The organism is Halocalculus aciditolerans (assembly GCF_014647475.1).
GTDB lineage: Archaea > Halobacteriota > Halobacteria > Halobacteriales > Halobacteriaceae > Halocalculus > Halocalculus aciditolerans.
Genome location: NZ_BMPG01000006.1, coordinates 1 through 56083 on the forward strand (window position 1 = coordinate 1; position 56083 = coordinate 56083).

Here is a 56083-nt window from a genome sequence, read left to right on the forward strand (position 1 = left end):
TAAGGACCGTATCGGCATCATCCTCGAGCCGCTGAACAACTGGGCCGGTGTCTCGGAGGCGCTCGATGCCAAGCGGATCACCGTCGGTGGAACGCTCGGGCTGAACCCCTTGGAGATCCGCGAGACGCCCGAGCACGTCCAGCGAGCGATGGGTGAGGACGCGAGTCCGTTCAACGAGAAGCTCGATGACGCGATGAGCTTCCTTACCAACTTCTTCGCGTTGCGGGGCATCTCTCTGGGTGACCGCCGGACGACGTTGGAACTGGGTCTCAAGCGAGCGTACAAGCGCAACGGCATCACCGACGACATCTCGACGCACGGGAACCCGAGTCCGACGATTCGGGACATGATGGACGTCTTCGAGGAGATGGTCGACGAGCCCGAGGAATTCGTCGTCCGGTCCGATGAGGAGGCGGGGAAGATCAAAGAGGACGCGACGTGGCTGCTCGACCAGCTCCGGCCCTTCGAGGAGGGCGGTCGGCACGCTAACCTCGGCCAACCCTCAGATTTCGACATCCGCGACGAGAAGGTCATCTATCTCGACCTCGCCCAGCAGGAAGGGAGCGTCGACAGTAGCACGGCGCTGACGATGCAGCTACTCATCTCGTTGGTCTACGAGCGGGCGAAAGTCTCGGAGAAGGAGGTCGTGTTCTACATTGACGAAGCGCGGTACATCATGCAGGACGCCGCAAGCCTGGCGTTCCTCGAGACGGTCTTCCGCCACCACCGCCATCACGACCTCTCGATCCGGCTGGTCACACAGACCGTTGACGAGTTCTTCGAACACGCCGAATCCGAGGCGATTCTGGACCAGTGTGCGGTCAAGCAGTTCCACCGCCTCGACGGGATGGACGAGGAGTGGGCTGACGAGTTCGGGCTGAACTACGCACAGATGCGGTTCGTCCAGGATGCTGTGCCAGGCAACGAGGACGCCGGCTTCTCCGAGGCGCTCGTTGGCGTCGACGGCGAGTGGCGCGGCATCCAGGTCAAAGCAATGCCCAAAGAGAAGCAGGTCATCGACTTCGACCCAACCTCCCAAGTTCGCTCCTCGCTACCCGGCGCCGGCGACAGCGCCGTCGATACTGAGATGTTGGAGTTCCAGGAAGAGCTCGAACACCGAGCAACGAACGGAACGAACGAAACGAGCGCACCGAACGAGGAACCAGACGCCGTCGAAGCTGAGCCAGACGGCGGGTCGATGGAGGAGACCAACGATGGCTGAGTACCTGCGCGTTACGCCGACATCCGAGCGGCTTGACCCGGAGAGTATCCCCCGAGTCCTCGATAGCCTCCACAAACTGACCACGCCCGGCTCGTCGGGCCTCGGGGAGAAGCTGAACCCGCTCCACAGTGAGACACCACCCCGATTCGAGTTCCTCGCAATCAGTGATGGCCCGGACGACCCGGTGGAGTTCTTCTACGGGGCCGATGCGCACCTCGATACGCTTGAGAAGCGCCTCCGTTCCATCTATCCGGCCACGTTCGACATCGAGCGCGTCGACGTCGACGTTGCCGCTCGGCTCATTCAGCCAGTTGAGTTCACACCGCAGGAATTCGTCGACCACTACGAGGCCGGGCGGCTGCAGTACGAGTTTGGTCCGGCAGAACAGTACGTCATCGTCGACGAGGAATCAGTGGACTCCGAGTCAGCCGAAGCAGACCCCGTTGTCGACGGCGGTACGGCAGCCACGAAAGTCCCCGATCATCACGTGACTGTTGGGGACTCAGCCCTAGAACTAGCGCCGCCCGATGCACTTCCAGACGACGAGGAAGAGAGACGGGCCATCGAGAAGCCGACGATGACACCGGCGGGAACGATTCTGGCTCGCCCGGCACAAGACGCTGTCTCGCCGCTCGGTGTCCGGTGGTGTGGCTCCGCGTCACGGAAGCAGGACTGGATGACCTCGCTGACGCCGTTCACGGCAGAGGAAACTGACGGCGACCTCTCGTCCGTCGACGAACCCGGCGCGGCGCTGGCGTCGCTGATCGACCACCTGATGGAGGCGACAGCGCCGACCGCGTTCCAAGTGGTCTTCCAACGGCGTGCCAGCTGGCAGTCCGACGCGGAGGTGCGGAAAGAGGACCTCGTCGACGGCCGCGACACGTTCTTCCAGGAGGTCGTCGGGTCGTTGCTCGAGGTCGAGGACCAGCGGAGCGACCAAAACGAACCGCAGATTAGTGAATCCGTCGAGAAGCGGATCGAGTACATCGACGCGAAGAACGCCAAACGGTCGTTCACGGTCAACATCCGGGCCGTCGGCGTCCCTACCGACGACACCCGCGACGACCTCGATGGCCGGATGGACTCGCTCCTCCCCGTATTCGACCCGCTTGATGGGCCGTTCTACGAGGTCGAGGGGCAACGCCTCCGGGACAGCGGCTTCCGTGAGAAAACGAAGGAAAAGAAGGCACGGGCCGCTCTTCAGCGCCTCCTCAACCGCGAGCTGACGACGGGGAGGGGGAAGACCCGACCCGAGCTGGTCCTCTGTGGGACGGAGCTCGCGAACTTCGTCCTCGTCCCCTCCTCCGAACAGTTGACCGTCGAAGGGACGCGGGGGACCAGGGCCGAACAGCAGAGTCGGAATCCGCTCCCGTGGCCGAACCCGGATCTGATCCAGCAGTTCCAAGACGGGATGGCCATTGGCTACGCGCTCGACGAAAACGGTGAACCACGGCCGGACCCGATCCGGATCCCGCCGGACCTGTTGCCCACGCATTACGGGCGGTTCGCGTCGACTGGTGGCGGGAAGTCGAAGGCCATCATCAACGACGCCCTTTCGCTCCGCGAGACGACGGGTGGCCCCGTCGTCCTCGTCGATCCGAAGGGCGACGGGATGTGTGAGAACTACCTGCGCTGCCACTACGAGCGGTTCGGTGGCCTCGACGACGTCTACCACTTCCGCGTCCCGGAGACCATCCCCGCGTTCTCCTTCTTCGACATCCGGCCCGCGCTCGAAGCCGGTCGCAACCGTGAGGACGCGATTCAGGACAAGGTCGACCACTTCCACGACATCCTCCGGATGATTATGGGCCGCGAGCAGTACGGCCAGGCGTTCGTCGCGAACGAGATTCTGAGCTACCTGATCAAGGCGCTGTTCGACGAGGAGTACGGGAGCGACGTGTTCGGGCTGGACGATCTCTTCGCTGCTGCCCTCCGGATGCAGCGCGACCAGACGATTCCCCCGGTTTCTGCGGATAACCAGAACATCGAGGAATCGCTGACGCGCCACTTCGCGAAGGACAACCACCAGTTCCAGGTGTCGATGGACGCCGTCGGGAACCGCCTCGACAAGCTCAAAGAGGACGCGCATCTCCGGCGGATCTTCAGCCACGTCCCCGAGCAGAACGACGCCGGGGAGTACGTCGACAACCGCTTCGACTTCCGCGAGTTCCTCGATGAAGACGCTACCATCATCTTCGACCTCGGCGACCTTCGGCCGGAGGCACAGCGGGCGATCACACTCCTGCTGTTGAGCAACCTCTGGGACGCCGTGCAGGTGCGCCGTCGCGATGGCCAGACCGACTACGAGAAGCTCACGAACCTCATCATCGAGGAGGCGGCGCCGGTCGCGTCGACGAAACTGGTCTCCGAGCAGCTACTGCCCCAAGGCCGGTCGTTCGGCCTGAGTATGGGGCTCGTGATGCAGTTCCCTGAACAGGTGCGGAACCGGAACGAGCGAGCTTATGACGAGGTGCTGAACAACATCAAGACGAAGCTCATCGGGAACATCTCGATCGAGCGCGACCTCGCGGAGTCGCTTGCCCACGAGGACCTCAGCCCGACCGAACTCCGCAACCGAATCAACACGCTCCCAAGTGGCGAGTGGATCGCGCAACTCCCGAGTCCGTCGTTCGGGGAGACTGGTCCGCCGCCGTTTTCGCTGAAGCCGCTGCCGATTGCGCCGGGGCATCCAGAAAGCGATCAGCCGCTCACAGAGCCCCAGGAAGACCATTTCGAGTCCGTGTCCCGGCCACGGATGGTCGAGCGGACACAGGCCCAGTACGGGCTGACAGAGCCGACTGAGTCGACCACTTCCCCAGAGGAGACTGGCTGGGGGAGTTCGGGGGGTGAGACGACGGGCTCGGCTGCCGACGGCGATGCAGCGATCGACCCGACGCAATCCGCGTTCATCAGCAAATCGACGACCGAGGACGCATCGACGTCGACTACCCAGCCCGAGACGGACAGCGACCCACATGGAGACGAGGCAGCGATGAGCCCCCTGTTCGGACAGGCCGCCGAGACGGACGAGGAGTCAGAAGATAACCAAGGAGCGCAGCCGGAGAACGGGGCAACGCCCGTCCAGGAAAGCAGCGTACCCGTTCCCGATGACGAACTCCGCCAACGCGGGCTCAGTCGAGACGACGTCCGGTTCCTGAATCGGGTCCTCGACGTGATGAACCGAGAGGACGACGAGTACACACTACTGGACAGGATGAGCCAGCTTCGGGACGAATACGACGACCTCCATATGGAGCAGCTCACGGAACAGAACCTCCTGGAAGCGGACTCCGCGGCGGGGCGCAAGTACTACACCGTCCTCCCGGACGGTCGAGACCTCCTCGGGAGAGAATTGAAGGCGGGACCAGGAGCGGGCGATCTCGGCGAGAAAACGCCACACAAGGTTGGCGTCCGGCTCCTCGAGCTCTGGCTCCAGCAGCGGGACGACGTGGTTCGCGTGGAACCGTACTACGAAACCGACGACGGCACGGTACTGGACGTGGCCGGCTTCGACGCGGACGGCGATCTCGTCTGGGCCGGCGAAGCAGAGCTCGCGAGTAACAATCGGCACGCCCCGGTCGAGGATTACGACAAACTCAGCGCGGTGGATGCCGACGCGATCTGGGCCTTCAACAATCGCGAGACGGCGCTCGACGTCCTGGATAGCCTTGCCGACGCGGATCGGATCGACGAGCGGGTCAGCGGCCGGGCGGCACGGTCGTTCGCGACCATCAGAGACGCCGTCGACGACTTCGATGCTGCGGGCCTGACCACCGTTCGGGGCTTCAAAAATCTCGATCAAGAACTCAACCAATGACTTGGAGAGAGGCGACCCGCGAGGAGCTTTACGCCTACTACGCCGAGGAGTTCCCCCGCTATCTGGACGATTTGCCGGAATTCATCACGGCGACCGGCCCGAAACAGTACGCCGTCGCCTTCCGAGAGCCCCACCCAGTGCGCAAAGACGAGGTGCCGGACAAGGACTTCATCCGGCGGGATACGTGGCAAACAGATGCGTCGGGCGACCGAACGACGCCCGAGTTCGACGACTTCGAGGATGTCGTTGAGTTCATTCGGCATCCAGCGCGCAACGACCCGCTGGGGCGGAGCGAGTTCGCGCTTGCTGATCCGGAGGTGCTGGAGAAACCGGACCCACGGCCCGACGCCGTCTACTACGCGCTGGATCACTGGGAACGACCCTGGGTCCTCCTCGTCGACATCGACGCCAAAGAGATCGCCCGAGACCGAGCGGACGAGATGGCCTCGGAGGCCGTCGCTGACCGGGACGACGATGCGCTCCTCGACGCTGCGGGTATCCTCGACGCCGCTCCCGAGGGGTATCCGTACGCCTTCGAAGATGTCGACCGCGCCATCGAATACGGGTTCGAGGTGCGCGACATCTTCGAGGACGATTTCGACGCCGAGGAGACGATGGTCGTCTACAGCGGGCAGGGTGTCCACGTCTACCTGCTGGATACCGACCCGGCGCACCGATACGACGAGCAGAGTCGCGAGGTGTTGAACGACCTCCTTCTCGAGACGTACGACATCCCGATCGATCCCGTCGTGACGGCCGACCGCCGGCGGGTCGCTCGCCTGCCCTATTCGCTCCACGCCGACGTCTGTAGCATCGTTCAACCAATCGAGAGCCCTGCGTTCGACGTTCGATCGGCGACGCCGGAGGTGATCGACGAATGAGTCCGAGTACGCCCACCGACGACGAGGATATGGCGTATCGGGTTGCGGCACTCCCGCTGGAGTACGGTGAAACCCGCATCAACCAGCTGTTTACGCGTGGCTACAACCGATACGTCGTCGACGGCGAGGACCAACCCGAGGACCTCGTGAACGACGTCGAGCGGTTCGGGACGGCGGCGTTCAAAGAGCAGGTTCGTGCCGACGCCGCTGAGGAGCCGTTCGTCGACGAGCCGGGGACGCTTGCCGTGCTCGCGACGCTGAGCGCGGTCTGTGTGAAAGAGCACCCGAAGTTCGAGCACGCCTCGCCACGGAACATCCAGGTACTCTACGACATCCGAGAGCTGTACGTCAACAATCTTGCCTCACTCATCCGCGCCCACGGCGATGGGTCGCTCCAACAGGACATCGCAGACGTGCTGTACAACAAGGAGCCCGGTGAAGATGGCCCGCATCCGGGTCGGGTCTGTACGGGCATCACAGAGATGCCGGAGTTCGGGGATGGCCTGTACCTCGAAATCCCGATGGCGGCGGCGTCACGCAAATGTCTCGTTCGAGCGGAGGGCGAGTCATCGACGGGGAGTGACGATGGCGGGGAGATACTGACGCGAGTGAAGGACAACAACCTGTACGTCCCGGTCGGTGATTTCGACAGCAAGTATCGGGACTACGCTGAGCGGGCATTCAAGAAGCTCCTGCGGGTGCAAGAAGACGGACTCTCCGACGACCAGCTATCGTGGCTGACCACGAACGAGTCGGCGATTACGGAGCGGATCGACCACTTCCTCGAGACCGGCCATCACGAGCGAATCTGGCGGAACTGGGACCGTGGGGAGCGGACGATCCGAGTCCTCCGGCGGGCCCTGAGTGACGCGCCCGACGACGTGGCGCAAAAGGGCGAGTTCCACACGGCGAAAGAGCTCTACCGAGCGGTCGAAGCGTACGACGCCGAGGATGAGTGGGAATCCTCTGTAACGGACTGGATATCGAGTCCGAGCAGTCTCGCGAAGACGCTGGCCGACCACGAGTCCCACTCGGCCGTCACGATCGATCGCGACGGGCGCGTCAATACGTACCGAATCGGGCGAGCCGGAACCGGCGCCGAACAGATCGAAGTGCGAGAGATCGAGGACCTCTTCGAACTCCCCTGTATGGCGAATATGGAGGAGCGGCTACACGAGAAGAAGCCCGTCCGGAAGGACCTCTACAACTTCGCGCGGATGGTAATGTGGCTCCCGCAGTATCAGGACAGCAGCCTCGACGAGATCGTCGCGGACCTCAAGGACGTCTTCTCTCGGTGGCCGTGGTACGACGAGCAGGAGACCGAGTACCAAGTCCGCTACGAGTTCTCGAACACGATCGACGGCGACACGCCGTTGCCGATGAACTGCGATAACGACGATCTGCAGCGCTACTGCATCGGCCAAGACCAGTGTCCCTACTCGATCTGGGGCAGTCTCCCGTTCCCGGATGAGATGTACGAGCAGGTTGAGGAGGAATCCGCCGGTCCCGCAGAGCAATTCTGACTAATGGTACCTGTCGAATCCCAATTTATTGGGCGTTCTCGGGGTTGGATCATCCGCTAGTTCGTTAAGTGTAGTTAACAGCTGTTCCCTGAATTACTCGACCTTAGAAAGCAGGTCAAGCATCTCCTGTTCGTACATTCCGTCGGTCGAGATATCGAACTCGGGTGGGTCGAAATCCAGTATCCCGGCGTCAAACCCCTCTGTAAGCTGTTCGTTCAACCGTTTCTCGCTTTCCGGATACACACCACCAATAGAGTAAAACACGTTCTCCTCAGCAAACCAGTCGATGTAGATCCCGCGGAAGTCCAAGTTTACCTCGTTCTCGATCTCCTCTTCTGCGTTCTCCGCAATCGCATTTAATGGAAGACTGAAGTAATACTCTGAGATTGAACCGGTGTTCCCAGTAGCGGGAGTCAAGGTGGTCTGTAAATCCCATTTCCAGCTGAAAGCTGTGGAAAGTCCATCTCCAATAACAGGGACCAGCCCTGCAAGAAACCCTCCACCTTCACTCACGGCTTTCCGGTGCCATTCTCCCCGGAATTCCAGCCGACCGTCCAAGACATCGTTCTCCATGAACTGTTCGAAGACATGTTCGGTAGTTGAATCTATATTTGAAACAGCTTCAGCCTCCTCTCCTTCTGTCCAGATCCCTTTCGTGTCTTCATCGTCGGTGGTGACACGAGCAGCCCAGATATGCTTGAGAGGTCTGACCCCATCGAACGGTGTGTCCTCTTCGATTGCGTCACGTACGGAAGTTCCGTGGAATGCATTCAAACCCCAGCTGGTTTTCTGAAGGTTCTCGATGTGTTTAGATTCCTCAAACTCGGGGAGTTCAGGATTGGTTGAAGACATCTCCCAACCATACGAATTCAGGTGATCTTCCGGTATCTTGGGCGGACGATCTGAGACGGAGTTTGCAGAAACAATCGTAGAAATAAACGGGGTTAGAGCAAGGGTGTAGCTAGAACGGATGAATTGTCTCCGTCTCATATTAGCTTGCTAGATTGGCTCGATTTTATGAGTATTGCTCAATCCATCTATTCCCTTACAACCTGATTGGCCTTCAATTTATCATCATCTGTATATTTTAGATTCGGTAACGAGGTGACTCCCCGTCGAGCAATTTTCAGCGCCTAACACGGCCAGAATCGAGAGAATCGGAGGTGTTCCACGACTCGAAGTGCCGATACGGCGGACCTCGAGGGACTCAGAATAGGTGAAGCGGCGACCCTAAGGAATCCAGATACGACCGAAATCGCCTTCGTTACCCCGCCGTCGAGCAATTTTTGAAATCACAGCATTACCTCGGAACTCGTCGAGGTAATTTCTACGCCCTCAAATCGGCCCGACGAGGTTCTTCTGCAATTTGAGTCCGTTATTCCGCCTTGCATATCGCGGATTTCGTCCAAAGAAAGAGGCGATATGCAGTGTGCGAAGGCCGCCGGCTCTCTCAGGCCGAGGGGCCATCACAGGGGTAGCGGAACTACGGAAGTATCAGATTTAGCGCATTGGTTGACAGGGTGCGTTTCGGTGGGGTCTGTTGCCCCCGCGAGGGGGTGGCGGGGCGCATCACGTGCCCCCGATAGACGATGGCTTCGGAACAACGCAGTAAGACACGAGCAGCGGATCACGCAGCAACTACCACTGACGGTGAGGCGCCGTGGGCGGACCTCGAGATGACGGTTCCGACCGACCGGAATCACGCGTCGGTCGTCGCGCTCGTGGAGTGTGCTCTCGTCGAACTCACGCACGAGGCCGTGGGCGCCGTCTTCGTCTCCCGGCAGGTCGGGCGGTCGACGCGGACGCAGTACGTCGCAGCCGACGACGTCGGCGAGCAGTTCCAGAAGCGGCACTTCGACGACCGGCTGGGCTGGCACGGGACCACCGTCCCTCGACGAACCGTTCGCGACGAGCTCATCACTCAGCTCACGCGGTCGGCATCAACGACGGCGGAGCGGTCAGGTGAAGAAGCAGCCAGCGAGCCAGATACCTTCGTCGTGAAGCCAGTTCGAGAACTGCGAACGCCGTAGCGGCTAGACTTAACCAACATTCCGAACCGATACCGGCACAGCGTTGGTTAACGTTGCGGTTGGATCCACTCCCTTGCCCCCACCCACCGCCCGACTCCTCGAGTGAGTGTATCCTGGCGGCCGGGCGATCCGAGGAGGTGCCGAATCTGTACGCCATGAGTTGTTTGTCGGCGCCGGAAGGCGTGCAGCGCGCAACAGCGTGCGCTGCGTGACTCACCATGCCTGGTCCCGATCCTCACGACGACACGAGTCGCGACTACGAACAGTTCGAGAAAGAACAGCTCGCCCAAGACCGCGACGCCATCGGCGTCGACACGGCGGACGTCGACGACTCGACGGCCCAACGCCTGGTCAACGACCTCGTCGACGCGGACGTCGTCACTCTGGTTCCTGAAGACCAGGTGCTGGTTCACGAGCCGAGCGGCACCACATTCGACTCGACGACGCAGCTGGCCGTCTTCCATCGTGGTTGGACGGCCGGCCGCGACGCCGACGGGGAGGACGAGTGATGCAGCAGACCCTCGTCGGCTGTGCGTTCTGCGACGCCCCGCCCGGTACCGAGACTGGCGAGGCCCACACCTGGGGGCAAGACGAGCGGGTCACCCACCCGATCTGCATCGACTGCGCGATCCAGACAGAGCCGGATCCCGACGAGCGCGATCACGTCGCCTGTGACGGCTGTGGGTTAGTCGTCGACACGCTCGCAGCACTCACCCGGTTCCGGGTCGAACTGGGGCACCTGGAAGGCCCGTTGCAGCTGTGCGCCCGCTGTAGTCCGGGTGGTCTCGCGACGTACTGGACGCGCGACCTCGAGGAGCATCTCGTCGCGACGCCGACAGAGTGACCCTAACACTCTTTACTGATTCGCTGTAAACTGTAATCAAGAACGAATCGTGTCACGCCCCTCAAACCGCGCCGACGGCGACATCGTCCAGGACTTCCTCTCGGTCGCGGACCTCCTCGAGGAGCCACAGCTCGCCCAGCTGTACGCGTACCTCACTCGGGAGGGGGAGGCGACCGTCCAGGACGTGATGGACGACCTCGAACTCGCCCAGGGGACGGCCTACAGCTACGTCAACCGGCTCGTCGATGCCGGCGTCGTCGACGTCACCGACGACGAGCAGCCACGCCGGTACGCCGCCCGTGAGATCGACCTGACCGTGACGACGGCCGCGGGCGACCGCGAGTACACGATCACGCCGGCGCTCATCGACGCCGTCGGCCGCCGCGAGACGGACGCCGACATCGACACCTACATCGACCGACATGGCGTCGCCGGCCTCGCGACCGCGCTCACCTACGCTATCGCCCGCGAACGCGGTGAGGTGACCCACCGGCTGATGGCGGAAGATCTGGACATCTCGCCGCTGGCGGCGGAGATGATTCTGCAGGCGCTCCGGCCCGTCGTCCATGAACACTACGACATCGAGGAGTCAGGGACGGGACTCGACGAGTTGGATATCGACAACGGCGACGCGGCTGACGACGCGTGAGCCGGCTCCACATCGCCGACACCGGCCTGTTCGTCGCGATGGGACAGCCGTCGAACAGCCGCTATCAGGCTGTTCGCCGATTCGCTCGCCGGAACGACGTCACCTTCGTCCTGCCCGAACGGGTGTACGAGGAGCTGACCGTCGACGATCCCGACGTCGAGGCGCCACCTATCGACGCTGCGATCGAGGAGGGCTGGGCGACGGTTGCGGCGCCGCTCGAGTTCTCCGAACCGATTGTCTCGCGTGTGATGGACGGCGTCCAGCGGTACATCGCGAACGCCGACGACCGCCCTGCCGACGAGGTCGAACGTGCCGACGCCGCCCTCGCCGCCCTCGCTGCCCAGTATCTCAGCGCGGGGTCGGCGACCGAGGTGTACATCTCACGACCGATATCGCGGCCGGCGAGGGGGCCGAAACCGTGCTCGCGAGTGAGGGGTACGGTGACTCGATGACGTTCGTGAACGGGTTCCGGTTCATCGAGGACCTAGTCGCCAGCGACAGCTGACGCTATTCGGGGTCGAGGTCACGAGCGTCGAGGTCGCCGGCGAGATACTGCTCTCCCGTTCGCGTGATATCGTAGACGCCGTTGCCGAGGTGGACGAGGAGGCCGTATTCGACCAGCGTCTTGCAGCGGGCATTGATGTGTTGGCGGGAGAAGCGAACTCGATCGCTGTCTGCCATTTCCTTTGGGGTATCGGGGCCGGCTTCAGACAGATGCTCTAGAATGCGGTCATCAGCGCGAGACATCCAGTCGGCGTCAAAGCGCATAATCGCTTGTGGTTGCGCCGACGCTATCCCGAACGCGCTAAGTCAACCAGAAAATCTTCAAGCAACTACAATTGACTCATTGGTCTTTAAATGCCGGCCGTCCTAAGCGTCGAGCGTTGAGATGAATTGCTCTTCAAGGACGGGACCTGGGGCATCGCCGAACCTCGTCGTCGAGATTATCGAGACGCTCGAAGCGTGTGGGTTGGATCGGGACGAGTACCAGCTGTACGACGCTGTCGACGTCGAAGCACTCGAGCAGATCTTGAACTCGTCGGATGGAAACGTGGAAGTACAGTTCACGGTGGAAGGAATCCGCCTTGCGGTGACACCAGAGAGCGTCGACGTCCTGATCGACGACGAAGACTCGAATTCTACGGAGCAGTAGCTAGATCGCGGTCAACATCGGGAATGGCACCCGAAAGCCCTCGGCCGCTCGACGCCCGCGACCGCCGCTGCGCGCCTCGTACCTGCGGTGCTTGCGGGGTCGGGGGACGGCCGAGGCGGCCTCGCCCTTTCTGAGTCCACCAGGGCGGTGGATGGCTGGCCGAGCGACGTGGCCGGCTGGCCAGGTGTGTACGTACCGGCCCGCCCCGCTCGCCGCTGCCGCCCTCCGCGTCGCTCGCGACCGACCATTCCGGGCGTGCGGGCGCTCTCCGCACCGCCCGCGCCCGTTCCGGGCTAAAATGAATCTGGTCTCGACGCCAGCGGGTAAGCGCGAGGGGTTGCGCGGCGTAGCTGCTCACCCCCCACGCTTACTCCGCTGGCCGCTCGCTCCGGGCGGGTCGGCGCGCGGTCCTGGTTGGGGCCACCTCATGCAGGCGCGCTCTCGCTCGCGCCCGGTAGGGCGCTCGCGAAGGCGCGAGCGAGAGCGCGCAGATGGTTCTGTCGGTCGTTGTCGCCGGAAAACCGCGATGTAGTAGCATCGCGGTGTCGGCGCGTGAGCGCCTTCGGTCTTTGGTGAGACCAATGTCAAGTAACAGCTCTAGTAGCAAGGTCGTTACGGTGGATGAACAGGCATTCGAGAAAGCGGGCGGTCAGGCGGTCGATGAAGACGGCTTCCCGGTCGTCGACGAGACGCCGGAGTTCGAGGCGGCGGTCGAGCAGGAGACGCAGGCCAAGGTGGATGCGAACCACCCGGACGGGATCGCAGACACGAGCAAGGACCGGATTCACGGTGTCACCCTCGAACAGGAAGAGCGCATTCAGGCGCGGGAAGCCGAACTGGAGCGCATCAGTGCCCAGGCCGAGCTGGGAACGCAGGAGGGTCGCGAGCAGCGCACGCGAGAGGCCGTCAGCGAGCAGTGTGGTCGTGACGAGCCGGCGCCGACGGAGCGCACGGATCCCCGAGAGAGGCTGACGCAAGAGGAACTCGCGGAGGTCAACAAGCAAGCGATGCGGATCAGCGACGAAGTGAAGGGCGGCTGGTCGAGAGCGGTCGTCGCGAAGCAGCTGGCCGAGAAGGTGCAGCGCGGGCGGGACGTCACGAAGGCGGTGCTGGAAACCCTCGAAGAACTGAAGGCGGCGCCGGGGGCAATCGTGCCCATCGCGGACGTGCCGGACGTCCCGGTCGGCGAGGTGACGGTCGAAGGCGAGATAATCGAACTCTGGTCTCCCAGTAGTAGCGCGATTCAGCAAGTTGGGCTGATAGCGGATGATAGCGGGAAAATCAAGTTCACCTGCTGGGAGAAATCCGGGCAGACGGTCGTGAGCGAAGGTGAGACGGTCCGGTTCCGGGCCGTCAAGAAGAACTGGTACCAGGGGCGGTGCAGCATCGCCATTACGGGCTGGAGCAGGATCGAATTCCCAGAGCGCGGTCGGTGGTGGGAAGAGTAGGCGAGCGCGACGCCGTTCTTTTTTGCTGTGTGCCGGACCAACCCTAACCCCGCCGCCCCACCCTCCGCTCCGTGCTCGCTCCTAACGTCGCTGCGCGCGCAGCCACGACCTCGACAACGAATCACATGTCCCCCGGAGATCCAACGATTGAGCTGGCGACCGGAGTGGTACCATTTGACCCTCGTAAGAGAACTCAGAGAGTGATACCAAGATTAGTCATCAGAGCATTGGTTCGTAGTCTGGGAAAACGTTCTCTGCCTTTTTGTTGACGGCCTCTGGTGGTTTGACTGGTTTATTGTCGTGTGATACGTAGTATCGTCCTTCATCGAGCTTCTGAATATGGTAATTTTCCCCATCCGCCGTTTCGACCATGACTCGCACCTCTTGTTCTTCGACGGTGTCGGTGGTGCCTGGATTGAGATGGTGAGAGAAATTTGCTCTTTCAAAATACGGTTTCATCGTGGCTTGGACATCTTCTGGGAAGACATGTGCGCCGCTCACCAGAGTATACCTTCTTCCTCGTGCGTTCCGCATATCGGCTTCCTGGATAATGACTGGACTGTCGTAATCGTCTTTGGTTTTCTGCAGTTCGTACCCTAAGTTGTCGTCGTCTTCGAGTTCTGAAGGGGCGGTTTTTACGAATACCGAGTTGATTGTTGCACCGACCATAGCTGAGTCACGTTGTCAAAGATTTCAGAATCGGTGGGCATCAACGTTTGGACTGAAAATCCTCGCCAACTGTTTGCTCGAAACCAACAGAATCAGAGGCAAGGGTTGTTTAATGATGGTACTAAGGTCACTGACTACCCTCAAAGTAGGTACTCCAATAACCCAGTACTCTGTATTAGTCTCGGAATAGGATGTAATAGAATCAACGTCAAGGAGACAGCAGTCAATTTCAAGCACTGATCCAGTTTCGCCATTTTCTCGTCGTTTCTGGTCCGGTTCCCTTTGAAGAACATATCTGGGTCATCAGTTTCCTCGTTCCCCGTAATCACGGTGAGATACGATTTAACAAGTTCCCGACGAACTGGTTCCGGCGGATCATCGATGTACTGCAGATAGTCTTCGATATTGAGGCCCGGACTGTGGTAGTCTCGGACCCAGAGAGCAGTAATGCCATTGAAGACTGAAATCAGTGCGACGGCCATCGCCGCGTAGTGCATAATGTTCAGGTGGGAAAAGATGCTGACTACAGAGACGATGATTGCGTCGACTGTCAGTACGGTACCGATTTTGGATTCGACAGAGGTTCGCCGTTCTGCTTCTTCCTGGTATCGAAGCCGGATTTCTTCGAGGGCCAGCTGAGAAAGATCTACGTCATCGCTATTACGGTCCCCATCGCTGTTGCCGTCTTGCTGTTCGTCGCTACCCTCGTCGTTTGTCATTCAAAACTTTCTGCCGCACTCGTCACAGGTCCGGTCGCCGTCGCCTTTCGAGATGGTATTGAAGCTGGACTCGTCCTTGCATCGGGGGCATACAGGCATGGTTTTGTTGTTAGAAGGGTTCTCCGCAGTCGTCGCACGTTCGGTCGTCTTTCTCTTCTCCGTCCGCAAGCTGGGCGCTGTAGGTCAGTGCTCCGTCTTTACAGTCAGGGCACAACGGCATCGTTTTAGAACGTCTCCCCGCACTCGTCACACACCTGTTCTGCGTTCTGGATCAGGCCTTTCATCGCGTCATCTCGACAATCAGGGCAGAGAGGCATTCTTTGTACCGGGTAGTACCCATTTACAGTTAATAAGGATTTGGCGGCATCGGTCCCCCTGAAGGAGCTGCAGTCCCGCATAGAGTCTATTGTCCCCCTCAATGGGTGAGGGGCTCACTGTACTGGCGAGTTCCCCGATCACGGTGAGAACGATGGCAACCAGAGACATCTACGAAACTGGCTTCGACGAAGACGTCCGAACAGAATCGAGCACGAACCAATGCCCCGAATGTGACGGCCGAGTCACCACGAACGCGGTCGAAACAATCTGCGAAAACTGTGGGCTGGTCATCGACGAACAGCGCATCGATCACGGGCCGGAGTGGCGGGCGTACGACGACGAGGAGCGCGAGCGGACAGGCGCCCCACTTACTGCGGCTCGCCACGATCGCGGCCTGTCGACGGAAATCGGTCGCGGCACCGACGCGAAGGGGAACGAGATCTCGGGGCAGAAGCGACGGCGACTCGCGCGGATGCGCCGTGAGCAGACCCGTGGTCGCTGGCGGTCGAAAGCGGAACGGAATCTCGCCCACGGGCTGGGCGAAGTGCGCCGGCTGGCGAGCGCGCTCGAACTCTCCGATTCGGTCCGCGACCAGGCGTGTCAGCTCTTCCGGAGCGCCCAGAACGAGGATCTGCTTCGAGGCAGGTCCATCGAGGCTATCGCCGCGGCCAGCATCTACGGGGCATGTCGGTGCAACGGCCTCTCGTGGTTGGTGGATGACGTCAGCGAGATGGCCCGCGTTGCGGAGTCACGGGTCACGAACGGGTACAAGACGCTGAACGAAGAGCTGGGCCTCCCTGCCGAGCCCGTCTCCCCCAGCATGTTCGTGCCGCGCCTCGCTTCGGACCTCGAGTGTCCGGACGAAATCCGACAGCGGGCCCGAGCCCTCGCGGAACAGGCCGAGAAGCGCGGCGTCACGACGGGCGTCCATCCGGCCGGGTTCGCCGCGGCCTGCCTCTACAAGGCCGGTCGCGAAGAGGGTCGATGGCTGACGCAATCCGAGGCCGCGGACGTGGCGAACGCCTCGAAGGCGACTGTTCGGGCGCACCGGGATACGTTGGAGGAACAGGTCGCCTGAGACAGATCACTGTCTCTCCGACTGTACTACACATCGTTCTATCCACGCTACGATTTAAACACGAAGACGAGCGAAGTTCTCTGTAGACTACTCTGTAAGCTAGCCCACCTAAAGAGGCGGACTTTCACCATGGACTCCCGCTCTAACCGAATCCGGTACGGGTTTGATCCCGTTCGCGTTCAGCATCCCGGTGTTCAAGCGCACGCCTACGGGTGCGCCTCCTTCGCCGCCAGTTTGGTTGCGAAGGAGTCGATAGCCGATGTTCTTCGCTGCGTTGTAGTCCGCGTGGTTCTCGTATCCACAGGATTGACAGCGGAAGGTGTCCTGCGACGGGCGGTTGTCCTCGTGGGTGAAGCCACACGACGAGCACCGTCGGGACGTGTTCTTCGGGTTCACCTGCTCAACCTGAATCCCGCGTCCCTCGGCCTTATACGAGACGTACTCGTACAGACGATTGAATGCCCACTCGTGGAACTTGCGGGCGTCGGGCATCCGATCGCGGATATCCGTCAGGTCCTCGAAGGCGATTACCGTGCAACCACTCTCGCTCGCTTCAGCGATGATGTCGTTCGCGATACGGTGAAGATACTGCTCGAAGCGCCCCGTCTCCTTGCGTCCGACCGCTTGGACGTTCTCGTGGGCCCACCGCGAACCACACTCCTGCAGCGACTTGCGGCGCTGGACGTACTTCGTTCGCCAGTGGTTGAGTTCGTCGGCAGACCAGAATGCGCCAGTCGAGGTAACGGCGATGTTCTCGATCCCGAGGTCCACACCGAGAACCGTTCCGTTCTCGGCCGGTTTGGGATCGTCCACGTCCGCCTTTGTTCGGACGTGGAGGTAGAAGTCACCACGGCGATAGTGGAGTGTCGCGCCTGTCGTCTCCCATCGTTCAGAACGCAGGTACTTCGAGTGGGGCGTGTCACGGGTTTTGTCGGGCAAGACGTACTCGGCGGTGACACGCCCATCGACGGTAGACAACACGGCGTGGTCGTCATGGAACGTGGCGTTGCGCTGGTTGTATTCGCAGAACGACGAGGAGAACGTCGGAATCGAAGCGTACTCGCAGTTCTTCCACTCGGCGACGACGCTCTTGAGCGCGTCAACAGCACGGTTACGAGCCGATTGGACGTGGTTGCTGTGGAGTCGCGTCTGCTCGCGAACCTCGTCGTAGGTCATCTCATGCAGGACGGACGAACGGGTTTCAGCCCACTCTCCGTCCCACGCGGAGTCCACGACGTAATTGGCCGCCCACAGGAACTCGTCAATCGTCTCGTGGAGCAGGTCCGCCTGTTCGTCGGTCACGTCGAGTTTGACCGGGACAGTTCGACGGACCTCCATACAACTCACAACTCAATCTATGCTTAAATGTATTAATATGGTCAGGTGGGGGATGCTGCCCTCCACCGGCAACGGCGGTAGCGTAGGCATGCGAACACATTCGTTCCCTCAGCTGCGGGGATCGGTTTCCACAGGGTGGTATCTATGAACGGTCGTTACTCCGACTTTGAGGAACTGCGGCCGACCGGCGAGGCGTCCCACATTCCGGACACGAGGCTGGACGACGGCTGTGAGGGTTCCCCCCGTCGGCAACGCGTCGCGACGAGCTCTGGTGGCTACCCTGATGTGGCGACGGCCGCCGATGGCGAGTGCCGGTCCTGTGGGGCGTCAGTCCCAGACGGCCAGACGAAATGCCGGTTCTGTCTCACCAACCATCTCGGGAGTGACGCCACTCGCACGGACGAGGCCGCGTCGACGACGTGCCTCGGCATCGTCCACCTGGTCGTCGAGTCGACCACGTTCTACGGCGCCGTCGCGAAGGGCGGCGCCGCGGCGAACCTCCTCTCCGCCAACGAGGCGGAGCCGGTCGTCGACGACTACACGCTCATCTACGACCTCGACGAGGCGCCGGCGCGCCAGCTGGCCGAGCAATGGCCCTCACTCCCCGACGCGGTACAGGTGTCGTCAGAGGAGGGAGAGCGGCTTCTCAGTGCCGCCCGTGACCGGACTGGGTGGCACAGGCAGGAAGCGTCGGAGCGCCAGGAGCAGGCCCCGACGCGGCTCTACGACCAGCGTGGGGACGGCATCCGCGACGCGTCGCGTCTCGACGCGGTCCTCGACGACGCCGACGACGCGGTGTGGCTGGTTCCAGCGATAGCGCTGACCGAATCCACTGGCGAGGCTGCGGCTGATCACCAGGAGTCGTCGGTACCGACGACGCAGGAACTCGACTGTCAAACCTGTGGACGGGCGACCGACCATCGGTTTAAGACCCACGAGTCGGTCCCGGATGCGGCGTGGACGGGACAACCGATCTGGGAGTGTCGGGTGTGTGGCTCGGCTCGCTACGGACCCAGTCTCGAGTAGCGCCAGTGCTGGGCGTCGATTAACCAACACCCTGCGAGTAGCGTCGAGGTTCGTTGGTTAAGGCAGCGAGCTCCTGCAAGCCCGACGCCAGTCTCGATGGGGTGTCTTTCCGCGCCGGCGAGTGGTGAGGCGCTTCCGATGGAGCAAGAGTTCAAACAGGGCTACCGGATGCATCGTATACTCAGCAATCTCAACCGACTCGATGTCGATCGATTGGACGCCGCCGATCGAGAGCGAGTCGAGACCGCGAGAGACCTCCTGGAAGAGGTGAGCCTTCTCACGCGGCCGGGCGACGGAGCCGGGGTGGACGCCCACGCAGACTCCTAACTGGCGTCGTCGGCCACGCCTCGGGAGGCACCTCTCACGTCGGTTTATCTCCCCCGATAGGGGTGCGGGGGCGACCCCGTGAACTCCAGACATGGCGACACTGCAAGCTGCGACGACATCGACCGGCGCGATCGTATCGGATCCGCAGGCAGTCCGCGAGCTTTGTGAGAGCTACTGCTTCGGGACGCTCGACTGGGAGGTGACCGAAGACGGAGAGCTCACCATCTGGGGGTACGACGACTTCGAGGTGTACGAGGCGCGGGAGAACGGCCTCCCGGACTACGAAGGCGGGATCGTGACCCACGAATTCCTGCGAGAACTCGCCGACCACCTCGAAGCCAACGAAGAACTCGATATCCAGACGGCGGGGTTCACCAAATGCCGCTTCCCAGTCCTGGCCAAGCGGTACGTCGTTCGCCATGGCGAAGTCCTCCAGGCGGACCTCAGTTCCCCCGACCCGATCGACGAGTAGCGTTGTTCGTCCCCCGGGAGGGGTGCGGGGCGATCCAGTCGCGGTCGCCCCGTGAGGTGATTGCTCGATGGGACACCGCGCACTCGTTGCGTACGAACGCACGGACGGACAGTACACGCTCCACTACAGCCATTGGGGGGCAGCGAACCTGAAGCTCAAGCACCGAATCTCGGCTGAGTCGCCGTTCGGTGGTGACGACACCGACTCCAAGTGGGCGAAACAGCTCCTCGCAGAGCTTGCTGATGGCCTCGAGGCAGATGCGGTCGACGGCTACCTCGCTGGCGAGGATCGTCCGTCGTCGGTCGTCGAGCCGAAGCCCCGCGCCACCGGGCTCACCCTCGACGAGATCGTCGCGGACCATCTCGACTACCTCCACCACGAGGCGTTCTTCGTGGTGTCGACGACGTTCGAGGTGACCGCCTATCGGACGCTGTGGTTCGGGCTCCAGTACGACTCGGAGACGGTCGAACAGGGAGAGACCGTCGGGAACGGCGCGCTCGCGACGGTGCGCTGGTACGACGGTGAGCCGGTCGGCGACGGCCACCTGCAGGGACAGTTCGCGGCCCTCAAAGACGTCGTCGGCGACATGCTCGACAAGGGCGTCTTCACGCCGTCGACGGCGAGACAGTACCTGAAACGGAAGCTGGCCGAGCGAGTCGGAGACCGACAGGAGCTGCTCATTCCGACCGGAGAATTACCCTTCGAGAAGGCGAGTCTCAGCAAGCCGTAACACCACTTCCTTAGTGGATCCCGGGAAACACCCAAGTATGTCAAATCAGCCTAAAGACGGTGTTCGTGTTTGGCTTGTCGAGCGGACGTACTCCGATGACGAACAGAATCTGATCATCCTCACCTACGCAACACCCGATGGCGAACAGTACTATCGGAAGGAACGAGCACTAACCTCATTCACCGACGTCCGAGATACGACGGCAGCAGTCGACGCTGAACCCGACAATCTCGGCACGGTCGATGACCCCGACCTCCAGGAACAATACGCGGCCGAAGCGCAGCGAATGCAGGAGGTCCACGACCCGGACGACGTGATCTGATACCCGCCAGTAGACATCGCCCCGGGCCATGGGTTATGTCGTAGGAGGCCGTACACAGGGTATGCGCGAACTCGTCTTCGCCCTCGAATACGAGCCGGGCTGTAACCGGGTGGCGGACGCCCTCGCCGACCACCCCGACGCCCGTGTCCGCTCGCTCTCGCTGCACGCCACTGCCGAGCGTCTCTGGCGGGTTGACCACGCCACCGGAACTCCTGAGGCGCTCGACGCCATCGAGGACGCCTTTCTCACCGGCGACTACTACGCTGACTGTCTCGCCACCGAGGACTGTGGCGCCACACAGACGACTCGTGTGCTGGATCGGACGGACGACACGCTCATCCTCTACTCCGACTGGGAGCGCACTCCGACCTGCGCCTCAGTTCCCCATATCGCTCGAGATCACCTCGGCGACGGCGTCTTGTTCGAGACCCGTCACGAGGGGCGCCACTACACGTGGCGACTCATCCACTCCGGCGATGGTGACGTGGCGGCGTTCTTCGACGCTCTCGAAGTCGCCGTGGGGGAGTGTGCACAAATGGAGATGCTCCGCACAGCGGACACAACAACATCAGCTGGGGGACGCGACGGGACACCGAGCGGCCTACCGCCAGCCCAAGAGGCCGCTCTTCAGGCTGCGGTTGAACACGGCTATTACGAGTCGCCCCGCGAGGTCGACGTCGGCGAGCTCGCCGAGCATCTCGACGTGCCACGGTCAACACTCACCTACCGACTCCGTCGGGCGGAAGAACATTTGGCGAAGCAACATGTCGCCGGCGAGCGGGTAGCTGAAGAACGGCTGGCATCACACTGACGCCAGTAGTTGGAATATTCCAATAAAGACCTATCGAACTCCCGCTCCTACCGTGAAGTGATGACAGAGAATCCGAATATAGCGGGACAGGCGAGCGGGGGCGGGCAGCGACAGGAGTTGACCGCCCGCTTCACCGTCCCCGAGATGGACTGTCCCTCCTGCGCCCAGAAGGTCGACAAGAGCCTCCAGCGCGTCGACGGCGTCGTCGACGCGACGCTCCAGCCGACCACCGGCACGGCGACTGTTACGTACGACCCTGACCGAATCAGCGAATCCGACGTGGTCCAAGCGATCGAAGGTGCCGGCTATGAGGTCGTCGGAGGTTCGGACGCCGAGAGCGATGAGCGAGAGGAGTCGGGCAATGGCGTCGACATCGCGCCACCGTCGGAGGTCTGGACGAGTCCCCGCGCGAAGAAGACGTGGCTCGGCGCGGCGTTCGTCACGCTCGGTCTCCTCTTCGAGTTCCTCCTCACCGGGCAGAACGTCACAGTGGCGAGCGTCCTCGAGTACCCGCTCCATATCGCAGATGTTCTGTTCCTCGGCGCCGTCGCGGCCAGTGGCATCCCGGTCGTCCGTAGCGGGTACTACTCCGCGAAGAACCGAAGTCTGGACATCGACCTGCTGATGGGGACGGCGATCATCGCGGCGACCGGTATCGGCTACTTCGTCGAGGCCGCCACGCTGGCCGTCCTGTTCAGCATCGCCGAACTGCTCGAGGACTATGCGATGGACAGGGCACGGGACTCCCTGCGCGAGCTGATGGAACTCTCGCCCGACGAGGCGACCGTCCGTCGCGATGGTGAGGAAGTGACCGTTCCCGCCGAGGAGGTCGACGTTGGCGAGACCGTCGTCGTCCGCCCCGGCGACAAGATTCCGCTCGACGGGACGGTCATCGACGGCGAGAGTGCAGTCGACCAGTCGCCGATCACGGGCGAGAGTGTCCCCGTCGACAAGGCTACCGGTGACGAGGTCTACGCCGGCGCGATCAACGAAGAGGGGTACCTCGAGGTAGAGGTTACCTCGACCGCTGGCGATTCGACGCTCTCGCGCATCATCGAGATGGTACAGGGTGCACAGGCGAAGAAAACCGAGTCTGAGCAGTTCGTCGACCGCTTCTCGGGCTACTACACGCCTCTCGTCGTCGCGCTGGCAATCCTGACCGCCGCCATCCCGCCGCTGGTCATTGCCGACCCGGTGTCGGTGGACCTCGCCGGATACGGATTCACCTTCGCGGGCAGCTGGCAGACGTGGTTCATCCGCGGGCTCACGCTGCTGGTGATCGCCTGCCCGTGTGCGTTCGTCATCTCCACACCCGTCTCGGTGGTGTCGGGCATTACTAGCGCCGCGAAGAACGGTGTCCTGATCAAGGGCGGCAACTATCTGGAGGCGATGGGCGAGGTCGATGCCGTTGCCGTCGACAAGACCGGGACGCTCACCAAGGGCGAACTCGCCGTCACCGACGTCGTTCCGGTGGGTGACACCACGGAGGACGATCTGCTCCGTCGCGCCGCAGGGCTGGAGCGGCGCAGTGAGCATCCCATCGCCACGGCGATTCTCGCCCGCGCTGAAGAGGCAGGCGTAGGCAACCTGCCCGACCCGACTGGCTTCGAGAGCCTCACCGGGAGGGGCATCCGCGGCGAGATCGACGGCGAGACGTACTATGCGGGTAAGCCAGCGCTCTTCGAAGAGCTCGGCTTCGACCTCGCTCGGGCACGCCGCGAAACGGACGGCGGCGTCATGGCGGAAGAGGCGGCCGAGGTCGACGACGGGGCGTTCGCCGAGGATGCCCTCTCCGCGCTGGAGCAGGAGGGCAAGACGGTCGTTATCGTCGGGACGGAGTCGGAACTGCTGGGTGCAATCGCCATCGCCGACGAGGTGCGCCCGGCCTCAAAGCGGGCCGTCGAACGCCTGCACGAGTTGGGCGTCAAGCGCGTGGTAATGTTGACCGGCGACAACGAGGGAACTGCCCGCGCTATCGCCGAGCAGGTCGGTGTCGATGAGTATCGCGCAGAACTCCTGCCCGACGAGAAGGTCGACGCAGTCGAGGAGTTGCAGGCGGGGTACGGCGAGGTGGCGATGGTCGGTGACGGCATCAACGACGCGCCCGCGCTCGCCACCGCAGAGGTCGGCATCGCGATGGGCGCAGCCGGCACCGACACCGCTCTTGAGACGGCCGATATTGCGTTGATGGGCGACGACGTCGGGAAGCTCCCGTACCTGTACGACCTGTCGCGTACGGCCAACGGCGTGATCCGGCAGAACATCTGGGCGAGCCTCGGCGTAAAGCTCCTGCTGGCGCTGGGCGTGCCGCTGGGTCTGGTCAGCGTTGCGTTGGCGGTCGTTGTCGGTGATATGGGGATGAGCCTCGGTGTCACCGGGAACGCGATGCGGTTGTCGCGAATCGCGCCTGAACGCATGGACGGTAAGACTGGCCAAGAAATGGGTGTATGAACCCATGAAGACTAGCGAGAAAGACAGTGCCACCTTATGCAGAACTGTGTCACTCGTCGAACACGAGAGCAACGAGCTCTCTGAACCCCTTCGGGCAGGTCCAACGAACACGTCGAACTGCTCGAATCCCGTCTCCCGAGAACGGGAACAAGAATAAGGTTACTCCGTTTGAAATCTTCCACAATAATGAACCCTTTCAATGCGATCCGCGAGTTCGAAGCCGATGGAACGACCTACAAAATGGCCGACCTCACCGTCCTCGAAGAGGAAGGCCTCTGTGAACTTGACAAACTCCCGGTCAGTATCCGTGTTATGCTTGAATCCGTCCTCCGTAACGCCGACGGGGAGGACATTACCGAGGACGACATCCGGGCCCTCGCTGGCTGGCAACCGGACGTTCCCGACGCCGACATCCCGTTCCAGCCGTCCCGGGTTATCCTCCAGGACCTCACCGGCGTCCCCGCCGTTGTAGACCTCGCGGCACTCCGATCGGCCGTCGAACGCAAGGACCGCGACCCAACCCTCGTCGAACCCGAAGTCCCCATCGACCTGGTCATCGACCACAGCGTCCAAGTGGACTACTTCGGCAACGAGGACGCCTACGAGAAGAACGTCGAACTCGAATACGAGCGCAACAGCGAACGGTACCGGGCGCTGAAGTGGGCGCAAAACGCCTTCGACGACTTCAGTGTCGTGCCGCCAGGGACGGGTATCGTCCACCAGGTGAATCTGGAGTATCTCGGGCAAGTCGTCCACGAACGCGAGCAGAACGGCGAGAACTGGCTGTTCCCAGACACCCTCGTCGGGACCGACAGCCACACGCCGATGATTGGTGGCATCGGCGTCGTCGGCTGGGGCGTCGGCGGTATTGAAGCCGAAGCCGCGATGCTCGGCCAGCCCATCACGATGAACCTCCCCGAGGTTGTCGGCGTGAAACTCACAGGTGAACTCCCCGAGGGTGCGACGGCGACTGACCTCGTACTGCACGTCACCGAACTGCTGCGGGATGTCGGTGTTGTCGATCGATTCGTTGAGTTCTATGGGCCCGCCGTGGAGACGCTGACTGTTCCTGATCGGGCGACAATCGCGAATATGGCGCCCGAGCAGGGCTCGACCATCAGCATGTTCCCCGTCGACGAGGCCACCTTGGACTACCTCGAACTGACGGGCCGCGACGAGGACCACATCGAGCTCGTCCGAAAGTATCTGGACGCCCAGGGGCTGTTCGGTGAGCAGAACCCCGAGTACACCGAGACGGTCGAACTGGACCTCTCGACCGTGACGCCGAGTCTCGCCGGCCCCAAGAAACCCCAGTCCCGCGTCGAGATGGGTGACATGCGAACCCACTTCCGGGAATTACTCCACGGCGAGTTCGAGGACGAACTCGACGACGCTGACGAGGAGGCGCTGGCCCGGTGGCTCGGTGAGAGCGACCAATCGATGGGGCAGACCGACGGCGGCAAGGCGGTCGTGGACACCGGTCGAGACCGCCCCGACCTCGACCCTCTCACGAAGCGCGCCTCCGTGAATATCGACGGCAACGACGTCGAAATCGGGCACGGGAGCGTCGTCGTTAGCGCCATCACCAGCTGTACCAACACGTCGAATCCCTCCGTGATGCTGGCAGCCGGGCTCCTGGCGAAAAACGCCGTCGAGCGTGGCCTCGACGTCCCGGACTACGTTAAAACAAGCCTCGCGCCCGGCAGCCGCGTCGTCACCCAGTACCTCGAAGCATCGGGGCTGTTGCCATACCTCGAAGACCTGGGTTACAACGTCGTGGGCTACGGCTGTACGACCTGCATCGGGAACGCAGGGCCGCTCCCGGAGCCGATCGAGACCGCTATCGACGAACACGACCTCTGGACGACGAGCGTACTCTCCGGGAATCGGAACTTCGAGGCGCGCATCCATCCAAAAGTGCGCGCGAACTACCTCGCCAGCCCGCCGCTGGTGGTGGCGTACGGGCTCGCTGGGCGGATGGACATCGATCTGGAGCACGACCCGCTGGGGTACGATGACGACGGAAACCCAGTCTATCTGGCGGACCTCTGGCCAGACAGCGACGAGATCCACGAAGCCGTCCACGACTTCGTCGACCCGTCGATGTTCGAGGAGAAGTACGCCGAAGTGTTCGAAGGCGACGAGCGATGGGACGCGCTGGAGGCCCCGACCGGCGAGGTCTACGAGTGGGACGAGGACTCGACATACATCCGGGAGCCGCCGTTCTTCAAAGATTTCCCGCTGGAGAAACCCGGCGTCTCTAACGTCGAGGATGCACGGTGTCTGCTAACGCTGGGTGACACGGTTACGACTGACCACATCAGTCCTGCCGGGCCGTTCGGGACGGATCAGCCGGCCGGCCAGTGGCTGATGGACCACGGTGTCGAGCCCCACGAGTTCAACACGTACGGTGCCCGCCGGGGTAACCACGAGGTGATGATGCGGGGCACGTTCGCCAACGTCCGCATCGAGAATCAGATGCTCGACGACGTCGAGGGCGGGTACACCATCCACCATCCGACTGGTGAGCAGACGACCGTGTTCGAGGCCAGCCAGCGGTACCGCGAGGAGGGAACTCCACTCGTCGTGATGGCGGGCGAGGAGTTCGGGACTGGGTCGAGCCGTGACTGGGCGGCGAAGGGGACCGACCTTCTCGGTGTTCGTGCGACCATCGCGGAAAGCTACGAGCGCATCTATCGGGACAATCTCGTCGGAATGGGTGTGTTGCCGTTGCAGTTCCAGGACGGTGACTCCTGGGAGGCGCTTGGATTGGACGGGTCAGAGGTCTACACGATCTACGGGTTGGACGACGAGTTGGAGCCGATGGCCGAGTTGACGGTGACTGCGGAGCGGTCGGACGGGTCGTCGGTTGAGTTCCCGGTGACGGCCCAGGTGGGCACACCTGCCGGGGTGCGATACATCGAACACGGCGGCATCCTACACTACGTCCTTCGACAGCTGCTAACCGAATCGTGACGCTTTCAAAGTGTCTCCTCGACCAGTAAGATCGCGAATTTCCGATTCCGTCGCTCGGAATTAGCGTAGCCCTCTGAAACGGCACACCGTGTTTTGTGCGTGAATACATATCAAGAGTGTTTCCAGTTCAATCAACGGTAAAATGACCATCGTAGCTTTCACACCCGATGCCGTAGCGATCACCGTCGAGTGGGCGAACAATATCCTGTGATCGAGTGAGGCCAGAGTTGTTTATTCCGCGCCGGTGATGGGTGCCGGCGCAGCTGGAGCGACCAACGACACCCGTGCGTCGGCGTTTCGAGGTGTCCAAGATGCATATGGTGATATACGCACTCGTAGAGGCATCGACGCACGACGACGCGCTGTCCACCGGAAAGTCGGTGTTCGACCGCCTGGTCGGCGCGGACCCACACGCCGGCGCCGTCTTCGATTACTATGTGACCTTCGACGAGGAGGACACGTCCGTTGCGGGGAAGGCACGATGGGGGGGGTTGCCGACGGCAGCCCCCGTCGACTCCGATGACGGCCAAGACCTGCTCGAGTGTGGCTGGGAGGCGACGAAGGAGGAATTCGAGCGTAATCTCGACCGGGTGAAGGAGGCCATCGACGAGCTCTCCGACGAGGAGATCATGCGCGACGAGGACCTCGCCCGGCACGCCTTCCACCAGGTCGGTGCGTACGACGGCCCGACGATCTTCCTGTACACCGAACACGGAACCGGCATTCGCCACCGTGGACAGTTGGACCGACTCCTCGAGGAGAATGAAGAGCTCTGGATCGTGCCCGCTGACGTCCACTTCTAACCAATGCCTCGCATCACCAACTGGCGACGCGAGAGCCGCTCGCCGACGCTTGCGTATCGGAACACCGAGACCGGGGCGCGAGCCGTCCTGCATCGAGCCCCGGACTCCTACCGGTACAAATGGCGTGGGGCAATCCTCATCGACGGCTACCCGGTCTGGTCGCGGGGATACGAGACGAAGGATGCGACATCGTTCCGTGACGAGCTCCGGGAGCGGCCCGCACCGGACCTCAGCTGCCCGGAGTGTCCGAACGACGACGTTCGCGTCGGCGAGAAGGCGGCAGACGGGGCGAAAGTCCAGCGGTGGTATGACTGCCCCGATTGTGGGTACGAAGCCCCCTCACGCATCGTCTACGGCGCCGAACGGTGAGTGAGCGCTGGGCGCTGTTTTTCGGCCGGGCACGAGGTAGTGGCCCGGTACGACCGGGTGAGTTAACAAATGAGTCTCGAAGTACTTGACCGACACAGCGAGGCACTGTTCGAGTTCCTCTGGTGTCCCGTCTGCGGACAGGAGGTCTTCACTCACATCCCCTTCGAGGGGGTGTTCTGCAAGAACTGCAACACCCAGGTCGAACTCCAAGAATCCCGAGAGACGCGCGGCTACGAGGAGGCCGTGCTCGCCTGCTTCGATACAACCACGACCTGGAACCTCCACGTCGACGAGAAACTGCGCCGCGACCTGCCTGATGGGTCGGCGCGCGTGAAAATCTTCGGCGCACCGGGCGCCTACAAGGTCGACTGGTGGAGTCCAGAGCCGGGTGAAGACTGGGAACCTGTGGAGCGCGGGGAGTTCGACGACGTCGAGGAACCAGGGAAGGTGTCACACCTCGCATAACCACCAGTTAGGCCGTTTTCGGTTCAAGCAGTGATTCCATGTTTTCCTGCAATTCGTCGTACCCCTCAAACTCGAATAGCTCAGGGATTCGGGCTGTCGCTTGCGCTTTTTGTACTTTTTCACGGGCTCGACCAGCGTGACTACGTACAGTCCCGGTCTTCACGTCAAGCGCATCGGCGATTACGTACTCGTTCTTATTTGCTTCACGCATCACGTAGGTCAAAAACTGCTTTTTCGTGAGGGTGGAGTTATCCAGCAGTTCCTGATACTGTTCCCGATACGCCTCCACATATTCACGGGAGAATTCAGCTGCGACGTGAAATCCACCCCCAGAGGCAACTTCGCCGAGGACCCCAGGCCCACGGTTTGTTCCGACATAGAATTCCTCTTCCTCCGCATCCCAGTGTATATCGGGGATTACAAAATCAATCCCCATCGGTGATTCACGAAGGAATTCCAGCTTTTTCTCTTTCTCAGGATTGTTCTCCCAGTTACTAACAACCTGTTCGAGTGCCATACGGGAGAGATTGGCATCAAGTCCGGGGTGACCATCACGGAGAAGAACGGCTAAATCTCGGTCAGTAATCGTGTCTTGGTCTGCACTGTCGGACATAGTGATTACTGATAGGGTAATCAAACAAAGTATTTATATTTTGGGGTGGTGCAGAAGGCGAGGTGCTACAGATCGTGGACATACAGAGTCTATTGTTGCGCCGGTGATGGGTGCCGGCGCACACGTGCCGGCGATGATCGATGTCGACACGGAGTCAACTCAGATTCGTCGAACGAGTGGACCAGGACGGCGAACCAACCGATAACGACCGCGTCGCGCAAGTGTACCGACATTCGGACGGCTACCCGGAGAGCGTGCTTCGCGATCTTGCGCAGTTGAAGGAACTTCTCGACGCGACCCGTGCCGAGCGAGGACCGGGTTACACGGCAGCGTCGTTCGTGTTCCTCGACAAGCTCTCGACAGTCGACCTGTATCTGGATGGTGACGCAGATCGAACAATCGACGCAACACAGCCAGCGGATCTCCTCGAGCCGGACAATATGGAGCACCTCGACCAGCCGATGTTCCTGCTGGGACACGGTGTCGAGAACCCGGCTGTCGGCATCCACGGCGACGAGGAGTACCTCTACGTCGTTGAACTCCCGACCCGGAACCCATTCGAGGAGCCGTCCGAGTGGACGGTCAAGGTGAGTGGTCATTCCGCGTTCCCCCGGTGGGATGGTCCGACCGAGGACGCCTTCGAGCGGGCCAGCTGGCAGTTCCACGGCCCGCTTGAGCACGCGCTCGAAGAGCTGGTCGCTGAGCCAGCGTGAACACTTAGCCTGCTCAGATGATGCCGCCGATGACGAGTAGTCCGACGACAAGCAGCACCGTCGCGACAACGCTTCCCCCGGCTAGCCACTTGTTCTCCATCGCCTTCTCGTGAAGCGGCATATCGGCGTACTCCTCGCGGAACGCCTCGAGATTCTCCTCGTCGTAGAAGTACTTCGTCTTCAGCGCGAACCGTTCCGTCACCGCACAGCCCGTACAGATCGGCTCGCCTTCCAGCCGCTCCGTTTTGATGTGGCTGGAGCAGGCGATTGCCCCGCAGTTCGGACAGTAGGTGTACGTCTCGTCGACGCCGCTCGTGTCACAGTGGACGCACTGATGGATGCCGTCCTCGGCGGTTACTCGTGACGGGCCTGCCGCGTAGTACTCGTAGGGGTAGGTGTACTCCTGGAGCTCGGTCGTCTGTCGAACCTCGGGGAGGTACACCGGCTCAATCGACTGGACGGAGATGTCCGAGCGGTTCGGCTCGCAGGTCTTGTTGTACGTGACGTTGTTGTCGCCCGTGTAGGTCACCGTCGTTGTGTGGTGCTGCTGGAGCCGCTCGACGGCCCACTCCTTGTACTCCGTCTGGGTCTGCCCGAACCGCCGCTCCTCGACGTCGTCGAACACCTCGCCGAACTGCTCGGTGTCGAGGTCGACCGTCGCGTGGAAGTTCTCGGTGACCAGCGTCGCGACGTCTTCGTCGACGACCTGTGGCTGTCCGCGCTCGGCGTGGGCTACGAATCGCGTCCGGTCGTTGATCCGGTGGATGACGCCCACCGACGTCTCGAAGACGGCGTTCGTGTCCGCGGTGACCGCGACCACCGGGCGGAAAGTCACCGACGAATGCGTTTCTGGGAGGTCGGCGGCCTCAATGTTCTCGACGTCGCGGAACGCCTCCGCGACGGCCGCGTCGACGTCGACGGCCGGGTCGTACGGGCGGAGCGTCTCGTCGCAGAGGATCTCGATGCGCCCGTTGTAGAGGTCGAGGCCGATCTCGTCGGCGATCTCCCGGAGGTCCTCGCCGTCGAGCAGCTCGATTGGATGGGGGTCGTCGTTTTGCTGGAGTCGGTTTGCGTACTCCTGAGCAGGGTTCGTGAACCGGCCGGTCGTGACGACCATCCCGCGTTTCGGGCCGTCGAAGTCGAAGGTCGCGATGGCGGAATGGAGCTTCTGGACGACCGGCCGTCCGACCGTCCCCGTGTGCTTGCACTCGACGATGATCGCACGCCGCGTGCCGTCGACGACCTCCTCCATGATGACGTCGCGACCCTCGTCAGCCGTGCGGTCGGCCTGGCGGACGTTCTCGTAGCCGAGGTTTCGGAACACGTCCTCCATCACGTCCTCGAACTCGAACCCCGAGAGATCGTCCAGTACAGCCATCCTCAATTATGTGGACAGTACGTTGCAACTGCCAAATACGTTGCCGAACGCTACGCCATCCTGTTTGTTGAACCCCTGAGAGGGGTGCGGGGGTCACCGAACCGCCCGCGAGCAACGAATGAACGGGAATGTACCTATGGCCAGTTCGGAATCGGTTCCAGTAGCATCGCCCGCACAGTCTCACCGAGACGCAGTCGAATACGTCGGCTTCCGCGTCGACGGCCAAGCCGTCGTCCTGAACCTCTCGGAGCATCGGCGACTCTCTCTCGAGCGCAGTCTGGACCTCGTCAACCACAGTCCAAGCGGGTTCGAGTGGGGGTATAGTGGTAGCGGGCCCGCCCAGCTCGCGTGCGCGCTCCTCCTCGACTACTACGACGATGAGCAGTTCGCCCGTGAGCACTACATCGCGTTCCGGAATCAGGTGGTTTCGCAGCTGGAGTGCGACGGTGCCGCGGCGTGCTGGCACCTCCCCGGCGAGGAGATCGACGCCGCGATGGCGACCCTTACCGACGACGTCGTCGCCCTCGCCGACGGCGGACGGCCGTCACCGACGCTTCCCGAGAACTGGCGAGCCGTCTCTCGCCCTGATCGAAGAGTGTTCCAGCGCGCTGATCGCGACCACTACATCGTGATCGGGGATGGAAGCGACGAGTGGCTGGTCGTGCTCTGCAGCCAGGGTGACCGGGCATATCCTGCCCCGCTCGCACATCGGACAGTTGTCGAGGGGGCTGACGTGGAACAGGTAATCCAAGAACTCGCCGAAGAGAGCAACGACCTCATCGAACCCCCGGAGGGGGAGCACTGATGGAGACGCTTCGACTGGCGCGAGCCACCCACCAGCTCCTCGAACGAGGTGTCGAGGCGCTCGAGAAAATCGGGCGCGAACTGGAGCGATACAACGACCGACAGGAGCGCACCGACGACACCGACTCGTGACCGAAACTCACTCTCTAGACCAAATACGGAGTACCGGATTCCAGTATACGCCTACCCCCGATGGGTGTTCGTGTCCCATCCATCGGGAAGGCCAGCCGGTCACGGCGCCGCTCGGTTTGGGGTTCGCAGAGCGCGTCCATATCGAATCGATCCCGCGCCACGTCGCCGGCGCGATCTACGAAGCGCATCACTCCTATATGGACGATATCCCCCGGACGAATCTCGTCCATCACGGACTCTGTTACCAGGACCAGCTACTAGGTGCGATTACGTGGCGCTATCCGCTGATTCGCTCGCTGGAGTACGACGGGACGCGATTCGAGGGTGACGAAATCGTCGAGGCAGCACGGATTTGCATCGGCGTCGACTTCCCCAATCTCGCCTCTGCCGCCCTCGCCCGGTCGATGGAACGATTCGTGCGTCGGCACGGTCGGCGACGAGGCGTTCGGCTCCTGCTGACGTTCGTGCGAGCCGACTTCGACGGCTCGATGATCAAAGCGCTCAGAGACAAGGGCTGGCACTGTGCCGGTAAAACGGACCCCGGCCAAGCGGGAAATCGCCCCGATAAGCAGATCCGAGAGCAGCCGAAGTGGCGGTTTCTCTGCGAGGTCCCAGCTGAGTCCGACCGGGAACAGGCCTCACTCGGGAGGTGGTCCCCGTGACCACGAATGCCAGTCTCGATGAATTCGTAGCGGAGCCAGATTCGGACAGCCAGACAGATGACGGCCCATCGGTCGTCGACCAGCTGTTGAAGCCGGTATCGCCGTCGCTCGGACTGCAGCTCGTCCCCGGCAGGGGTGACCCATTATACCTCCAAAACAGGGGGACCGAACGCTACCTGTTCCGAGATGACCACGAGCGATGGTTCATCCTCCAGCCCTCAGCCAAGAAATCGGTCGATGACTTCGTTCGCTGGGTGTATCTCCCCGAGGACAAGCCAACCGAGATCGCCCGAACAGCGATGGGGCAACGAACGGTTCTCGGCTACAGGTACGTTACGCGGAGCGAGGCCCCCGAGCCGGTGGCGACGACGGTGACAGCGATGTTCGTCAGCGAGCCTTGGCCCGATGCCACCTACGAGTGTGGATCCTGTAGTAGAGAGTTCGACTCACCGCATAGTCACGCTCGGCATTGCTGGGAAGCACACCCCTGGGTTCCAAATCCTGAGCAGGTCCGGGTACGGAGAGACGAATCTGAGTAGTTCCGACATCTGATCCGAGCCGCGGACTGGATCTGGATTAACCAACACTCCCCGCCATTCAGAGACGGGCGTTGGTTAACGTGGTGTTGTTTTTGCGCCCGGGAGAGGGGCGCAGGGCGCGAGACGATGCAGTCGCACGTCGACGAGGATTCCTCAAGTGAGGTGACTGAGATGAAAGATCCAGAGTCCAGAACCATCTTCGCTGGCGTCGATGGGCGTACCGACACCGAACTACCAGAGTGGTACCGAGAGCAACACGGGGATGCAGACCCTGTGACCTTCGCCGAGGCGATTCGCGATCTTCCGCAGGCCGTCGAGACGACCGTGGCGTACCAGAATCCGTACACCGACGAGTGGGTCGAGACGGAGCGGTTCAACGCGCTCGTCGAGCCGAGTCGAGCCCAGGAGCAGGCCCGAGATGATGACGCGGAGACGGACCCGTTGTTCCACGTTCCCACGGACAGCTACTCGATCATCAACCCGGTCGACGTCTACGGGCCGCTGGAGGAGGTCCTCCGCGAGGAGACCATCGACGGGACGCCGCTGGGTGAGGTGATGTTCGGCGAGATTCGGCGCTACCGGGGCGGCGGCGAGGTCCACATGGACATCATGTTCGACGGCCTCGAGGTGCGCCTTCCTGGCCGGTCGGACCCAATCACGATGGGCGTCACGTCTGGCTACGACTTCTTCGGCGAGCACGCCGTCTACGTGGAGGGGTTCGCCCAGGACGGCTACTGCTCGAACACGATGCGCTCGCTCACCGACAAGGAGGTTATCAAGCACGTCGGCGACGTGCGGAACTTCCGCACCTGGTGGGAGGAGCTCCTCGCACAGGTCGAACTCGTCGCGGACGACCTCTTCGAGTTCATCCGGGACGCCCAGGATATCGACCTCGACTTCTCGGAGCTCCCGTTCACCGTCACGGAGTTCTACACCCTGTTGGGGTTCCCGGACTACCTGGCCGAGCGTGCCGCTGGCGATGCAGAAGCCAATGCGGTGTCCCCCTTCGAGATCGATATGTGGACGCTGCATTCCGGTGCGACGTACGCGCTCACCCACTTCTTCCAGGGGAAAGAAGGGGCGTCTCTCGATCAGTACGTCCGCATTGCCAACGACATCCTGTTCAATCCGGAAGGCACGATTGAGCGCGTCGAGCAGGCGTACGAGCAGCAGCTAGAGGCGGACGGTGACGACGGGTCACAGGCCTCGCTGGCCGGCGAACGAGCGCTGGCGAGCATCGAGCGCGTCAGCGACGACCTGCAGGAGAAAGTCGAACAGTTCGAAGAACGCGAGGACGCGCTGCGTGAGCGGTTCCAAGAGGCGATGGGCTAAGAGCAGTCGGAGAGAAAATTCGCCAGGCGTGCTTCCGTTCTAGGGGCTGGAATCCACTGCTGACAGTATTAAGTGAGTAGGGGCGTACCCAGAGACCATGTCTATTGAGCATAATCCGACTCTCGACGCGCGAGAGCCACAGCAGGGGGATATAGAGACTTTTGAAGAGTTGGAGGGTGGTGACTCGGTCAAATTCTTTGAATGGCCCGTCGAGCCGTTGACCGTGATCGGCTGGGAAGAAGACGATAATGTCGGGAAGCGGGTACGAGTTGAAGCAGAAGGCGGCGAGTCGTTTCTCTACCAGGTAAACGGCCACCTCTGGCATTACGTCCCTGAGGACGAGTTCGCCGGCGAGAATAACCCGTACCCTGTTCAGAACCTCGTTTTGCTCGAATCCTCGGAAGTCTGACTGGGCTTCGAGACAGCACGAATCCTGTCGTGGCGGGCCTCTATTTTGAGGGTCCCAACCGCAGAGGCTACACCTTCCCAAGATCTACTGCTTCAATTCTCTGCTGTTGCTCGTGCCCTCGATAGGTGGAGGCATCCGTTATGGGTACTTCTACAGATGACTCAGAGGCGTCAGACGAATTTCCGCCTGAAAAGCGGCTTGAAGCACCGAACACGCGCCTGATCAAGGCAGGGATCGCGACGATTCCGGATATGGAAACTCTCCAGGAGTGTGTTGCCTACGAGAACGCCCACCAGAACCGAACGCAGATTCTGCGCCGGCTCAAGTGGAAGGCTGAAGAGCTGCGTGAGAACGAAGAGTAGGCTCTATTCTTAACCAACACCCTCCGCGTGAGTTCCTCAATATTGTTGGTTAATCGGCTGTGCCTCGGTTTTTCGGGGCCCCTGAGAGGGTGTGGGGCAGCCAGCAGCGGCCTCGCGAGCCTAATCATGTCCCTCGAGCTGAGCTCCAGCGCCAGCACCGCCCGTGAAATCGCCGCCGCCAGACAAGCAGACTATGTGGCGTTTCTGCATCGAGCGCCGTTCGTCGTCGACGCTGTCGAACTCGGCTTCCTTCCCGGCTTTCGCGAGGACTGTGGGTACCAAGAGACGCAGTATCAGAACCTCAGCCTCCCCGTCGGGATGCTCGACAACGATTTCCGGAATCCCGATCTGGATAGATTCGTCGACCGCTTCTTCGAGTACGAACCAGAGGTCGGGGTCATCGGGGACGTCGACGAAATCGACGACGTCGACGCCCACGTCGCTGCTGCTCGTGAGATCCAAGCGAGCTATCCCGAGGCCGAGCTCATCGTCGTTCCGAAGTCGCGGGCCGTGATCGACGCGATACCCGAGACCCTCGTCCTCGGGTATTCACGGGGATACGCCGACCGCCTGGCCCACGAGTTCTCCGACCCAGCCGATTGGAGAGGGCGGCGCGTCCACATCCTCGGCGGGAGTCCGCCCAAGCAGCTCGATGCCATTCGACAGCTGACCAGACCGACACTCACGGACGAGCCACCAGCCGACATCGTCGGCGTCGACTGGAACGGGCTGCATCGCGGCGCGCAGTTCGGTGAGTTCTGGACGGCCGACGGCTGGGACGACAGCGGTCGCGACGCCGACCACGTCACCGTGCGAAAGACGGTGCGCCACAGCCTCGCTCGCGTCCGTGAGTTTTGGAGGGCCCACGGAATCTGGCCCGAAACGACACCGCAAAACGAGGGGCTCGACGTCGAGTACGAGGGTCCGAGTCCTGCCGATCTCGAGGACGCTGCCTGTACCGAGTGCGGGACGAACGTCTGGCGAACTCGCCGCGGCCCGTACGTGGCCGAATACGATACCGGCGCAATCTGTGGATACTGCAGCTACGAGTGCTACTTCAACCACCGTCACCGGAACAACCTGGAGGAAATCGTCGGCGAGCAGAGCGTCTACCTCCCGTCGGCGTGATTTCGCGACCGGTTTTTCGTGCCCCCCGAGAGGGCGAGGGCTCCTTCGAAAGCTCTCAGAGGTGACTTCCAGTGAGTCAACAACAGAGTCCCGACAACGTCTCGATCGACGAGATCCCGGTCGATATCAACAACACGCAATCAGCGGAGGTCGATTCCGCCGACGTGCCCGACGAAATCGAATCCATCACCCGTGGGCTCGCCGGTGAGCAGCCGCCGACGAATCCCATAGTGGTTCTCAAGGCGGCCCGGTGGTGGTACATTCACGGCAAGGGCGGCACGGATCCCGCCTTCAAATGGGCCATCGAGTGGGCACGTCACCTTGCGACCGACACCCCCAGTAACGTCGAACGGTTCGACGAGTTCCTCGAGTACCTCGTCACGGTCGGCTTTGCAGACGAACGCCACGAGCTCCGCTGACCGACAGAGCGGTTTTTTGAACGCCCCTGAGGGGTGCGGCGCGGTCTGAGCAGACGCAGTTGCCGTGAACTTGATTCGGTGATCACGATGTCTACGACCAGAGACTCGTCGGTCTCCTTCGACCAGACCGACACGCGATCAGACGAGATGAACAGTACGATCGAACAGTGGATCGACGACCTCGTCGCCGGCGTCGACGACGCGCAGGCCAGCGCGGAGTTCCAGGAGTGGCTGGACGTCCAGAGTCGTTTCCACGACTACTCGTATCGGAACACGCTCCTCATCAAGCGGCAGTGTCCCGAGGCGAGCCGGGTGGCGGGCTACCGGACGTGGCAGGAGGAGTTCGACCGCCACGTCAAGGAGGGTGAGTCGGCCATCTGGATCTGGGCGCCGATCATCACCAAGCAGTGCCCGGAGTGCGAGAATTCGCCGAGCTACCACGAGGAAAGCGACTGTGAGTACGACGAGACGCCGCCCGAGGAGTGGTCCGAGGGGCTGGTCGGGTTCAAGCCCGCGCCGGTGTTCGACGTCTCCCAGACCGAGGGCGAACCGCTTCCCGACCTAGACACAGAAGCGACTGGGGACGCCGGCGACCTCGTCGAACAGTTGACTGGCGCCGCTGATGAGCTCGGCGTGACGGTGCGGATCGTTCCCGACGAAGACTGGACCCACGGCGAGGCGAAGGGTATCTGTGAGCAGCTGAGCCTCGTCGAGGTCCAACCGCTCGTCGAGGTGCGTGATCGGGCGAACGAGGCCGACCTCGCGCGAACGCTGATTCACGAGTACGCCCACGCCCTGCTCCACTTCGACGTCGACGACGACACCGAACGGGCAAAACGCGAGGTCGAGGCTGAAGCCGTCGCGTACGTTGTCGGTCGCTACTGCGGGCTCGACACTAGCGGGTCAGCGTTCTACCTCGCTGCGTGGGAGTCGGACGATCCCGAGGTCGTTAGCGAGCGCCTCGGCCGGATTAGTCGAACGGCAGAAGAACTCATCGACGTTCTCGAGGAATAATTCTCTCGCCCATTCGATTAACCAACGGAGGGATGCGTAGTTTTGTATTGTTGGTTAATGTGATGTCGCCATTCTTTCAGTCAATTCTACGTCCTAATCAGGAGGTCAAATTCGGAGACCAGTTCCTGTTATTGTTCAATGAGCTGTTTTTGCTCTTCGAGCGTTTCCTCGTGGTCTTCAACAGCACCTTCCCGAGCCTCTGCATCACCACTGAGGCGGTCTGACAATTCTTTGAGACGGTCTTGTTTCCCATAGAGGACGAGCGTGTCGTCCGGTTTTGTCTCCGTATCTGGTTGTGGGGCACCAATATATGAATCATCACGACGGATGCCGAGTATCAACACCCCTTCGCGTGGTAAATCCAGCTCCGAAATCGACCCCCCTGCCAGCCAATCCCCCTCGCTGATTTCCACCTCCGCCACACGATATTCACGTTGCAATCCGAGTAACTGGGCATAATCCGAGATCTCCAACTCTGTCGTCTCACTCAGCGCCCACTCAATAAGTGGCGTCACGAGGCGGTTGAACCACCGACTCCGTGCGAACAGAATGATCACACCGGCGCCACCGAGAATGTACAGTAAGTTCAACAGGTCGTCGCCACCAGTTCGCGTGAACGAAAGGATAAGTGACGAAATTGCACCGAGGAGCCCAATACTGCCGAGCCGAATGAGCGCCTTCACGGTTTTGCGGCGGCCGACGGTGGTGATAGCCTGTTCTGCCTCTTCGGTCGTATATCCGGCTCCAGAGAACGCCGACGTGGCCTGGAAGGAGGCCACATCTGGTGAAAGGCCCGTCATTTCCAGCGCAATCGAGCCGGTACGCACAATCAACAACGACAGTGCGAAGATGATCAGTAGTGACAGTATTGAGTACGTGGCAGCCATACCTAGTGGAGCGTTCCCATATCTGTAAATAGCACCGCCTACGCGAACACTACACCCTTCGTGCCTATAAGCAGTCATTCTGAGTGAAAACCAGTCCATCAGCTACACGGAATTTTTTCTGCGCCCGCGGAGGGGCGGAGGCGCGTTCTGACCTCCGTCGAATAATGACTGAACCCTATCTCACGACGGTCCTCGAGGAATCCGAGCACGTTGCCGAGCAGCACGACCAGGTCGCTCGTACGACAGACAACCAAGCCCACGAGTACCTCCGATACGCCGTTCTTCGGGTACTCGAAGGCGAGGCGGACCACCTCCCAGCAGACTGGACGCCGATCGACGGCGTGACCGTCGGCTACGGGAGCGACGAGGCGATGTTCAACAGCTGGGGCTCCAGCGAAGACTGGTGGGAGACCGTCCCGCCGCAGGAGGCGTGTACCCGCTTCCGGGTGTTCTTCCCGGACGACCACCAGACGGTTCCCCGCGATATCGTCGACGTGATGGCCGCGCTCGGGGCCTGGCGAGTGTGGACCGGGAGCGCAGCCGCGTGCGGCTCCTACGACCATCGCGAGCGCCGCGAGGTCCACTACCTGTGGCCGGAGGGCCATCCGGTGGAGGAAGTGTTCCACGAGCGGCTCAGTGGCCCTGCGGAAGCCGTCGCTCCCGACGGTGGCCGAACGGGCGACGTTCGCGACCGACTGGTCGTCGACGAGAACGCAGAGTCACAGGACGATCTCGAGCCGCGCACGAGGCGTGCCGTCGCCGAAGCGATGGACGTCTCACTCCTCTCGAAGGGGGGCCGCTACGAGGTGCAGTCCGCGTCCGGCAACAGGTACGAGGTCGACGTCATCGACGAGTCGTGTACCTGTCCCGACTGGCAGCAGCGCTCACCCGAGGGCGGCTGCAAACACCTGCGTCGCGTCGATCACGAGATCAAACGGGGTCGCGTGCCCCGCCCAGACGGCCGCCTTCCCTCCCCTTAGTCGTGACCAGACTACTCCACGGGACGGACTGTGTCGCCATCCCGACGGACCCGGTCGAACGTTGAGAGATACGCGAGCCGGTCGTGAACCTCGTCGGTGTCCAGCTCCAGTTCGGCGGCCAGTTCGTCGACGGTCATCGGCTCGTCGAGTGCTTGGAGGACTTCGAGCCCCCGGTAGTACCTGTTCGTGAGCTCCTGGACGCGGGCCTCGATCGGTGTGGTCACTCCGTACCGCTCCTCGAGTTCGACCAGCGCCTCGTTCGCGAACGTGGCGAACTGATCGTCCCCCAGGCGTTCGATCTGGGCTTCGAGTTCATCCCGGACGACGTCGTAATCGAGGCCGGCCTGCACGAGCATATTCATGTCCTCGATGTCGTCGTCGCGGCCTGCGATCGCTTTGAACAGGAAGATATCCTCGTTACTGACCAACCGAACCGTCAGTCGATCCGTGTTGAGGAACGGCTCGCTGCGCTCTTGCATCCCGTCGGTGAGCACGAGCTTGTTCGCGACCTGCTGGTTGAAGATGTCGAGGCGACACCCGTCGTCGTTCTCGACGCAGCTCGTCGCGCCAAGCGCCCGATAATCTGGATCCAGCGACTGGACCTCCGCATACCCGAGATCCATCAGGACGGCCCACAGCTGACCGTATGCGTCGCCATCCGGGACGACCAGGTCGATGTCTTTCGTCGCCCCCTTGAGGTCGCGCAGCGACATCGCGCCACCACCAATCAGGTAGACCGTGAGCGGTTCAGATAGCCCGTCCCCGATCCGCTGGAATTCGTTCTCGATGTACTCGCGTCCGAATGTTGGTCTCATTGTGGTAGTGGCACCTCGTAGTCAGCCGCCAGCTCCTGGAACTCGCCCCACTCCGGGAGCCGGTCGTCGTCGTCGACCTCGCCGTGCGTCTCGAGGTAGCGGAGCAAGGCGTCGATTTCGTCTTCGAGGGCATACTTCGCCGCCTGCTCTCGGAGGTCCGCCTCGTCGACGTCGACGTGGCTGAGCAGGAGGAGACAGTACGAGCGGTGGCGGCTGCCGTCGTCGATCAGCAGCATGTGACAGCAGAGCTCCGCCGGCGAGACTGCGTCGAGGTCCTCGGAATAGACGTAGTAGCGATGGCCCGTGAGCAGGAACTGGAGGTCAAAGGCTGCGAACCGAGCGAGGCCGGTTTCGTGGAACTCCTCCGCATCGATCTCCGTCTCGGCCTGCGCGAGGAATTCGTCGTAGTCCTCCCAGAGAATCGTCCCCTTCGTGGCGACGGCTTCGAGGCGTTGACGATGCAGATGGTGTGCGAGCTCACGGGCGAACTCGTGGAGGCGGTCGAAGTCGCCGTTGAACTCGTAGCGGCCGTCGGCCGTCCCGACGAGACCACGGTCGCGAAACCGCTTGAGGACCCGGTTGACCGTGTTGCGGTAGTTGTCGCTCCGGTCGGCGATCTCAGAGACGGTTCGCGGCTGGTCGAGGTAGTACAGCACTTCGAGTGCCTTGCCCGTCAGCAGTTCGGGGAAATCGATGTGGGAGTGCTGGCGGACGAGGTCCCGGTAGAGTTCGACGGCGCGAGCATCCGACGGAATAACTCGTTTTCGCCGGCCGTCGCGTTCCGTGTAGACCAGCCCCTTCTCAACGAGGTCGGCGACGGCACGAGAGAGGTAGCTCTCGCTGTGGTCGAGCTTCGTCGCGAGCTCGGAGATCGTGTCGCCGCGGTCGACCATGGCGAGGACCTCGAGTTCGATGCGCCGGAGCACGGTGTAACATAGTACGAAACTTGTATATAAAGAAGTTTCGAGTAGTGTTACAATCAGCAGGCACGAGAGCCGTCTCTATCGTCTTAACCAACAAAACTATGGGTTCATGGGCCGTGTTGGTTAACACGAGAGTAGCCGATGTCCTACGAACCCCCGACCCCACCGGCGAACCTCCCGACGGAGATCGTCAACACGCTCAACGAGTCGAGCCCGGAGCAGCTCCGAGACGTTGCGACGTACGCTGAGGCGCTCGCCGAGCACAAGGAACGAGAGGCCCGTCTCGAGGAGTCGGCAGATCAAGAAGAGGTCGAGGAGCGCCCCGATGACCTCCCAGACGACGTGCCGGCGAAGGCGACGATCACGATCAAGGAGATCAACGACAACCGCTACTACTACTGGCAGTGGCGGGAAGGCGATTCGGTGACGTCGAAGTACAAAGGGCCGGTGAATCCCGACGAGTAGACGAGATGGAACTGTAGCCTGATGTTCGTTTCAACGTGATTCGTAGCGTAGCAGATGACACCCCCCAGAGTGTGAATGGGATCGGTTTACCCGACACCCCTCGGTGTGAATGGGCTACCAACCGCCGATCTCTAACGAGACTTCACGCCGAGAGAAGACAGAGCAACACGCGGATAGATTACGCCTCGTTTACCCCCACACCCCTCAGTGTGAATGGTCCACCACCCAGGGTACCGCGATTAAGAAGGCATTAACAGCTGAAGTCCTCACGCCGTAGGGAGGGTTCTCGCCTCAGTGGCGAACCTTCGGCTTCGGCACAAGGCCTCGCCTTTTAGAATACATCCACTCGGAGAGCTGTTTAGACTGTAGTATAATAAAGATAACTACAGCTGCGGTGCGGTGCAGTAGCGGTTCGGGTCAGCTACCGTGGCAGAACGTGTAAGCCGCTCTTCGGGCCGTACTAGGTTCTTCAGACGAACGAGACTACCTCCTCGACTCGCGCTCTATCTCTACAACCGTCGTATCCTATGGGGGACCATTCACACCGAGGGGTGGGGGTGTCACCATCCCATCAACGTCTGGAGTTCCGGCGTTGAGTTGATCAGTCCAGTTCGCGTACTCTCAACGTCTCCTTGGAGCGAATACGACCTGAACTTCCCCTGATCTCCGCCTTCCTTCTTTTTCGATTCGAGAACTCCTGTCGTCACGTGCTTGTTCAGAAGCTCAAGCGCACGATTGTACCCCTTGGGCTCTACTTCGACGTCCCGTGCTACTGTTTGGTAAACCTCGTGAATCTCTGACGTCCGGAACCATTCTTTCTCCGGGTTATTCCGGTCAAGACGCGTGAGAGCAAACAGGAGTAATTTCCCGGACAACGGAGTCCCTTTCACCATCTCCATAAAGAGTTCAACTTCGACGAGTTCGTCAGCTTCGAGCACGTGATTCGCGGTCACGATATCGTCGCCTTCTTCGTCGGCGATCTCGCCCGCATTCCGGAACAATCGGACTGCCCGTCGAGCGTCACCGTGTTCTTCAGCTGCGAGTTCAGCCGTGGTTGGAATCACCTCGTCATCGAGGACACCGTCGTAAAATGCGTCCCGTCGATTTTCGAGGATTGCAATGAGCTGGTCTTCTTCGTACGGTGTGAACGTTCGGTGTTCTGGCTGGAGAGTCGATTGTACCCGTGACTCAATTTCGCCTTTGAATTCGATGTCGTTCGAAATCCCGATTGTAACGACTGGGAAGTCAACGTCGTCTTTTGATTGTGTCCGTGATAGCGTGTAGAGGACCTCGTTGACTTCTCCGTGCTTGTCGATTTCATCAATGATGACGACGAGGCCGCCAGAGAACTCCCTCTGAACAACGGGCCACAATTTCTGATCCCGATAATGCTCGGCTGAGAGGCCTTGATAGGGGACATCAAGCGGGTTCTCTGCTTTCGCGTTCACCTGCTCTGCAATCTTTCGGAAGGTGGAGGTATACGTAGAGATGGGGTCCGGGTTAATGTAGGCGGTAACGATCGGGGAGTCCGTTCCTGCAGTTGCTGCTTCAAGCCGCTCGCAGACGTGTCTTGCAACTAGTGTCTTCCCCGTCCCGGTTTCTCCCCACTCCAGGACGTTATCCGGGACGCTATTTGTCCGCATCTTTCGGAGATTCTTGGCCAAGAACGTGATATGGTCGTCTCGTCCGACAATTCGATTGGCGTCAGGAACGTTATCGATCTTGAGCAACCACGGTTTCTCAAAAATATCCGATTCATCTTCGCTATCGCCCTCGTCGACATTTAATATCTCGTCGACGGTGGTTTGTGTGGAATTGTTGTTTGGCATGAGCGGACCAATTCACCCCATTCACATATAGGTTGTCCACCCTCGGTGTGATTGATTTGTCTCCATTCACACTCCGGGGGGTGTTCCAGAGAGCAGGACCCCCCAGAGTGTGAGTGGGATCGACCTCGTCGCCCACTTGTGATTTTGCTCACCTCAGAAGAGATTTGAGACTACTCATCCGTTCCGGGCTGCTGTAAACTCCGTCAGCTCCACCTCTCGTGTCTCCGCGAGTCTCCGTCGAATATCTGTACGATCCCACCCCAGCGGCAACAGCACGCTCTCAATCGCTCGAACCAGCTGCGTCTCGTAGTACGAGGCGTCGTAGGTCTCGATCTCCTCGTGGGCGAGGGCGACCCGGTCTCGCGAGGATTTCTCGTCGTCGACGACCACGTACTCGATATCTTGGCCCGGGTGGACTGCCAGGTCCTGCTCGCGGGCTCGCTTCAAGGCGGCCACGTTCTGGGTATTCTGTGAGTACCCCTCCAGGGGCTTCGAGACACGGTTCCGTTCGACGAGCCGCTCCACTGCCACGTTGCCCGCCTGCAGTTCGTCGATTGCTCGTTCGAGCCGTCCGAGCACCGCGTCCGGTGACCGCGTGGCATCGAGCCGGTCAAGACAGTCCCGCTGGACGTTCTCGATGAACGGCGGAGTGGAACGCTGTCGGGCTTCGATGCCCCTGATCTTGAAGTCGTCGTCGCCGGCGACCTTCCCGAAGTACTTCGTTAGCGCGCCGGCGTCGCTCTCGCGCTGCGGGACGAACGCCACCCAGTCGTAGTGGGCTTCGTGTTCGAGCCGAATCTCGACGCGTTCCGTGATCTCCGTCGCGAGCGTCTGGAGGTCCTCGCGGTCATCGTCGTTGACGTCGGGGTCCGGAGTCACCCAGATGGAGTCAACGATGCCGTGGACGACGCGCCAGCCGCCAGCTTCCAGTCGCTGTTTCGCCGTCAACAGAATCTCGCGAGCGAACGCGTTGATTGCCTCGTGGCACTCGATGCGGCCGAACTTCGCGTTGCTGAATCCCTGATAGCCGAAGCAGGCGACGAGAATCCACTTCAGCGCTCCCGACCGTCCCTCGAGCTCCGCCAGCCGGTCCTCGTCGGGGTCGTCCCGTTCCTTCTCGCGACGGATGGCCGCCTTGATCTCGTCGCGCGCGTCGATGATCGGCTGCAGCACGTCGGCGAGGTAGCCCCGGTCGTCGCAGATCGAGTATCCGAGGCCGGGGACGTCGTCGCGGTCGCCGTGGCAGTCACACCGGATGACGTCCGGTGAGACGTTTCTGGTACAGATGATGTTCGGGTACAACGAGGAGAAGTCGAGTTCGTGGACATTCTCGTGGAAGCCGACCTCGGGCGCGAAGATGAACCCGCCGCGATCGGCATCGTGGAGCGTCCCCATCGGCTTGTAGAACTCGTGGCGCCAGGAGTTCCACGGGACGAGGACGCCGCGGTCGTGGGCCTCGCAGATCTGGATCGCCGTGAGGACGTTCCCGATCGACGCCCACGCGAGCTCTTGGACTGGCTTGTTCGAGCGCGACACGAGGTCGAGGACGCCGTTGAGGTTCGTCTCCCCGTAGAAGAACGTGTTCGACTCGTCGATGATCGCCCGCCCGGGGACGTTGTACCGCGCCGGCGAGTGACCGACGCGGCCGTAGCTCGAGTACGTCGACCGACTCGCGAGCTGCTGGTAGTCGACGCCCGGCCACCGACTCAGCGAGAAATCGTCGACGCCGGCGTCCGTCGCCATCTCGTACAGGGTCGGGACGATCTCGCTGGTTGAGCAGACTAGGACGTCCGGATTGTGCGCTTCGAGTGCCCCTTGGACGGCGGTCAGGATATCCGTCGGCGAGCCGGTGACGGTGTCGCCGGCGACAGACAACTCCCCATAGACGTCGTTGCTCGTTTCGGTCACCGGGACGCTGAGACGGAGCGTCGACAGCTCGCTCGCCGGCGTCGGATCGGCGCCGGTCTCCAGACAGTATCGGAACTCTCGCGAGAAGTCGACGTTGAAACAGGCGAGATCCCCGACTGGATAGGCCGACAGCTGGCGCGCTTGACGAGCGAGTGGGGTGACGCGGTCGATGTGGGTGATGTCGACCGCGAGAACGGCCTCCTCGTCTCGTCGAAAGCCCGGCCGTCGCGCAACCATCTCGGTCGCGACGACGTCTGGGTGCTGGTCGTACACCGACTGGAGTGTCGTGAGGTCGAGGTCGGACGCTGGGTCGCGAGGGGCGACGTAGAAGCGTGGAGTGTAGTCATCGCGCTCGGTCGCGACGGCGCCGCCGGTGGTTGCCTCCCACTCCAGGACGCGGCCGTCATCCAGAAAGTCGATACTGAACGGCATTTGTGGCTCTTTCGCCTCTACCAAACTGGACGATTGCGTGTCTAATAAGCTGAGGCGTGTCGTTTCCGAGTCTCAACCGAATAGCGGAAAATGCCTCTAACATCCGATCTTGTCGTTGTTTTGCGTGTGCTTTTTCATTTCCGGGATGATTTCCGGGATCGCAGACAAGTTTAGCCAACAGGTTCGGTTGTTGGCATCATTCGTTGGTTAACTGCCAGATTTGATCGTCGCGTATCCTCCTTTAAATGCCATCAAAGCCTTTAGCTGCTGTCTCAATCCTGACCAAAATCATACTCTGGGTATATACAGACCAAAGACTTATTTGGTATCTGGAGTATGGTATTGGTATATGAGGCCGAATGTTGACATTCCGTGGTCCATCCATGGGAGAATCAAGGAGCACGCAGAGCAGACTGACCAAACAATCGAGGAAGCGTATATCGAGACCCTTGAGAACGGAGTCCGAGATCTTCCCGAACAGCGGGGAGAAGTCACTCTTCCACGCCCCGGTTACAACGATTTTGGGCCACGACTTATTCGAACGCAAGGCACGGACTCCCCGGACATCAATGACTCAGTGACTTTCCATCCGTTTTTCCACCTCGGTGAGGACTCGATGGAAATCCGAACACGGACGGATGATATGGATGTCGATGAGTTCACAAACCGATTGGCAAAACTCCACAACGTAGGAAGACTCAGCACGTCTTGGTTCACAGTTCATCAGCTGGGTGGAGCACTCGTCGGTCGGGGGCCTGCTAACCTTGCCACGGCAGTCAGAGAGGCCCACGCCACGTTCGCTGATGAGGACATTCCGACATACAAGAATGGACACCTCATCTATATTGCTAACCTCGCCTACGAAGACGAATACTTGCTTATCAGGGCGGAACTTCCCCGCCCATCCCGTGACAAACAGCTACTTTCAAATGTAGAACTCCGGTTCATCACGGAAGGCGTTCCCGTTACTGGAGCACTCTATCAACGCCTGGCTCGCGCCTTTGGTTTTAATGAACTATTCAATGCCACGGCATTCGATCTTCCACGAACGGGATTCAACGCACCAGAGGGTAGCACACCAGCTGTCACTGAACAGATCACCACGGAAGAGGAGAACTACGACGACCCAAGTGTTAACGGGATTATCATCGAGAATCCATTACAGAATAACGACGATCTCCTTTCTCATCTCAAATCAGAACTTGGCGGATCTGATCGATCTAAATCAGAAGCAGAACACCATATTGAGGTGTTAGCAAATTACGACGAGCTGTACTGTGATCTCACTCACAACCACGGATTGTCTGAGGATCGGGAGTATGAATTCAAGGGATTATCTGCGACATACATCAAGCCTCTTTTCAACCGAAACAGTACGTGGAATCTTACAGCCAGTGTCAGCTGGTGATTTCAGTACGAACATCGGTTAAGACGTGTTTCTTTAAAATAAGACGAGTAAGGGTTATGAAGAGAAATTCCGACTCTCAATCTGAAGATTTACTCTTGGCAGAACTCTGGAATGGGGGGAGATATAGCTCTCAATCGATGGATCGAGCGACTGCATCATGAAGTGGGATTTCGAGTATCGTTATTGTCCTTCCTGGTCGTGATCGTCGTAGCGAGACTGCCTCTCGTGGTCCTCTCCGCTCCTTTCGACCGCGGCTTCGAGTTCCTCGAGGCGCTCTTCGTGGTCGTCGAGGCGCCCCTCCTGTTCGAGATCGATGCTGAGCAGCGCCGGCAGCAGCGGGTTCTGGTGGTTCAACAGCCCGCTCGCGTCGGCGTGCTCGCGGGCGTACTCGAACAGCCGGTCGAAGCGCGGCTGGTCGCGACGCCGCAGTGCCCGGCGGAATTCCGCCCACCGCTCTTCGATAGCCCGGAGCGCATCCCGGTAGGTTGGGTTCGTGCGCCCCATCGCTATCGGCCTCCTGTCCCGGTCGCGGTCCACGCATCGAGCAAGGGGTCCGCGGTGGCCGCCACCGTCTCACCGTCAGCTGTGACGCCTGTCCCGACACCCTCCGGAGTCGGCGTCGACGGCGTCGGAGTTGTCGGTTCCACGCCGACCTGCGTGGCGCGTGCCGCGAGCAGCTGCCGCCAGTACGCGAACGTCGTCTGGTAGTACGCGCCGTCGTCGACGGGATAGACGAGCGTCTCGAAGTCCTCGCCGACGACCCGTGGGCCCATCCGAGTTTGCTCGCACTCGAGGTGATGGTCGGTGACCGTCGCGACTGGCTCGGTGAATTCGTTTCGTTCGTTTCGCGTAACGATCGCCGGGATGTCGTACCCATCGGCGTAGGTCGCCAACCGGGCGAGGGTTCGGGCCTGGAGGGTTTTCGCGTGAGTCTCGTCGAGGGTATCGTCGACGCGGTACTGGGCGTCGACGGCCGGCGCGACGATGAGGGCGGGCGTGTGGGGCGATGTGTCCTCGTCACGACCTGGTGCCCCTCGACCGGCCGCCCCGGCATCGACGGTGGACCTCTGGATCGACTTGTTCACCGCTGACGGGAGACCACAGACGGCGCCGTAGTGCTGGTAGGCGGTAAAACCGCGTGCCACGTGGATTCGGTTGAGCAACCGTTGACTGGGCGCGATCTGAGCGAGTGTCGTCGTCGTCGCGTGTCCATTTGCGTCGACCCAGAAGGCGGGCCCGTCGTGCAGGAGGAGATGGTCGAGCACGAGCGACTGCATGATCGGGACGCCACGGCCTCCCTCGACGTCGAGCAGCGTGATGCCGTCGTCGAGCTGTGGCAGCAGCATCTCGTCTGTAGTCGGATCGGCCTGGTCAGCGAGGGACTGATTGCGGTCAGCTCCCCGTGTCGGCTGGTCCACCGCCAATCGGTTCGACGTTGAGTGTTCTCCCATACTCGACTAGTTGTCTACGTTCCCGATAAGCCGCGGCGTGGCGCTTCCGTGTTTCAGGGAAGGGCTGGAAGGTATGTAGAACCGGACTCAGGCAACGGATTTCTGCCATCGTTTGACCGTTTCCGAGAACGTTTCCAGAGAGGAAGGCAGACAGCATCGTCGGATTAACCAACAGTCCAGAGGATCACGGCTCAATTGTTGGTTAAGACTCTCCGAACCCATGGTGATCTCGCCCTCACGTAATTCGGTTGACGGCCCCGCATATTCCCCGAGCCTACTATCTGATGTGATCGACGATTGTTCTCAGCGCGGTTACATCGTCGTTATTGTACTGTTTGAGTCGATCCCAGTCTGGTTCTTCGCCGTCGAGGAGATATCGCGTGTACTTGCTCCCGACCACAAATCCATCGACGGTCGGGTCTTGATATTCAAAGCCGAGTGCGCTCGCTACGACGTCCAATTTATGCCGATTGAAGGGCCCGAATAGTTCCTGTTGGGAAGTTATCCCGAGATCGTGTGCTCGCTCCAGATGGTCGATCCCCTCATTGATGCCGTGTTCGTCGAATCTCCGACTGAGACACTGTTCGTCGAAGTAGTTCCCTCCGTAGTAGATGATTGGCTCGGAGCCGTGCTCATCAAGGTACTCAGACAGCTCCTGAAGGAGTGCTGACTCGTCGTCCGGCTCGAAGAATTGTCGGTACGCATCGTTCTGGTAACTGTAGGTGCCGACCAGCCAGATCCGATCCTGCTGAAGATCCGTCTCTATGTCTAAGAGGAGCGGGTTCGTATCGTGAAGGTCGTCGAAGGCGGACTTGTTTAGAATCACGACCTCATCGTTTTCGAAAGCCTGTCGATGCGCAAGCCACCGGTCCACGTGCCATGACGAGGCTCCAGGGAGGGCTTCGAGTTCGGCACGCCGTTCTTCGGTAATCTCATCTGGGCTAGTGATCCCTAACTCACTGAACTGTTCCACTCGGTTTCTCCCTACCTGGACGAGATCAGTCAGCCGGCTCCCTAGCAGATGGCGAGTGTCGTAGAACTCGTACTCGATAGACTCGTTCGAGGCGTCGATGGTGATGAGCGCGTACCTTCCTGGGTCGTCTACTCCGTCGTGGGACGCAATGTTGATCACCGTGCCGTACTCGAGGGCTTCAGCTCTGCCTCCGAATTGATGGCAATGACCGCAGACGGTAGCTGGGGGCTGGATGTCGTCTATGAAGCTCCTGACGGCCTTCGACCCGATATGTTGTTGCCCGAATCGCTTCCCGATATCGAGAATGCCGAAGGGAGGAGTGTGTGTGACAAGAATCGGAGTTCTGTCTTCACAAGCGGTGCGGTGTTCAGAAAGGTGCCGTTGGACGTCGTCCTCGGTATAGGTGATGAGACCAGGTCCCTGGGTTGATCCTTCCTGGCCGATGAACACGAGATCCTCGTAGATGTATGGTGTCCTGTGGAGGTCGGTGGTAAATTCCGAATCGAATTGCGGACCGGTTGACGGAGGGAAGTCGTCGTTTCCTCGGACATAGAGCGATTGTTGATGCTTCGTGAGGCGAGCAAGTTCTGCCAGATGATCTGTGTCAGTATCAGCGTTTTTGAAACGTGAAAGGTCGTCGCCGGCATACAGTAGTAGATCTGGAGTTGGTTCTACAGTTTCGAGAATGGTGTAGAGATCGTCAATAGGCTGAGAGCGCCAGTCAGATACAGCGAGAATGTGGGTCATTTTGGTTGAGCGTAGTTAGTGTACCCTCTTCTATCGTTTGTTAAGGGGGTACCGTTTGTCATTAGGAGATTCTTCGCCCCGTTGTCGTTAACCAACAACTCAGGCTTATCGGGACAATCTGTTGGTTAACGGTGAGATTCCTGTGCGACCACGTTGAAGATGCTTCCCTCCGAACTCATCGGTATGTGTGGCCGGAACTCGCTCTTCATCGACCAAGCAGACCTTGAGGCCCGCTTCGATGCCGAGGTCGTCGCGGACGGAGGCTATACACCCCGATACAACATCGCGCCTGGCGACGACCTCCACATCGTCACGAACGAGGCTCCAGACGAGATCGACGCCTACCACTGGGGACTGATTCCGTTCTGGGCGGATGAGCCCGAGGAGGGTATCATCAACGCTCGCTCCGAGACTGCCGACGAGAAACGCGTCTTCGAGCGGGCATGGGAATCACGTCCTTGCCTCGTCCCCTCGTCAGGATTCTACGAATGGAAATCGCCGAACGGCGGTTCGAAACAGCCCTACCGGATTCATCGCGAGGACGATCCCGCGTTCGCGATGGCTGGGCTCTGGGACGTCTGGGAGGGCGACGACAAGACGATCTCGTGCGTCACGATTCTCACGACGGAGCCGAACGACCTGATGAACTCAATCCACGACCGGATGCCGGTCGTCCTCCCGCAGGACGCGGAATCTGACTGGCTCGCCGCAGACCCGGACACCCGCAAGGAACTGTGCCAACCGTACCCGATGGACGATCTGGACGCCTACGAGATCTCGACGCGGGTCAACAACCCCGGCAACGACGATCCCCAGGTCATCGAGCCACTGGATCACGAGCAATCGGGCCTCGGCGAGTTCAGTTCCTGATAGCTGACGGGGTCACCGTTACTGCATCGGCGACGCCGTCGCCGAATCGACGAGCGAGTACTCTCGGTCCCGACTCGTCCCTTCCGCCTCGAGGAGATTGTACTGCTCCATCTTCGAGAGGTACGTGCGGATAGTCCGTTTCGTCCGCGGATCATCGACGTCCTCGGTATAGCGCTCGTGAATCTCGCTCGGCCCGACCGGGCCGTGCTCGCGTACGATGTCGTAGACGACGCGCTGGTGCGGCGTGAGCGAGTCGAGGCTCTTCTGCTTGATCTGGGCCCGAGCATCCTCGGCGGCGTCCAGGAGAATGTCGTCGGTGATGCGCTCGTGGTTCTCCCGATCGGCCTTGCCGGCAGCCGTTCGGAGGATGCCGATTGCGAGGCGAGCGTCGCCGGCGGCCGCGTCGGCGATCCGGTAGAGCTGGTCGTCGGTGATGACGTCCTCATCGAGTCCCCACTTCGCCCGCGCACTCAGAATGTCGTACAGCTGCTCGTCGTGGTACTTGTCCATCCGGACGTGTTCGCTGGAGCGCAGCCGGCTCACGAGGCGGTCGTCGACGCGGCTGAACAGCTCCTCTTCCTTGTTCGCGATGCAGATGATCGCGAACTGTGGGAGGCTGTGGAGGTCGTAAATGACGCTGGGGTCCTCCAGTTGGTCGACCTCGTCGAGAATGACGACGGTTCGCGGGCCGTCATGCTGCTGGAGGCGATCGACGAGTTCGTCATGGGGCGTCGACTGCCGGTGGATGTCGATGGTTGCGCCGAGGTCGTCGAGGATCTGGTAGAGCGTCCGGAACCGGGTGTAGTTGCGCCAGCAGTTGACGTACGTGGTCTCGACGTCGAGGACCTCTTCGCGGAGCCTTTCGGTGACGAACTTCGAGATGCACGTCTTGCCGGCGCCGCTGGGTCCAGTGACGATGGCCGTGTCCGCGGGTTCCCCGTTCGTGATGGGCTCGAGAACGCTGGAGAGGTGGTTGACCTCGGCGTCGCGATGCTCAACTTCCCGAGGGACGAACCCGGCGCGGAGAACGCGAGCATCGCGGATCATTTGGTTCTACTGGAGTGATTCACAACCAGCTATAAAAAGAATAACTGGGTCGTTTCCGGGAAGTGTTTCGGACATATCTGAGAACTGTATAAATTGGCTCACGTCGGGTGGTTCCGTGCTGTTTCTTTAGCTAACTCCTCATTTCCGGGAACGCCATTCATTCTCAAAGGTAGTCGATCTTGGTGTTCATAATTCAAGTCCGAATCCGGGAAAGACGGTATATACGCTTTTGAACCTCTGCCACATTATCTGTTTTAAGATGGAGCCCGAGAGCGATTTCACAGATTTGGAACTCCCTAGGGTCATCGACACCTCTTCTGATGACCTAATGCAGGATTTCTATATCCCCCTTCTCTCACGAGCTAAGGTCTATCGACGCGGTGTCGGATACTTCACTACAAATTGGGTCCGGTCTGCAGCACGAGGAATAGCGGAACTTGCTGAAAATGGCGGTACAGCGCAGTGGATAATGAGTCCTATTTTGGAAGAAGATGACTGGGAGGCTCTTAAGAAGGGGAACCGTGCTAAAACGGATGAGGTCCTCCGAGAATCGCTAGATAGCACGATTTCTGATCTGCGGTATGATTTGGAGTATGAAACTCGCAATGCGATCGCGTGGATGATCGCCGATGGTCTACTCGAAATCAAGCTAGCTGTTCCTTCGAAGAAGCTGTCGGGTGACTTCCACGATAAATTTGGGGTGTTCTATGACTGGAATGGGAATCGTGTTGCTTTCCATGGCTCCCAGAACGATAGCGAACAGGCTCTCCGGAATTACGAAGCATATACTATTGACTGTGATTGGATAAGCGACCGCGATAATGAGGGGGTGAATATGCAAAAAAAGCGGTTTGAGAACCTTTGGGAAGGTCGAGATGAGAATGTCGGGGTCCATACAATCCCAGAGGGGGTTAAGGAGGGAATCGCTGAACTCCGGGATAATAACAATCGACCTTATGAACCGCCAGAATCAGTTGCTACCACCGAATCTGAAATTGTTCTCCGAGATTATCAACGGGACGCTGTTGATTCCTGGTTCGAGAATGACAACAGGGGCCTATTCCAGATGGCAACTGGAACAGGCAAGACGTTCACAGCTCTAGCGGCACTTGATGAATACACAGATACCGTAGATGATCCACTTCTTTGTGTAATTGCTGTCCCTCAGAAACACCTCGCTCGGCAGTGGGCCCAGGAGATGGAAACGTTCGGGCTTGACCAACCAAAATTTGTCTATCACTCAGCTAATCCGGACTGGAAAAACGATCTCTCCCGAGCGGTTTCAAATTTAGAACTCGGAATCAAGAATTACGAATGCCTGATTACAACTCATCAAACATTCTCCGGAGAGCACTTTCGAGAGAAAGTGAGTCAGCTTTCTCGGGATACAATCCTCATCGGGGACGAAGTACACGGCCTGGGTTCCGAGGGTAGGCGAAAAGGCCTTCTTGATTCCTATGATGCGAGGATAGGGCTATCAGCGACTCCGGAGCGCTATTATGATGAAGAAGGTTCTAACCACCTGCTTGACTATTTTGACGGGGTCATATACGAATACCCGTTAGAAGACGCCATTCCGCAGTATCTGACCCCATATCGGTATCATCCCATTATTGTTGAAATGGATGAAGACGAGTTGGAAGACTATCGTCAAATGACTCAGTCTGTAGTCGCATCAAGATACTCTGAAGATGCGGATGAAGAGACAACAAATATTCTCCAATCACAACGCGCAGAAATCGTTAAAGAAGCGATCAACAAGTACGATGTCCTCCGGGATATCCTTCGAGGTTTAGATGATATCAAGCACCTCCTAGTCTATACTAACTCAGAACAGATAGACACAGTCGGGTCGATTCTGAATGAATTTGGGGTTATGCATCATCGGTTTACTCATGAGGAGGGTGATGACCTGCGCGAGGAGTTACTCACCCGGTTTGGGGAGGGTGAATACGAGGCCCTTGTGGCAATGCGGTGTCTAGACGAAGGTGTTGACGTTCCCGCTACTAGGACAGCAATCCTGATGGCTAATACCGGGAACCCGATGCAATTTATCCAGCGCCGAGGTAGGGTTCTTCGTCAAGCCCCCGGTAAGGATCGTGCGGATATCTATGACTTACTCGTTGTTCCAACTCTTGAACCAGATGATGATATTGCGATGTCTGAACAATACATTCTCGAGAAGGAACTACGTCGCTTCGAGGAATTCGCTGAAACAGCCGAAAATGAATATGAAGCCCGCAACAAAATCGAAGACGTTCGTATCGCATATGGTATCTGAGAAGATACATTGATATGCGTTTGTAGATATGGTTGCAGTATCGCATGAATGACTCCGAGGTACATTCGTTAATCCTTGACCGTGTTGACGAGGTTGAGGATGACGATCTTCGGGCCTTCTTACGCGGGGTTTTGGAGCATGAACGGGACATTCTGAAAGAGCCGCGAGCCGAGTACGCTGAGCAGTATAAAGAGCTCGTGGACAACTTTGTCGGGAACGAATCACTGCAGGAATTCGACAATGAATAACGTTCAGATATTCGAACTCGAAATAGAGGATTACCGGCAATATGAAGGAAATCAAACGATCCCCTTAGAGACCACGTCAGAGAAGCACATCAACGTGATTGAGGGGCAGAATGGATCTGGCAAGTCAAACATTCTGAACGCGATTACGCTGTGTTTCTACGGGGAAGAAACCCATACTGATTCGAACGATGACGAGGGCCTCGAGTCGGACCCGCTTGTTAACAAGAAGCGGCTGAAGGAATTGGAACCTGGTGAATCGATTCAAGGGCACATCGAGATCAAGCTGGGTAAAGGCGAACCCGAGTACGCCTTCCGACGAACTTTCTCGACAGCTCGTCAAGAAGATGCTGCAGAAGGAGACCGCGAGGAACGACAATTTAACAGCTCTATAGGTGACCTTCGGTTACGCCAGCGGTTTGGGGGGAATGACTGGCGACCGAACCCGAACCCTGAAAATATTCTTCGCGAGATTCTCCCAACTCACGTCCATGAATATTTCCTGTTCGATGGTGAACAGCTGGATGAGTTCTTCCAAACTGGATACACCGACCATGTACGGGCAGCTGTGCTCGATGTATCTCATATTGAACTTCTGAATAGTGCTGTTAGTCATTTAGGGAAGGTACAGCGGGACTTTGAGAGTGAATCTTCCGAGCTAGGCGGTGATATACAAGAACTCCAGGAACGGAAGGAAGAAGCCTCACAAGAGCTAGAACGCCTGAAACAAAAGCGGGATGACTTAGAGGACGAGATTGACACCGCTGAGGGCAAAATAGATGACATCTATGATGAGCTTGCGGGTAGTGCAGACGATGACGTTCGAGAGATGCAGCAGCGGCGTGTCTATCTGGAAGAACGCCTGGATGAACAGGA

At 60.3% G+C, this 56083-nt stretch carries 55 protein-coding genes and 2 pseudogenes (1 of these 57 cut by a window edge); 41 read left to right on the forward strand and 16 right to left on the reverse strand.

Annotation, left to right across the window (positions count from 1 at the left end; translation table 11 throughout):
- The 4 genes and pseudogenes from IEY26_RS15605 to IEY26_RS15620 form a co-directional block, all read left to right on the forward strand.
- Positions 1-1222: pseudogene (locus tag IEY26_RS15605) on the forward strand (VirB4 family type IV secretion system protein); the annotation flags it as partial.
- Positions 1215-5039, forward strand: a complete 3825-nt coding sequence (locus IEY26_RS15610; RefSeq protein ID WP_188980622.1) for an ATP-binding protein — start codon at positions 1215-1217, stop codon at positions 5037-5039. The pseudogene IEY26_RS15605 and the gene IEY26_RS15610, both read left to right, overlap by 8 nt.
- Complete coding sequence (locus IEY26_RS15615) at positions 5036-5920, forward strand: bifunctional DNA primase/polymerase (RefSeq protein ID WP_188980623.1); 885 nt, start codon at positions 5036-5038, stop codon at positions 5918-5920. The genes IEY26_RS15610 and IEY26_RS15615 overlap by 4 nt, the downstream gene beginning before the upstream one ends.
- Positions 5917-7443 (forward strand): primase-associated protein, encoded by a 1527-nt coding sequence (locus IEY26_RS15620; RefSeq protein ID WP_188980625.1) that lies wholly within the window; start codon positions 5917-5919, stop codon positions 7441-7443. The genes IEY26_RS15615 and IEY26_RS15620 overlap by 4 nt, the downstream gene beginning before the upstream one ends.
- A gap of 93 nt (positions 7444-7536) precedes the next feature.
- On the opposite strand, the gene IEY26_RS15625 is transcribed toward IEY26_RS15620, so the two are convergent.
- Entirely contained in the window at positions 7537-8433 is an 897-nt protein-coding gene (locus tag IEY26_RS15625; RefSeq protein ID WP_188980627.1) for a hypothetical protein, read from the reverse strand.
- Between the two features lie 599 nt (positions 8434-9032).
- Here IEY26_RS15625 and IEY26_RS15630 point away from each other — a divergent pair.
- The 5 genes and pseudogenes from IEY26_RS15630 (at position 9033) to IEY26_RS15650 (ending at position 11471) form a co-directional block, all read left to right on the forward strand.
- A complete protein-coding gene (locus IEY26_RS15630; protein WP_188980629.1) occupies positions 9033-9473 on the forward strand; it encodes a hypothetical protein in 441 nt (146 codons plus the stop codon).
- Between the two features lie 218 nt (positions 9474-9691).
- Positions 9692-9982 carry a hypothetical protein gene (locus IEY26_RS15635; RefSeq protein WP_188980631.1) on the forward strand — a complete coding sequence of 97 codons (291 nt, stop codon included), beginning with the start codon at positions 9692-9694 and terminating at the stop codon, positions 9980-9982.
- The gene (locus tag IEY26_RS15640; protein WP_188980634.1) at positions 9982-10317 is read left to right on the forward strand and encodes a DUF7558 family protein; all 336 of its coding nucleotides are present in this window, start codon (positions 9982-9984) and stop codon (positions 10315-10317) included. Before IEY26_RS15635 ends, IEY26_RS15640 begins: the two co-directional genes overlap by 1 nt.
- Before the next feature lie 49 nt (positions 10318-10366).
- Complete coding sequence (locus IEY26_RS15645) at positions 10367-10966, forward strand: DUF7437 domain-containing protein (RefSeq protein ID WP_188980636.1); 600 nt, start codon at positions 10367-10369, stop codon at positions 10964-10966.
- Positions 10963-11471: pseudogene (locus tag IEY26_RS15650) on the forward strand (hypothetical protein). The gene IEY26_RS15645 and the pseudogene IEY26_RS15650 overlap by 4 nt, the downstream one beginning before the upstream one ends.
- A gap of 2 nt (positions 11472-11473) precedes the next feature.
- On the opposite strand, the gene IEY26_RS15655 reads toward IEY26_RS15650, so the two are convergent.
- Positions 11474-11734, reverse strand: a complete 261-nt coding sequence (locus tag IEY26_RS15655) for a MarR family transcriptional regulator (protein WP_007143097.1) — start codon at positions 11732-11734, stop codon at positions 11474-11476.
- Positions 11735-11855: 121 nt separating this feature from the next.
- Here IEY26_RS15655 and IEY26_RS15660 point away from each other — a divergent pair, with 121 nt between their 5' ends.
- On the forward strand, positions 11856-12119 hold the full coding sequence (locus IEY26_RS15660; RefSeq protein WP_188980637.1) for a HalOD1 output domain-containing protein: 264 nt from the start codon (positions 11856-11858) through the stop codon (positions 12117-12119).
- 581 nt (positions 12120-12700) lie between these two features.
- Positions 12701-13567, forward strand: a complete 867-nt coding sequence (locus IEY26_RS15665) for a DNA-binding protein (protein ID WP_188980639.1) — start codon at positions 12701-12703, stop codon at positions 13565-13567.
- A 219-nt stretch (positions 13568-13786) separates the two neighbouring features.
- Here the strand turns inward: IEY26_RS15665 and IEY26_RS15670 are convergent, their stop codons facing one another.
- A complete protein-coding gene (locus IEY26_RS15670) occupies positions 13787-14236 on the reverse strand; it encodes a hypothetical protein (protein WP_138246888.1) in 450 nt (149 codons plus the stop codon).
- A 140-nt stretch (positions 14237-14376) separates the two neighbouring features.
- Positions 14377-14955 carry a hypothetical protein gene (locus IEY26_RS15675; protein ID WP_188980641.1) on the reverse strand — a complete coding sequence of 193 codons (579 nt, stop codon included), beginning with the start codon at positions 14953-14955 and terminating at the stop codon, positions 14377-14379.
- A gap of 469 nt (positions 14956-15424) precedes the next feature.
- Here IEY26_RS15675 and IEY26_RS15680 point away from each other — a divergent pair, with 469 nt between their 5' ends.
- Positions 15425-16351, forward strand: coding sequence for a transcription initiation factor IIB (locus IEY26_RS15680; RefSeq protein ID WP_188980642.1), 927 nt, complete (start codon positions 15425-15427; stop codon positions 16349-16351).
- Positions 16352-16459: 108 nt separating this feature from the next.
- Here IEY26_RS15680 and IEY26_RS15685 read toward each other — a convergent pair whose 3' ends face one another.
- On the reverse strand, positions 16460-17689 hold the full coding sequence (locus IEY26_RS15685) for an RNA-guided endonuclease InsQ/TnpB family protein (RefSeq protein WP_188980643.1): 1230 nt from the start codon (positions 17687-17689) through the stop codon (positions 16460-16462).
- A gap of 144 nt (positions 17690-17833) precedes the next feature.
- On the opposite strand from IEY26_RS15685, the gene IEY26_RS15690 reads away from it, so the two are divergent.
- The 11 genes from IEY26_RS15690 to IEY26_RS15740 all read left to right on the forward strand — a co-directional run bounded on the left by IEY26_RS15690 (position 17834) and on the right by IEY26_RS15740 (position 28441).
- Entirely contained in the window at positions 17834-18715 is an 882-nt protein-coding gene (locus tag IEY26_RS15690; RefSeq protein ID WP_188884113.1) for a biosurfactant protein 1, read from the forward strand.
- 138 nt (positions 18716-18853) lie between these two features.
- The gene (locus tag IEY26_RS15695) at positions 18854-19042 is read left to right on the forward strand and encodes a hypothetical protein (protein WP_188884114.1); all 189 of its coding nucleotides are present in this window, start codon (positions 18854-18856) and stop codon (positions 19040-19042) included.
- Between the two features lie 91 nt (positions 19043-19133).
- Positions 19134-19514: a hypothetical protein gene (locus tag IEY26_RS15700; RefSeq protein WP_188884115.1), complete on the forward strand. Its 381-nt coding sequence runs from the start codon at positions 19134-19136 to the stop codon at positions 19512-19514.
- A 67-nt stretch (positions 19515-19581) separates the two neighbouring features.
- Positions 19582-20244 carry a DUF6735 family protein gene (locus IEY26_RS15705; RefSeq protein ID WP_188884116.1) on the forward strand — a complete coding sequence of 221 codons (663 nt, stop codon included), beginning with the start codon at positions 19582-19584 and terminating at the stop codon, positions 20242-20244.
- 37 nt (positions 20245-20281) lie between these two features.
- Positions 20282-20566 (forward strand): hypothetical protein, encoded by a 285-nt coding sequence (locus IEY26_RS15710; RefSeq protein WP_006825398.1) that lies wholly within the window; start codon positions 20282-20284, stop codon positions 20564-20566.
- Between the two features lie 61 nt (positions 20567-20627).
- A complete protein-coding gene (locus IEY26_RS15715; RefSeq protein WP_135830760.1) occupies positions 20628-21377 on the forward strand; it encodes a helix-turn-helix domain-containing protein in 750 nt (249 codons plus the stop codon).
- A 60-nt stretch (positions 21378-21437) separates the two neighbouring features.
- Positions 21438-23828 carry a heavy metal translocating P-type ATPase gene (locus tag IEY26_RS15720; RefSeq protein WP_168216310.1) on the forward strand — a complete coding sequence of 797 codons (2391 nt, stop codon included), beginning with the start codon at positions 21438-21440 and terminating at the stop codon, positions 23826-23828.
- A gap of 186 nt (positions 23829-24014) precedes the next feature.
- Positions 24015-26804: an aconitate hydratase AcnA gene (gene acnA, locus IEY26_RS15725; protein WP_049983736.1), complete on the forward strand. Its 2790-nt coding sequence runs from the start codon at positions 24015-24017 to the stop codon at positions 26802-26804.
- A gap of 311 nt (positions 26805-27115) precedes the next feature.
- On the forward strand, positions 27116-27607 hold the full coding sequence (locus tag IEY26_RS15730; RefSeq protein WP_049983737.1) for a hypothetical protein: 492 nt from the start codon (positions 27116-27118) through the stop codon (positions 27605-27607).
- A gap of 3 nt (positions 27608-27610) precedes the next feature.
- On the forward strand, positions 27611-27976 hold the full coding sequence (locus IEY26_RS15735; protein ID WP_135830759.1) for a DUF7568 family protein: 366 nt from the start codon (positions 27611-27613) through the stop codon (positions 27974-27976).
- A gap of 69 nt (positions 27977-28045) precedes the next feature.
- Positions 28046-28441, forward strand: coding sequence for a DUF7567 family protein (locus IEY26_RS15740; RefSeq protein WP_135830758.1), 396 nt, complete (start codon positions 28046-28048; stop codon positions 28439-28441).
- A 7-nt stretch (positions 28442-28448) separates the two neighbouring features.
- On the opposite strand, the gene IEY26_RS15745 is transcribed toward IEY26_RS15740, so the two are convergent.
- Complete coding sequence (locus IEY26_RS15745; protein ID WP_229774170.1) at positions 28449-29054, reverse strand: RNA polymerase sigma factor; 606 nt, start codon at positions 29052-29054, stop codon at positions 28449-28451.
- A 140-nt stretch (positions 29055-29194) separates the two neighbouring features.
- Between IEY26_RS15745 and IEY26_RS15750 the strand changes: the two genes are divergently transcribed.
- On the forward strand, positions 29195-29767 hold the full coding sequence (locus IEY26_RS15750; protein WP_135830757.1) for a hypothetical protein: 573 nt from the start codon (positions 29195-29197) through the stop codon (positions 29765-29767).
- Positions 29768-29780: 13 nt separating this feature from the next.
- Here the strand turns inward: IEY26_RS15750 and IEY26_RS15755 are convergent, their stop codons facing one another.
- Positions 29781-31145: a restriction endonuclease gene (locus IEY26_RS15755; RefSeq protein WP_135830756.1), complete on the reverse strand. Its 1365-nt coding sequence runs from the start codon at positions 31143-31145 to the stop codon at positions 29781-29783.
- Between the two features lie 118 nt (positions 31146-31263).
- Between IEY26_RS15755 and IEY26_RS15760 the strand changes: the two genes are divergently transcribed.
- The 10 genes from IEY26_RS15760 to IEY26_RS15800 all read left to right on the forward strand — a co-directional run bounded on the left by IEY26_RS15760 (position 31264) and on the right by IEY26_RS15800 (position 37946).
- Positions 31264-31950 (forward strand): DUF6166 domain-containing protein, encoded by a 687-nt coding sequence (locus tag IEY26_RS15760; protein ID WP_135830755.1) that lies wholly within the window; start codon positions 31264-31266, stop codon positions 31948-31950.
- On the forward strand, positions 31950-32081 hold the full coding sequence (locus tag IEY26_RS17705) for a hypothetical protein (RefSeq protein WP_008458061.1): 132 nt from the start codon (positions 31950-31952) through the stop codon (positions 32079-32081). The genes IEY26_RS15760 and IEY26_RS17705 overlap by 1 nt, the downstream gene beginning before the upstream one ends.
- Before the next feature lie 116 nt (positions 32082-32197).
- On the forward strand, positions 32198-32743 hold the full coding sequence (locus tag IEY26_RS15765) for a hypothetical protein (protein ID WP_229774172.1): 546 nt from the start codon (positions 32198-32200) through the stop codon (positions 32741-32743).
- Positions 32740-33282 (forward strand): hypothetical protein, encoded by a 543-nt coding sequence (locus IEY26_RS15770; RefSeq protein WP_135830754.1) that lies wholly within the window; start codon positions 32740-32742, stop codon positions 33280-33282. The genes IEY26_RS15765 and IEY26_RS15770 overlap by 4 nt, the downstream gene beginning before the upstream one ends.
- Before the next feature lie 126 nt (positions 33283-33408).
- On the forward strand, positions 33409-34614 hold the full coding sequence (locus IEY26_RS15775; RefSeq protein ID WP_188980645.1) for a hypothetical protein: 1206 nt from the start codon (positions 33409-33411) through the stop codon (positions 34612-34614).
- Positions 34615-34711: 97 nt separating this feature from the next.
- Positions 34712-35023: a hypothetical protein gene (locus IEY26_RS15780; protein ID WP_188980647.1), complete on the forward strand. Its 312-nt coding sequence runs from the start codon at positions 34712-34714 to the stop codon at positions 35021-35023.
- 140 nt (positions 35024-35163) lie between these two features.
- The gene (locus IEY26_RS15785) at positions 35164-35385 is read left to right on the forward strand and encodes a hypothetical protein (RefSeq protein WP_049983752.1); all 222 of its coding nucleotides are present in this window, start codon (positions 35164-35166) and stop codon (positions 35383-35385) included.
- A gap of 126 nt (positions 35386-35511) precedes the next feature.
- Positions 35512-36513, forward strand: a complete 1002-nt coding sequence (locus IEY26_RS15790; RefSeq protein ID WP_188980790.1) for a DUF6610 family protein — start codon at positions 35512-35514, stop codon at positions 36511-36513.
- A gap of 71 nt (positions 36514-36584) precedes the next feature.
- Positions 36585-36932 carry a hypothetical protein gene (locus IEY26_RS15795; protein ID WP_188980649.1) on the forward strand — a complete coding sequence of 116 codons (348 nt, stop codon included), beginning with the start codon at positions 36585-36587 and terminating at the stop codon, positions 36930-36932.
- A gap of 87 nt (positions 36933-37019) precedes the next feature.
- Positions 37020-37946 (forward strand): ArdC-like ssDNA-binding domain-containing protein, encoded by a 927-nt coding sequence (locus IEY26_RS15800; protein ID WP_188980652.1) that lies wholly within the window; start codon positions 37020-37022, stop codon positions 37944-37946.
- Between the two features lie 128 nt (positions 37947-38074).
- On the opposite strand, the gene IEY26_RS15805 is transcribed toward IEY26_RS15800, so the two are convergent.
- Positions 38075-38833, reverse strand: a complete 759-nt coding sequence (locus IEY26_RS15805) for a potassium channel family protein (RefSeq protein ID WP_188980654.1) — start codon at positions 38831-38833, stop codon at positions 38075-38077.
- Positions 38834-38997: 164 nt separating this feature from the next.
- Here IEY26_RS15805 and IEY26_RS15810 point away from each other — a divergent pair, with 164 nt between their 5' ends.
- Positions 38998-39813, forward strand: coding sequence for a hypothetical protein (locus tag IEY26_RS15810; RefSeq protein WP_188980656.1), 816 nt, complete (start codon positions 38998-39000; stop codon positions 39811-39813).
- Positions 39814-39824: 11 nt separating this feature from the next.
- Here the strand turns inward: IEY26_RS15810 and IEY26_RS15815 are convergent, their stop codons facing one another.
- On the reverse strand, positions 39825-40628 hold the full coding sequence (locus tag IEY26_RS15815; protein ID WP_188980658.1) for a DUF6036 family nucleotidyltransferase: 804 nt from the start codon (positions 40626-40628) through the stop codon (positions 39825-39827).
- Positions 40625-41554, reverse strand: a complete 930-nt coding sequence (locus IEY26_RS15820; protein WP_188980660.1) for a helix-turn-helix transcriptional regulator — start codon at positions 41552-41554, stop codon at positions 40625-40627. The genes IEY26_RS15815 and IEY26_RS15820 overlap by 4 nt, the downstream gene beginning before the upstream one ends.
- Before the next feature lie 138 nt (positions 41555-41692).
- Here IEY26_RS15820 and IEY26_RS15825 point away from each other — a divergent pair, with 138 nt between their 5' ends.
- Positions 41693-42016 (forward strand): hypothetical protein, encoded by a 324-nt coding sequence (locus IEY26_RS15825; RefSeq protein ID WP_157687622.1) that lies wholly within the window; start codon positions 41693-41695, stop codon positions 42014-42016.
- A 560-nt stretch (positions 42017-42576) separates the two neighbouring features.
- Here IEY26_RS15825 and IEY26_RS15830 read toward each other — a convergent pair.
- On the reverse strand, positions 42577-43845 hold the full coding sequence (locus IEY26_RS15830; protein ID WP_188980662.1) for an orc1/cdc6 family replication initiation protein: 1269 nt from the start codon (positions 43843-43845) through the stop codon (positions 42577-42579).
- Positions 43846-44019: 174 nt separating this feature from the next.
- The gene (locus IEY26_RS15835; protein ID WP_188980664.1) at positions 44020-46185 is read right to left on the reverse strand and encodes a type B DNA-directed DNA polymerase; all 2166 of its coding nucleotides are present in this window, start codon (positions 46183-46185) and stop codon (positions 44020-44022) included.
- A gap of 349 nt (positions 46186-46534) precedes the next feature.
- Between IEY26_RS15835 and IEY26_RS15840 the strand changes: the two genes are divergently transcribed.
- Positions 46535-47593, forward strand: a complete 1059-nt coding sequence (locus tag IEY26_RS15840; protein WP_188980666.1) for a hypothetical protein — start codon at positions 46535-46537, stop codon at positions 47591-47593.
- 180 nt (positions 47594-47773) lie between these two features.
- Here the strand turns inward: IEY26_RS15840 and IEY26_RS15845 are convergent, their stop codons facing one another.
- From IEY26_RS15845 to IEY26_RS17535, 3 genes are all read right to left on the reverse strand, one after another.
- Complete coding sequence (locus IEY26_RS15845) at positions 47774-48097, reverse strand: hypothetical protein (protein WP_188980668.1); 324 nt, start codon at positions 48095-48097, stop codon at positions 47774-47776.
- 2 nt (positions 48098-48099) lie between these two features.
- A complete protein-coding gene (locus IEY26_RS15850) occupies positions 48100-48939 on the reverse strand; it encodes a hypothetical protein (protein WP_229774174.1) in 840 nt (279 codons plus the stop codon).
- Positions 48940-49321: 382 nt separating this feature from the next.
- Positions 49322-50764, reverse strand: a complete 1443-nt coding sequence (locus IEY26_RS17535; RefSeq protein ID WP_229774175.1) for a ribonuclease H-like domain-containing protein — start codon at positions 50762-50764, stop codon at positions 49322-49324.
- Between the two features lie 183 nt (positions 50765-50947).
- On the opposite strand from IEY26_RS17535, the gene IEY26_RS15865 reads away from it, so the two are divergent.
- Positions 50948-51634: an SOS response-associated peptidase gene (locus IEY26_RS15865; protein ID WP_188980671.1), complete on the forward strand. Its 687-nt coding sequence runs from the start codon at positions 50948-50950 to the stop codon at positions 51632-51634.
- A gap of 18 nt (positions 51635-51652) precedes the next feature.
- On the opposite strand, the gene IEY26_RS15870 is transcribed toward IEY26_RS15865, so the two are convergent.
- The gene (locus IEY26_RS15870) at positions 51653-52681 is read right to left on the reverse strand and encodes a Cdc6/Cdc18 family protein (RefSeq protein WP_188980673.1); all 1029 of its coding nucleotides are present in this window, start codon (positions 52679-52681) and stop codon (positions 51653-51655) included.
- A 259-nt stretch (positions 52682-52940) separates the two neighbouring features.
- Between IEY26_RS15870 and IEY26_RS15875 the strand changes: the two genes are divergently transcribed.
- The 3 genes in view from IEY26_RS15875 to IEY26_RS15885 are tightly spaced (at most 44 nt apart) and all read left to right on the forward strand, a layout consistent with a single transcriptional unit that may run on beyond the window.
- Complete coding sequence (locus IEY26_RS15875) at positions 52941-54962, forward strand: DEAD/DEAH box helicase family protein (RefSeq protein WP_188980675.1); 2022 nt, start codon at positions 52941-52943, stop codon at positions 54960-54962.
- Positions 54963-55006: 44 nt separating this feature from the next.
- Positions 55007-55210: a hypothetical protein gene (locus IEY26_RS15880; protein WP_121513345.1), complete on the forward strand. Its 204-nt coding sequence runs from the start codon at positions 55007-55009 to the stop codon at positions 55208-55210.
- Positions 55203-56083: the beginning of an AAA family ATPase gene (locus tag IEY26_RS15885; RefSeq protein WP_188980677.1), read on the forward strand. It continues 1120 nt past the right edge of the window; 881 of the gene's 2001 nt are visible here — the first part of the coding sequence; it begins with the start codon at positions 55203-55205; its stop codon lies beyond the right edge, outside the window. Before IEY26_RS15880 ends, IEY26_RS15885 begins: the two co-directional genes overlap by 8 nt.

Bases quoted from the DNA above. Each gene is read 5' to 3' on its own strand.
- IEY26_RS15840 (WP_188980666.1), top strand. From the start codon at position 46,535: ATGAGGCCGAATGTTGACATTCCGTGGTCCATCCATGGGAGAATCAAG.
- IEY26_RS17535 (WP_229774175.1), bottom strand. From the start codon at position 50,764: ATGACCCACATTCTCGCTGTATCTGACTGGCGCTCTCAGCCTATTGAC.
- acnA (WP_049983736.1), top strand. From the start codon at position 24,015: ATGAACCCTTTCAATGCGATCCGCGAGTTCGAAGCCGATGGAACGACC.
- IEY26_RS15615 (WP_188980623.1), top strand. From the start codon at position 5,036: ATGACTTGGAGAGAGGCGACCCGCGAGGAGCTTTACGCCTACTACGCC.
- IEY26_RS15655 (WP_007143097.1), bottom strand. From the start codon at position 11,734: ATGCGCTTTGACGCCGACTGGATGTCTCGCGCTGATGACCGCATTCTA.
- IEY26_RS15880 (WP_121513345.1), top strand. From the start codon at position 55,007: ATGAATGACTCCGAGGTACATTCGTTAATCCTTGACCGTGTTGACGAG.
- IEY26_RS17705 (WP_008458061.1), top strand. From the start codon at position 31,950: ATGGAGACGCTTCGACTGGCGCGAGCCACCCACCAGCTCCTCGAACGA.
- IEY26_RS15745 (WP_229774170.1), bottom strand. From the start codon at position 29,054: ATGTCCGACAGTGCAGACCAAGACACGATTACTGACCGAGATTTAGCC.
- IEY26_RS15635 (WP_188980631.1), top strand. From the start codon at position 9,692: ATGCCTGGTCCCGATCCTCACGACGACACGAGTCGCGACTACGAACAG.
- IEY26_RS15780 (WP_188980647.1), top strand. From the start codon at position 34,712: ATGTCTATTGAGCATAATCCGACTCTCGACGCGCGAGAGCCACAGCAG.
- IEY26_RS15690 (WP_188884113.1), top strand. From the start codon at position 17,834: ATGAACGGTCGTTACTCCGACTTTGAGGAACTGCGGCCGACCGGCGAG.
- IEY26_RS15835 (WP_188980664.1), bottom strand. From the start codon at position 46,185: ATGCCGTTCAGTATCGACTTTCTGGATGACGGCCGCGTCCTGGAGTGG.
- IEY26_RS15735 (WP_135830759.1), top strand. From the start codon at position 27,611: ATGCCTCGCATCACCAACTGGCGACGCGAGAGCCGCTCGCCGACGCTT.
- IEY26_RS15790 (WP_188980790.1), top strand. From the start codon at position 35,512: ATGTCCCTCGAGCTGAGCTCCAGCGCCAGCACCGCCCGTGAAATCGCC.
- IEY26_RS15720 (WP_168216310.1), top strand. From the start codon at position 21,438: ATGACAGAGAATCCGAATATAGCGGGACAGGCGAGCGGGGGCGGGCAG.
- IEY26_RS15640 (WP_188980634.1), top strand. From the start codon at position 9,982: ATGCAGCAGACCCTCGTCGGCTGTGCGTTCTGCGACGCCCCGCCCGGT.
- IEY26_RS15785 (WP_049983752.1), top strand. From the start codon at position 35,164: ATGGGTACTTCTACAGATGACTCAGAGGCGTCAGACGAATTTCCGCCT.
- IEY26_RS15815 (WP_188980658.1), bottom strand. From the start codon at position 40,628: ATGAGACCAACATTCGGACGCGAGTACATCGAGAACGAATTCCAGCGG.
- IEY26_RS15825 (WP_157687622.1), top strand. From the start codon at position 41,693: ATGTCCTACGAACCCCCGACCCCACCGGCGAACCTCCCGACGGAGATC.
- IEY26_RS15685 (WP_188980643.1), bottom strand. From the start codon at position 17,689: ATGGAGGTCCGTCGAACTGTCCCGGTCAAACTCGACGTGACCGACGAA.
- IEY26_RS15695 (WP_188884114.1), top strand. From the start codon at position 18,854: ATGGAGCAAGAGTTCAAACAGGGCTACCGGATGCATCGTATACTCAGC.
- IEY26_RS15870 (WP_188980673.1), bottom strand. From the start codon at position 52,681: ATGATCCGCGATGCTCGCGTTCTCCGCGCCGGGTTCGTCCCTCGGGAA.
- IEY26_RS15810 (WP_188980656.1), top strand. From the start codon at position 38,998: ATGACTGAACCCTATCTCACGACGGTCCTCGAGGAATCCGAGCACGTT.
- IEY26_RS15830 (WP_188980662.1), bottom strand. From the start codon at position 43,845: ATGCCAAACAACAATTCCACACAAACCACCGTCGACGAGATATTAAAT.
- IEY26_RS15730 (WP_049983737.1), top strand. From the start codon at position 27,116: ATGCATATGGTGATATACGCACTCGTAGAGGCATCGACGCACGACGAC.
- IEY26_RS15620 (WP_188980625.1), top strand. From the start codon at position 5,917: ATGAGTCCGAGTACGCCCACCGACGACGAGGATATGGCGTATCGGGTT.
- IEY26_RS15680 (WP_188980642.1), top strand. From the start codon at position 15,425: ATGGCAACCAGAGACATCTACGAAACTGGCTTCGACGAAGACGTCCGA.
- IEY26_RS15700 (WP_188884115.1), top strand. From the start codon at position 19,134: ATGGCGACACTGCAAGCTGCGACGACATCGACCGGCGCGATCGTATCG.
- IEY26_RS15705 (WP_188884116.1), top strand. From the start codon at position 19,582: ATGGGACACCGCGCACTCGTTGCGTACGAACGCACGGACGGACAGTAC.
- IEY26_RS15845 (WP_188980668.1), bottom strand. From the start codon at position 48,097: ATGGGGCGCACGAACCCAACCTACCGGGATGCGCTCCGGGCTATCGAA.
- IEY26_RS15675 (WP_188980641.1), bottom strand. From the start codon at position 14,955: ATGACAAACGACGAGGGTAGCGACGAACAGCAAGACGGCAACAGCGAT.
- IEY26_RS15805 (WP_188980654.1), bottom strand. From the start codon at position 38,833: ATGGCTGCCACGTACTCAATACTGTCACTACTGATCATCTTCGCACTG.
- IEY26_RS15800 (WP_188980652.1), top strand. From the start codon at position 37,020: ATGTCTACGACCAGAGACTCGTCGGTCTCCTTCGACCAGACCGACACG.
- IEY26_RS15715 (WP_135830760.1), top strand. From the start codon at position 20,628: ATGCGCGAACTCGTCTTCGCCCTCGAATACGAGCCGGGCTGTAACCGG.
- IEY26_RS15750 (WP_135830757.1), top strand. From the start codon at position 29,195: ATGTCGACACGGAGTCAACTCAGATTCGTCGAACGAGTGGACCAGGAC.
- IEY26_RS15665 (WP_188980639.1), top strand. From the start codon at position 12,701: ATGTCAAGTAACAGCTCTAGTAGCAAGGTCGTTACGGTGGATGAACAG.
- IEY26_RS15755 (WP_135830756.1), bottom strand. From the start codon at position 31,145: ATGGCTGTACTGGACGATCTCTCGGGGTTCGAGTTCGAGGACGTGATG.
- IEY26_RS15775 (WP_188980645.1), top strand. From the start codon at position 33,409: ATGCAGTCGCACGTCGACGAGGATTCCTCAAGTGAGGTGACTGAGATG.
- IEY26_RS15710 (WP_006825398.1), top strand. From the start codon at position 20,282: ATGTCAAATCAGCCTAAAGACGGTGTTCGTGTTTGGCTTGTCGAGCGG.
- IEY26_RS15670 (WP_138246888.1), bottom strand. From the start codon at position 14,236: ATGGTCGGTGCAACAATCAACTCGGTATTCGTAAAAACCGCCCCTTCA.
- IEY26_RS15625 (WP_188980627.1), bottom strand. From the start codon at position 8,433: ATGAGACGGAGACAATTCATCCGTTCTAGCTACACCCTTGCTCTAACC.
- IEY26_RS15660 (WP_188980637.1), top strand. From the start codon at position 11,856: ATGAATTGCTCTTCAAGGACGGGACCTGGGGCATCGCCGAACCTCGTC.
- IEY26_RS15630 (WP_188980629.1), top strand. From the start codon at position 9,033: ATGGCTTCGGAACAACGCAGTAAGACACGAGCAGCGGATCACGCAGCA.
- IEY26_RS15760 (WP_135830755.1), top strand. From the start codon at position 31,264: ATGAACGGGAATGTACCTATGGCCAGTTCGGAATCGGTTCCAGTAGCA.
- IEY26_RS15850 (WP_229774174.1), bottom strand. From the start codon at position 48,939: ATGCTGCTGCCACAGCTCGACGACGGCATCACGCTGCTCGACGTCGAG.
- IEY26_RS15740 (WP_135830758.1), top strand. From the start codon at position 28,046: ATGAGTCTCGAAGTACTTGACCGACACAGCGAGGCACTGTTCGAGTTC.
- IEY26_RS15610 (WP_188980622.1), top strand. From the start codon at position 1,215: ATGGCTGAGTACCTGCGCGTTACGCCGACATCCGAGCGGCTTGACCCG.
- IEY26_RS15865 (WP_188980671.1), top strand. From the start codon at position 50,948: ATGTGTGGCCGGAACTCGCTCTTCATCGACCAAGCAGACCTTGAGGCC.
- IEY26_RS15875 (WP_188980675.1), top strand. From the start codon at position 52,941: ATGGAGCCCGAGAGCGATTTCACAGATTTGGAACTCCCTAGGGTCATC.